Source organism: Kribbella sp. NPDC051586 (genome assembly GCF_044453965.1).
Taxonomy (GTDB): Bacteria; Actinomycetota; Actinomycetes; order Propionibacteriales; family Kribbellaceae; genus Kribbella.
Window position 1 is genome coordinate 234,446 of the sequence record NZ_JBITDF010000006.1, and the last position, 57,671, is coordinate 292,116.

The following is a 57,671-nucleotide window of genomic DNA, read 5'->3' on the forward strand; positions in this document are numbered from 1 at the left end:
CGTACGCGGGGTGCGGGGTGCGGGGTGCGGGGTGCGGGGTGCGGGGTGCGGGGTGCGGGGTGCGGGGTGCGGGGTGCGGGGTGCGGGGTGCGGGGTGCGGGGTGCGGATGCGGGGTGCGGGGGCGCGGGGGCGGGGGCGGGGCCTTGGTTGGGGTGCGGGGGGTTGGTTGGTGGGGGTGGGCGGGGTTCAGGCGGTGAGGGACCAGCCGGGGTCGTCCCAGGCGGTGTAGAAGTCTTCGCGGGAAAGGGGGCGGAGGGCCCACTCCTCGCGGTCGAGCGCCTGGTCGGTGAGCATCCCCTCGTCGTCCTCGAGCCGCTGCCACCAGTACCGGGTGACCTCGCCGTCCTCGCCCGAGCCGAGCTGGCGGATCACGACCCACTCGCGCTCGTGCCAGACCGCCTCGTACAGCCAGTCGGTGCCGTGGTCGTCGGCCACCGCGCCGTACGTCCGCGGCGCCGTACCGCGGTCCAGGTCGCGGATCAGCTCGACGGTCGACCGGATCGCGGCGGACGTCCCGGCCGACCAGCCCCGGCGCTCGGCCAGCTCGGCGTAGTAGCCCTCGACATCCTCCGGAAAGCCGCTCATGCCGCCCGACCCTACCCAACCGCACCTTCGGCCGGCGACCACCGGTCCGACCCTCAGACCTGAGAAGATCCTGTGAAAACAGCCACTGCAGAACAGGATCGACCCGTGAGCCAGTCCGACGACGCGGACCTGAACGTACTGAAGGCCCCCTTGCCGCCCCGGCATCACACGGACGGGTTACGGCAGCTGCGGTTCCAGCTGCTCGGGTACGCCACCGCACTCGGGGTGCTGATCACGCTGACGCCGACCTGGCTGATCCGCGAGTACAGCCGCGGCGACCTGAGCCTGTACAGCGGATTCGGGATGGCCCGCCACGCCCCGGACCTCGGCAGCGCCGCCAACTATCTGTTCATCGTCTACCTGGTGCTGGCCCTCGTCGCGCTGGCTACGCCGACGACGATCGCCGCCTTCGCGTGCGCGTACGCCGGGCTCGTGGACACGGTCGTGATCGTGCTGCTGAAGCCCCGCGGGGACGAAGGCGCCGACGTCGGCTGGACCGGCGCGCCGTTCCTCGCGATCGGGCTGTGGCTCGTGCTGGCCGTCATCAACCACCTCGGCTGGTACGACATCAACCGACGGGCATGACGACGGCCCGGCGACCGTGTCACACACCGGTCGCCGGGCCGTCTGTTCGATGAATCAGGAGATGCGGGTCATCCAGCCGTGCGGGTCGGCGGTGCGCCCGTACTGGACGTCGAGGAGGGCGCTGCGGACGGCCGCGGTGACCGGGCCGCCGTTGCCGTCGCCGATCTGCGTCTCGCCGTCCTTCCACTTCAGCGAGGCGACCGGGGTGACGACCGCGGCGGTGCCGCAGGCGAAGACCTCGCGCACCTTGCCGGAGGCCGCGCCCTCGCGCCACTCGTCGACCGAGATCTTCCGCTCGGTGACGGTGTGGCCGAGGTCGGTGACCAGCTTCAGGATCGAGTCCCGGGTGACGCCCTCGAGGATCGTGCCGGACAGCTCCGGCGTGACGACCGAGTTGTCGTCGAGGACGAAGTACAGGTTCATCCCGCCGAGCTCCTCGACCCACTTCTTCTCGACCGCGTCGAGGAAAGCGACCTGGTCGCAGCCCTCCTCGATCGCCTCGGCCTGGGCGAGCAGCGAGGAGGCGTAGTTGCCGCCGGTCTTCGCCGCGCCGGTGCCGCCGGGGGCCGCGCGGGTGTACTCCTCGCTCAGCCAGATCCGGACCGGCTTGACGCCCTTGGCGAAGTACGACCCGGCCGGTGACGCGATCAGGCAGTACGTCACCTGGCTGGACGGGCGGACGCCGAGGAACGGGTCGGAGCCGAACATGAACGGACGCAGGTACAGCGACGTCTCGCCACCGCCGGGCACCCAGGCCCTGTCGAGCTCCACCAGCTTGTGCAGGGAGTCGAGGAAGACCTCGGTCGGCAGCTCGGGCAGCGCGAGGCGCTGCGCGGAGCGCTGGAACCGGGCCGCGTTGGCCTCGGGGCGGAACAGGTGGATCGAGTCGTCGGGATGCCGGTAGGCCTTCATCCCTTCGAAGATGGTCTGGGCGTAGTGGAACACCGCGGTCGCGGGAGACAACTCCAGCGGTCCGAAGGCGGTGATCCGCGCGTCGTGCCAGCCCTTCCCGGCCGTCCAGGTGGCGATCGCCATGTGGTCGGAGAAGTACTGCCCGAATCCCGGGTTCGCCAGGATCTGGGCGCGCTGGTCGTCGCCGGCCAAGTGGGTGTTCGGCTCAACGGTGAACTCTAGGGCGCTCATAGCCGCACCGTACCTCTCGACCAAGTGGTCAGGCGAGCATCGGCCCCGGCCGCGGCGGGAGCCTCACCAGCTGTCACCGGTCAGCCCGCCGCGCGTTTGGCGATCGCGTCGCCGATCTCGGCGGTGGTCCGCGGGGCGCTGCTGCGCTCCTCGATGTCGGCCGTGACGGCGGCCTCGATCGCGCGGGCGGCCTCGGTCAGGCCGAGGTGCTCGCACAGCAGCGACGCCGACAGGATGGCCGCGGTCGGGTCGGCCTTCTGCTGGCCGGCGATGTCCGGCGCGGAGCCGTGCACGGGCTCGAACATGCTCGGCGCGGTCCGGTCCGGGTTGATGTTGCCGCTCGCGGCCAGCCCGATGCCACCGCTGATCGCGGCCGCCAGGTCGGTAATGATGTCGCCGAACAGGTTGTCGGTGACGATCACGTCGAACCGGGCCGGGTCGGTGACCAGGAAGATCGTCGCCGCGTCCACGTGCAGGTAGTCGACGGTGATCTCCGGGAACTCCTCGGCGACCTTGTCGACCGTCCGCTTCCACAGGTGGCCGGCGTACACGAGCACGTTGTTCTTGTGCACCAGGGTCAGCTTCTTACGCGGCCGCGCCTGTGCCCGGGCGAACGCGTCGCGGACGACCCGCTCGACGCCGTACGCCGTGTTGACCGACACCTCGGTGGCGATCTCGGCCGGCGTGCCGACCCGGAGCGCACCGCCGTTGCCGACGTACGGACCCTCGGTGCCCTCGCGGACGACGATGAAGTCGACCTCGCCCGGCGCTGCCAGCGGGGAGCCCACCGACGGGTAGATCTTCGAGGGGCGCAGGTTGACGTAGTGATCGAGGGTGAAGCGGAGCTTGAGCAGCAGACCACGCTCGAGTACGCCGGACGGGACGCTCGGGTCGCCGACCGCGCCGAGCAGGATCGCGTCGTGCTTGCGAATCTCCTCCAGCTCGGCGTCCGGCAGCGTCTCGCCGGTGGCGTGCCAGCGCTTCGCGCCGAGGTCGTACTCGGTCCGCTCGAACGTCACGCCGTGCTGCGCGGCTACCGCGTCGAGGACCTTGAGGGCCTCGGTGGTGACCTCGGGTCCGATCCCGTCACCGGGAACGACGGCCAGCGTGAAGTTCTTTTTCTCGCTCACTTCTTGGGTTCTCCCCCATTGTCACGGCGGTTCATGGCCTCTTGGACAGCCTTGACCTCGTCACTGGCCGGGCGGGCGGTACGGCGACGCCGGGTCGCCTTCCGCTCCCGGGCGTCGATCGCGGGCCAGTTGGCTGGATACATGTCGTACATGCTGCTGCTCCCAAATATGTCGTGGGCGGCAGGATGCGCACGAATTTACTCGCACATCCGACTAGTTCTCCACCATGCGGGCAGCTTGTCCCGAAATGTGAGATCCCGGTGCTGGTCCTGGACCAGACCTGTGCAACTCTCAGCCGGTGAGTGCTCCTCCAGAACTGCCGCCGCTGGTGTCGGCGGCCCTCAGCCTGTCCGGCCGGCGCGGATTCGTCAGCTCCACCCGCAACGAGACCGGCCGGCTGCTCGCCTCGCTCGCCGCGTCCAAGACCGGCCTGCTCGGTGAGCTCGGGACCGGCTGCGGTGTCGGCTCGGCCTGGCTGCGCAGCGGCGCCGGGGAGTCGACGAACATCGTCACCGCGGAGAGCGATCCGCAGCTGGCGCAGGCGGTCGCGGAGCTGTTCGCCGCCGACGAGCGGATCGAGGTCGTCTCGGCCGACTGGACCGCGCTGATCGAGCGCGGACCGTTCGCGCTGCTGTTCGTGGACGCGCGCGAGGCCAAGCTGTCGGCCCGCGACATCATCGCGGACGTGGTCGAGCCCGGCGGCTTCGTCGTACTGGACGACTTCACGCCGTCCGCGGTCTGGCCGCCGATGTACGAGGGCCGCGTCGACACGCTCCGCCAGGAGTGGCTGATGGACAAGCGCTTCACCACCGTCGAGGTGATGGTCGCGCCGGACGCCGCCGTACTGCTGGCCACCCGGCACTAGGCCACCGGCACCAGAACTGAAGCGGGCCCGGGCTATTGAGCCCGGGCCCTTGCCGGCCGCCATGCGCCTGCGGGCGGCTGGCCGCCTCCAGTAAATCAGTCGTTCGTGTGACTCAGGCCTCGAGGTCCACAGTGCGGGCCGTGTCGGCCTGGACCGCGGCGGCGATGTCGTCGAGGACGGTCGGGGCGATCTTGGAGTCGACCGACAGCGCGACCAGGGCCTTGCCGCCCTTGCGGTCGCGGCTGACCTGCATGCCGGCGATGTTCACGTCCGAGTCGCCGAGGATGCGGCCGATCTGGCCGACCGCGCCCGGCCGGTCCTCGTAGGTGAGGAACGCCAGGTGGGCGGCCAGCTCGATCTCGACGTCGTACCCGTCGATCTCGACCAGGCGCTCCGACTGCCGGACGCCGACCAGCGTGCCGGACACCGACACCTGGACACCGTCGGCGAGCGTGCCGCGCAGCGTGATCAGGTTGCGGTGCTCGGGGCTGTCGTGGTCGGTGACGAGCCGGACCTCGAGGCCCCGCTCGGCCGCGAGCAGCGGCGCGTTCACGTACGAGACGTTGTCCTCGACGACATCCGCGAAGACGCCCTTGAGCGCGGCGAGCTCGAGCACCTTCACGTCGTACTGCGTGATCTCGCCGCGCACCTCGACGTCCAGCTGCTGCGCGACGCCACCGGCCAGCGCGGTGAAGATCCGGCCCAGCTTCTCGGTCAGCCCGATGCCCGGGCGGACGTCCTCGGCGATCACGCCGCCCTGGACGTTGACCGCGTCCGGGACCAGCTCGCCGGACAGCGCGAGCCGCACCGACTTGGCGACCGCGATACCGGCCTTCTCCTGCGCCTCGTCGGTGGACGCGCCGAGGTGCGGGGTGACGACGACGTTCTCGAACTCGAACAGCGGCGAGTCCGTGCACGGCTCGGACGCGAACACGTCCAGGCCGGCGCCGGCCACGCGACCCTCCTTGAGCGCGCTGTACAGCGCCTGCTCGTCGACGATGCCGCCGCGGGCCGCGTTCACGATGATGACCTCGGGCTTGACCTTGTGCAGCTGCTCGTCGCCGATCAGGCCGATGGTCTCCGGGGTCTTCGGCAGGTGCACGGAGATGAAGTCGCTGGTCGCCAGCAGCTCGTCCAGGGTGGCGAGCCGGACACCCATCTGCGCGGCCCGGCCGGCCTGCACGTACGGGTCGTAGGCGATCACGTTCATGCCGAACGCGGCCAGCCGCTGCGCGACCAGGACGCCGATCTTGCCGAGGCCGACGATGCCGACGGTCTTCTCGAACAGCTCGACACCGGAGTACTTGCTGCGCTTCCACTCGCCCTTCTTGAGCGACTCGTTCGCGGCCGGGACTCGCCGCGCGGAGGCGAGCAGCAGGGCGACGGCGAGCTCGGCGGCGCTGGTGATGTTGGAGGTCGGCGCGTTGACGACCATCACACCGGCCTGGGTGGCGGCCTTCACGTCCACGTTGTCGAGGCCGACGCCGGCGCGGGCGACGACCTTCAGCTTCTTCGCGGCGGCGAGCGCCTCGGCGTCCACCTTGGTGGCGCTGCGGATCAGGATGGCGTCGACGTCCGCGATCGCCGGGATCAGCTCGGCGCGGTCGGCGCCGTTGGTGTGCCGGATCTCGAAGTCGGGGCCGAGCGCCTCGACGGTGGCCGGGCTGAGCTCTTCGGCGATCAGAACGACGGGCCGGGTTACGTCAGTCATGGAGGAATCTCCTGCAGAAGCGGTAGGGGCTCGTGATCTTCAGAGCACCGCGCTGTGCCCGCTGACTCGATGGTACCGCGTCCGCTCCGGACCCGGTCCGAGGGCCCGGGTCACGGTCAGGAGCATGGTCAGGCTCATGGTCAATCTCATGGTCAATCGGTGTCGCAGCTGACCGGGGTCGCCATCGGAACGGTCCGGTCGATCAGGAGCTTGCCGTTCACCCGGACCAGCTGGAAGCGCACGTCGAGCCGGTTGCAGTTCTGGCCGTCCGCGCCGGTCGCGGTCGGCGCGAACAGGATGTCGTACGACATCCGGGCGTAGGAGCCGTCCGGTGCCACGTCGGTGATCTTCGGGTTGAAGAAGTACGACGTCCGGTGGTTGTGCAGGTCCCGGTCCACGGTCATGCCCTTGGCGAACCGTGCCGAGTACAGCGACTGCAGCCCGCGGAAGTCCTGCTGGTTCTCCAGGGTGACGTAGTTGCCGAACAACCGCTGCACCTCGACGTTCAGCGCTGTCCCGGCGACCTGCAGTGCCGGGGCGACCGCCGCCTGCGGGCCGCGGGACTGGTCGCAGATCCCGGCCGCCGCGACGGTGACGCCCGACGGCGCGGTCGCGGCGTACCCGCGGAGCTTCTCGAGCGGCACGATCGCACTGGCCTGCACCGTGGCGCCGGTGACGAGCCCGATCAGGCCGCCGGACTTGTCGAGGATCGGCCCGCCGAGCTTCGCCGCGTTCATGACCTCGCTCAGGGCCCGCGGGTCGGCCGCCGAGCCGACCTGGCTGATCGCCTGCTTGCCTGCCGAGGTGTAGCCGATCAGAGCTCGCTGCGCCTTCGGGTCGGGGTCGGCCGGCGCGAGCTGCATCGGCGTCCCCTCGAGCCCGATCGACTGCAGTACGGCGACGCCGTCCGTGCTCGTGAAGAGCAGGTTGGCCCGGCGGATCCGGCCGTCCGGCGCCACGATGACGATCGACTTCGGTTGCGCGACCGCCGACGCCGCGGTCAGGACCCGCCCGTTGTCGATCAGCACCCCCGAGGCCTCCCCGGTCGAGCCGCACGTCGTCGCGAGCACGCGCACCACGGACGGGCCGGCCGACTTCAGCACCTCGTCGGTGTTGATCCGCAGACTCTGCGAACGGACGAACCAGCCCGCGCCGGCGCCGCCTGCCGCGATCACCAGCAGCGCGACGAATCCGGCCAGGATCCGGCCGAAGATCCACGGGCGCCGCTGTGTCTGCGGCTGCGGTGCGGCGGGCCGACTGGGAGTCTCCAACTGGGTCAGCGAGCCGGCGCCCGGGGGGATCCGCCGAGGCGGCCGCGGCAGCCCGTTCCTGCCGTCCTCCACCGCCGGTCACCTCCCCCGCAATCACCTGCCCGGACCAGGCCCTGGTCCACACCCTGGACTACAACCGTCACACATTGTGTCAAAAGAAAGGGCCCGGGCCATCCACCTGGATGGTCCGGGCCCTTCGCGCGTACTGCGTCAGCGGGCGGACGTGCCCTCGACGTAGTCGTCGTCGTGGGACTTGACCCACGCCATCAGACCGCGCAGTTCCTTGCCGACGGCCTCGATCGGGTGCGACTCGCTCTGCTTGCGGAACTCGGCGAACTCCGGTGCGCCGGCGTCCTGGTCGGCGATGAAGCGGGCCGCGAAGGTGCCGTCGGTGATGTCGCCGAGGACCTCCTTCATCCGCTGCTTCACCGACGCGTCGATGATCCGCGGGCCGGAGACGTAGTCGCCGTACTCGGCGGTGTCGGAGACCGACCAGCGCTGCTTGGCGATGCCGCCTTCGTAGATCAGGTCGACGATCAGCTTGAGCTCGTGCAGGCACTCGAAGTACGCGACCTCGGGCTGGTAGCCGGCCTCGGTCAGTACCTCGAAGCCGTTCTGGATCAGCGCCGAGACGCCACCGCAGAGGACGGCCTGCTCACCGAACAGGTCGGTCTCGGTCTCCTCGGTGAAGGTGGTCTTGATACCGCCGGCCCGCAGACCGCCGATGCCCTTGGCGTACGCGAGCGCGAGGTCCCACGCCTTGCCGGTGGCGTCCTGCTCGACCGCTACCAGCACCGGTACGCCGCGGCCCTCGGAGTACTCGCGGCGGACCAGGTGACCCGGGCCCTTCGGGGCGACCATGAAGACGTCGACACCGGCCGGCGGCTTGATGTAGCCGAAGCGGATGTTGAAGCCGTGACCGAAGACGAGCGCATCGCCGTCGACCAGGTTCGGCTCGATGGCCTCCTTGTAGAGCTTGCGCTGGGCCGGGTCCGGCGCGAGCACGACGATGACGTCGGCCTCCTCCACCGCCTCGGCCGGGGTGAGCACCCGCAGGCCCTGGGCCTCGGCCTTGGCCCGGCTCTTCGAACCCTCCGGCAGACCGACCCGGACGTCGACGCCGGAGTCGCGCAGCGAGAGCGCGTGGGCGTGGCCCTGGGAGCCGTAGCCGAGGACGGCCACGTGGCGGCCCTGGATCACCGACAGGTCGGCGTTGTCGTCGTAGAACATTTCAGCTGCCACTTGCGGCACTTCTCCTTAGTGTTGATTCGGTACGGCGGCGGCGCGGCCCGGCGGCGGGCCCGGCACCGGGTGGTGCGGGTGCGGACGGTCGGCCGGTCGGGCCTGCACGGTCGGGGGGCCCGACTGGACGTGCGGCGGGGGCACCGGGACCGGCCGCAGGGTGCGGTCGGAGATGGAGCGGCTGCCCCGGCCGATCGCCACCATGCCGGACTGGACCAGCTCGCGGACGCCGAAGGGTTCCAGCACCCGGAGCATGGCTTCGAGTTTCTCGGGATTGCCGGTCGCCTCGATCGTGATCGCGTCCGGTGCCACGTCCACCACCTTCGCACGGAACAGCTGGACGGTCTCCAGCACCTGTCCGCGGGTCAGGGTGTCCGCCTTGACCTTCACCAGCAGCAGTTCACGCTGAACCGTCTGGCTGGGCTCGAGCTCGACGATCTTGATCACGTTGACCAGCTTGTTCAGCTGCTTGGTGATCTGCTCCAGCGGCTGCTCGTCGACGCTGACCGCGATGGTCATCCGGGACACCTCGGGGTGCTCGGTCGGACCGACCGCGAGGGAATCGATGTTGAAGCCCCGCCGCGAGATCAACGCGGCAACGCGGGCGAGCACACCGTGCTTGTTCTCGACCAGGATCGACAGTGTGTGCTTGGACATCTACAGCTCCTCCCCGTCCCACTTGGGGGCCATGTCGCGGGCGATCTGGATCTCGTCGTTGCTGACGCCGGCGGCGACCATCGGCCAGACCATCGCGTCGCGGTGCACGACGAAGTCGACGACGACCGGCGCGTCGGTGACCGCCATCGCCTTCTCGATCGTCGCGTCGACGGAGTCCTTGTCGGAGCAGCGCAGCCCGACACCGCCCATCGCCTCGGCCAGCTTGGCGAAGTCCGGGATCCGGGCCGAGTGCAGGTCGGTGTTGGAGTAGCGCTTGTCGTAGAACAGCGTCTGCCACTGCCGGACCATGCCCAGCGACTGGTTGTTGATCACGGCAACCTTGATCGGGATGCCCTCCAGCGCGCAGGTGACGAGCTCCTGGTTGGTCATCTGGAAGCAGCCGTCGCCGTCGATCGCCCAGACGGTCTTGTCCGGGCGCGCGACCTTGGCGCCCATCGCGGCCGGCACGGCGTACCCCATGGTGCCGAGGCCGCCGGAGTTCAGCCAGTGGCCGGGCTTCTCGAACGGCAGGTAGTGCGCGGACCACATCTGGTGCTGGCCGACGCCCGCGGTGTACACGGCGTCCGGTCCGGCGATCTGGCCGATCCGCTCGATCACGTACTGCGGGGACAGCGTGCCGTCCTCCGGCTCGTCGTAGGCCACCGGGTACTTGGCGCGGACCGATTCCAGCTGACCGCGCCAGGCGTCGTACGACGGGGTGCGGCCGCTGCTCGCGATCTCGGTCCGCAGTGCCGCGATCAGGTCGGCGATGACCTCCTTGCAGTCACCCACGATCGGCACGTCGGCGGCCCGGTTCTTGCCGATCTCGGCCGGGTCGATGTCGGCGTGGATGACCTTCGCCTCGGGCGCGAAGGAGTCGAGCCGGCCGGTCACCCGGTCGTCGAAGCGGGCGCCGAGACAGATGAGCAGATCAGACCTTTGCAGTGCGCCGACCGCGGACACCGAGCCGTGCATACCCGGCATGCCGAAGTGCAGGTCGTGCGAGTCCGGCAGCGCGCCGCGGGCCATCAGCGTGGTGACGACGGGGATGCCGAGGAGCTCCGCGAGCTCCTTCAGTTCGGGGCTGGCCTGGGCACGGATCACGCCGCCGCCGACGTACAGCACGGGCTTCTCGGCCGCGGCGATCAGCCGGGCCGCCTCGCGCACCTGCTTGGGGTGCGGGCGGGTCACCGGCCGGTAGCCGGGCAGCGAGAGCTCGGTCGGCCACTGGAAGTCGACCATCGCCTGCATCGCATCCTTGGTCACGTCGACCAGCACCGGGCCGGGCCGGCCGGTGGAGGCGATGTGGAACGCCTCGGCGATGGTGGAGGCGATGTCGTTCGGGTCGTTCACCAGGAAGTTGTGCTTGGTGATCGGCATCGTGATGCCACGGATGTCCGCCTCCTGGAAGGCGTCCGTGCCGATCGCGGCGCTGGCGACCTGGCCGGTGATCGCGACGATCGGCACCGAGTCCATGTACGCGTCGGCGATCGGCGTCACCAGGTTCGTCGCGCCGGGGCCCGAGGTCGCCATGCACACGCCGGTCTTGCCGGAGGCGGAGGCGTACCCCTGGGCGGCGTGGCCGGCGCCCTGCTCGTGACGTACCAGGATGTGGCGGATCTGGGTCGAGTCGAGCATCGGGTCGTACGCCGGGAGGATCGCGCCGCCCGGGATGCCGAAGACGGTGTCCACCCCGGCATGTTCCAGCGCGCGGATCAGAGCCTGTGCCCCGGTCAGCTGCTCACTCATGAGAGAGCCTTCCTGTCCTGTCACGAATTCTGCCTAAGAAACACTGCTGTTCGCGACCGATCCATCCTCGCTTGTGGCTGTTGTCCGTGCGTCTCCGGGTCTCGGATAGTCGCATTGGCAACAAAAAACCCCTTCGGCCGGGTTGGCTGAAGGGGCGCGCTCGACTCGGTGGTCGCGTCAGTCGGCGCGCCGCACAAGTACGAGGAGAATCGATCGCATGTAGGCATTATTCGCCGACAGACCGCGACCGGGTCAAGTTCGGCGCCTCCGTGTCTCATATCCTGGTACATCCGTCCCTAAATGCAGACAGCGCCCTCGGACGCGGACCGCACCAGGCGGGTGTACTTGCCCAGCACGCCCTTGGTGATCGCGGGTGTGTTCGGGGTCCAGCCTTCCTTGCGGCGTTCGAGTTCCGCGGCGTCGACGTGCAGGTCGAGGGTGCGGTTCGCGACGTCGAGGGTGATCCGGTCGCCGTCGCGGACGAACGCGATCGGCCCGCCGTCGACGGCCTCGGGCGCTACGTGGCCGACGCAGAGTCCCGTCGTACCGCCGGAGAAGCGGCCGTCGGTGAGCAGCAGCACGTCCTTGCCCAGGCCGGCGCCCTTGATCGCGCCGGTGACCGCGAGCATCTCGCGCATCCCGGGGCCACCCTTGGGGCCTTCGTAGCGGATCACGACGACGTCGCCGGGATCGAGATCGGGTACGGCGTCCATCGCGGCGCGCTCGCCGTCGAACACCCGGGCGGTGCCTTCGAAGACGTCGGAGTCGAAGCCGGCGCTCTTCACGACCGCGCCCTCGGGGGCGAGCGAGCCGTGCAGGATCGTGATGCCGCCGGTGTGGTGGATCGGCTTGTCGAGCGCGCGGATGATCGTGCCGTCGATGTCCGGCGGGGCGATGTCGGCCAGGTTCTCCGCCATCGTCCTGCCGGTGACGGTCAGGCAGTCGCCGTGCAGCAGACCGGCGTCGAGCAGCGCCCGCATCACGACCGGGATCCCACCCACGCGGTCGACATCGGTCATCACATAACGCCCGAACGGCTTCAGGTCGCCGAGGTGTGGCACCCGCTCCCCCACCCGGTTGAAGTCGGCGAGGGTCAGCTCGACCTCCGCCTCCCGAGCGATGGCCAGCAGATGCAGGACCGCGTTCGTCGAACCGCCGAGGGCCATCACGACGGCGATCGCGTTCTCGAACGCCTCCTTGGTGAGGATCTGGCGGGCGGTGATGCCCTTCTGCAGCAGGCCGACCACAGCCTCGCCGGACTTGCGCGCGTATCCGTCGCGACGGCGGTCGACGGCGGGCGGAGCGGCTGAGCCAGGGAGCGACATACCGAGGGCTTCGGCGGACGCAGCCATGGTGTTGGCGGTGTACATCCCTCCGCAGGCGCCTTCACCCGGGCAGATCGCGCGCTCGACCGCGTCGACCTCCTCCCGCGTGATCAGGCCGCGTACGCAGGCGCCGACCGCCTCGAACGCGTCGATGATCGTGACGTCCTTGTCCCCGAGCTTGCCGGGCATGATCGAACCGGCGTACAGGAAGACCGACGCGAGATCGAGCCGGGCCGCGGCCATCAGCATGCCGGGCAGCGACTTGTCACAGCCGGCCAGCAGCACCGAGCCGTCGAGCCGCTCGGCCTCCATCACGGTCTCGACCGAGTCGGCGATGATCTCGCGGCTGACCAGCGAGTAGTGCATGCCGACGTGGCCCATCGAGATGCCGTCGGACACGCTGATCGTGCCGAACTCGAGTGGATACCCGCCGGCCGCGTGCACGCCTTCCTTCACGGCCTTGGCGAGCCGGTCCAGGGACAGGTTGCACGGGGTGATCTCGTTCCAGCTGGAGGCGACGCCGACCTGTGGCTTGGCCCAGTCGTCGTCGCCCATCCCGACCGCGCGGAGCATCCCCCGGCTGGCGGTGGCCTCCAGCCCGTCGGTGACTGTCCGGCTGCGGGGCTTCACATCGACCATGCGGTTCACTCTATGCTGGCGTTCTTATTGAGTTGTTCGCACCCGGCCGCGCTTCTACCATCGCCGCGTGACTGACGATCCGTACGGTGACGAACAGCTGGTCGGGTTGTACGACCTCGACAACCCCGCCGGCGATGACCACGCCTACTACCGCGCGCTGGCTTCCCGTGCCCACAAGGTCCTGGACTTCGGCTGCGGCACCGGCCTGCTCACCCGCTCGCTGGTCGCTCCGGGGCGGGTCGTGATCGGGGTCGACCCGAGCCCCACGATGCTCGACTACGCCCGCCGCCAACCAGGCGCCGAGGCGGTCACCTGGATCGACGGGGACTTCCGCGCCGTCGAGCAGGCCCATGACGCCGACCTCGTCATCAGCACCGGCAACACGATCATGCACATCGGCAACCAGGCCGACGTCTTCAGCACGCTCGCGAATGCGCTCCGCCCCGGCGGCGTGATCAGCTTCGAATCGCGCAATCCCGCGGCGCGCGCATGGGAGCAGTGGACGCGCGAGGCGACGTACGGCGAACGCGACACGCCCGCCGGCCACCTCGTCGAATGGCTGGACCTGATCGAGGCCTCCGACGGCGGCCGGGTCGTCTTCGACGCCCACAACGTCTTCCCGGACGGTCATGACGCCGTCTACCGCAACACCTTGTACTTCCGCTCCCCCGAGGCGATCACCACCGACCTCTCCCAGGCAGGCTTCACCAATATCACCGTCCATGCCGGTTGGCAGCAAGAAACCCTGTCCGCCGACGCCAGGCTCCTGGTCTTCCGCGCCGGCAGGCGCTGACCGGCCCACCCTCGGCCGGATGTATTCACATCAAGCGGCCGTGATGGCGCCGGTCGAGCGCGCGCCGTTCAGCGAACGGGAACCAGATCCAGGACGGTCTGATCCACCGAACCGCCGGAACGGTCTGTCACCGTGGTCCGGACCGACAGGCTCCTGCCCGGCATCAGCATCCACGGCGCAACGACGGTCCGGTAGCCGCCCGCGGACCGCACCAGCGGCGCGGTGGTCCAGGTCTTGCCGTGGTCGGACGACAGCAGAAGCTTCGCCGACTTCACTGGTACGGCGGCACCGTCGGAGTAGCTGAGCTTCAGATCGAACAGCATCGGTCGCCACGCCCGCGTGCTGCCGTCGGCCGCGACGGACGGGTCGTACGACGGCCGGATCAGCTGCGGCTCGGTACCGCTCGCGCCCGGATCGTCGGACGAGGTCGCGGCGAACTCCCACGCGGTCTTCGCCTGCCCGGACGTCGGGACCGCGGTGGACGACCAACTGTGTTCCACCCGCCACCGGGCCGCGCCGGCCGGAACCTGGAAGCCGCCGGTCGCAGTCGGCACGGCATCGATCAGGGCACCGTTGCGGTACAGGGCCAACTGCTGTCCACCGACCCGATTCTCATCCACCACGCCGATGTGGTTGGCATCAGCCAGACCGACCTGCACGGTGAACCAGCCGCCTTGCATGCCGGCGACGCTGAGCTGTGGATGGAGCGCGGTGCCGAGCATCGACCGAACCTTCTCGCCGGGCTTGTAGGTCCGGTACGGATCGTCGCAGAGGCCCGAGTTGCCTGTATTGGGCACCTTGTGGCACTGCCACCAAGTGATTCCCGGACCGGCGGACAACAACTCGACGAGGTGTCCGGGGGCGTTGACGGTCCGACGGGTCGACCAACCGACCTGGGTAAAGGTACTTTGCACGCCCCGGTCGAGGACCTGCGTGCCATCGCCCCAGGTGCTGCCGAAGGTCGACTCGACCCTGGCCATGTCGCGCAGGGCCTTCCGGTCGATCGGCTTGACCAGCGGCGAGTTGAACCGATTCGCGCTCTGGTAGACCTCGTACACGTCCGGAGTGTCCTGGTGGGCCTTCTTGGTCGGCTCCAGCTGCCACCGGGTGATCGCTTCGGCGACGCCGGTCGAGGGTGCCTGCGTCGGCGTGACATAGATCCGGCCGGCGCTCAGATCGGCAGCAGTCACGGGCAGGTGGTCGAACTGCCATTCGTCCTTGCCCTTGCCACGCATGTAGGCGACAGCGCCCTGGGTGAGGGTGGTCGGTTGCCCTTCGACCACGGGAGCCTTCAACTGGACCGCCTTGCGGGCATCCAGCGTGAAGGAGGTGTCGTTCGCCACGGTGAGGTTCGCATCGATGGCGAACGTCGTCGTGTCACCCGTGGGTACGAAGCTGTACGCGCCGTACACGCCTGGCGTGATCCGGGTCTTTCCGCGGCCCTGCTCGTCGAGGAACAACTGACTGTAGTGGCCGTCGCTGCTGTTGAACACGTTCACATAGCCGCCGGAGACAGGCTTGCCGGCGCGGTCGAGCACGCGGACGGAGAGATCGTGCATCGGCGGCTCGTCGTACGCGTTCAGAGCCAGTCGCAGCCGTCGCTTGCCGTTGCTGTCGATCACGTCGAGCGCACCCTGCCAGTCATTGTCGGCGAGTGTGTTCCAGTTCCCGACGATGTCGCTCAGGCCGGTCCGGTCGAAGGTCACCGTGGCGTCGGCGGTTCCACCGGCCGGCACCGTCAGGGTGGCAGGGCTCACGACGACAGCGGAGTCCGGAGCTGCTTTGGCCCAGATGGTCGTCTCCCGGTCGGCGAACGTGAGCGTGACCGGCTCGGCGCTGGGGTTCGTCAGCGTGAGCGTGCGTTGCTGCGACGTGCCATCGTCGTGCCTGACGCGTCCGAAGTCGATCCATCCGACGTCGGGGACCAGACTGTCCGTCGAGGTCGCGATGTCCAGGTTGATCCGGCCGCTGCCGGACCACCCGGTGAAGACGCTGTTGCTGTCGACGGCGCTGCTGCTCAACCGTGCCTTCAGTTGCTGCCAGGTCAGGTCCGGGTGCTGCTGGAGCAGCAGCGCGGCCGATCCGGTCACCAGCGACGCGGACCGGGACGTACCGAAGCCCATCGCGTACAGGTTGCCGTCGCGGGCACCGGCACGAGCGGCGAGGATGCCCGTGCCGGGCGCGGACAGCTCCGGCTTCTGCAGGAACGAGTGCGTCGGCCCCATGCTGGTGAAGCGGGCCCGGTTGCCCGCATCGTCGAGCGCACCGACGGTCAGAGCCGAGGCGGCCGTTCCCGGCGTCTCGATGGAGAAGGGCGAGGCGTAGATGTCCCCGTCGTCGCCGGCCGCCGTCACGAACAGCGCTCCGCTGCTCTGCGTCAGCCGGTCGAGCTCGTCGGCGAGCAGGTCGTCGCCCTGGATCGGCGCCCGCGCCCCCAGACCGATGTTCACCAGGTCCGCATGCTGGTCGACGGCCCATTCCATCGCGGCGATCAGCTCGGACACCGTGCCCTGGCCGGCCGCGTTCAGAACCTTGCCGGAGATCAGTTCGGCACCGGGTGCGATCCCCTTGCGGGCGCCGTCGGACCCGGCGCCGTTGCCGGCCACCAGGGACGCCAGCTGGGTACCTCGTCCGAGGTCGTCCTGCGGACCGTCGCCGGTGAAGTCCGCGGTCGCCGTCACCTTGCCCTCGAGCGCCGGCTGGCCGGTGTCGATCCCGGAGTCGAGGATCGCGACCTTGACGCCGTGACCATCGAGACCGCGCCGCCACGCGGTCGGCGCCTGCACCTGCTGCAGGTACCCGTCCAGCGGTGCCGCCGCCGTCGTGGAACCGCTGGACGGCGTCGTGGTCGCCGGCACCGGGGCCACCTTGGTGACAGGGTCCGCGTGCAAGGCGGCGTCGAGCCAGATCTTGGCCGGACCGGCGGCGTGGTCAGCGGTCAGGGCGTCCCCGAAGACCGCGGCACGAGACTTCTGGATCCGGCCGGCTGTCGCGTCGATGCCGGCCAGGGTGCGGGTCGCGGTGAATCCGCTGCTCGCCATCGCGCGGGCGCCGGAGTTCCGGACGATCACGGGCAGGTCCGCACGGTGCGCGTCGTCGTACCCCATCTCGACCAGGCCGGTCACGTCGAACAGGGCCGGGTCGAGTACGCCGGGAACCAGGCTCGCGACGTCGTGAGGGATGACGCTGACGCGGCCGTGGTCGTTGTGCACGGCGTACCCGACCGCGGGTCCGCCGTCGCGGTCCCGGACATCGACCTGCGGCCTGCCGTCAGGACCAGGCCGCAGTGTCACCTGTTCGCCGGTCAGCAACGTCACCGTGGCCGGGCTCCGCAGTACCGGGGCCTGGTCCTTGGTGGGCCCCGCGACCGGCGCGGCGGTCGCCGGCGTCAGGGCCGCCACCGCTGCGGGAGAGGCGGCGGCGGTGGCCGGCGGGGTCAGCCCGGACAGCGCCAGGGCGCCGCCGGCCAGCAGCGCCGGTATCGGTAAAGATCGTCGAAACCCCACCGGGTACACCATCCTTGCTGTAGGCACCGATCAGGTGCGGACATCTTGCTGTCGGCACCGATCCGGTGCACCTCGATCTGTGGTATCCGATCCCACCCGGCGCGGCCACCGAACCGCTGTGACAGGAGGTCGACATGACCGGAATCAGCCACCCCTGACCGACGCCGACGCAGTACGTAGCGGGGTGAGGGCGTGGCAGGACCTAAGCTGAGGGCTCCGCGACTGGCGAGGGTGGGTTACCACCGGGGAGCGAAGAACAAGGCGTCGTCCGCCTGGGCGCCTCCGACCGACCTCGGAGGTCCTCGTGCGTTATGGAATGAATCCACACCAAGCGGCGGTGATGGCGCCGGTCGATCGTGCGCCGTTCGCGGTGGTTTCGGGTGCGCCGTCGTACATCAATGTGCTGGATGCGGTGACCGGGTGGCAGCTCGTGCGGGAGGCGGCGCGGGCGTTCGGCGTACCGGCGGCCGCCTCGTACAAGCATGTTTCGCCCGCGGGTGCCGCGCTTGGTGCGACCGTTGCCGAGGCTTACGTCCGGGCTCGCGAGGCTGATCCGAAGTCGTCGTACGGCGATTTCGTGGCGGTGTCGCATCCGGTCGACACGGAGCTCGCGGACCGGTTGAAGCGGGTCGTGTCGGACGGGATCATCGCGCCCGGGTACGACGAGGGCGTGGTCGAGATCCTGGCCGCGAAGAAGCGCGGGACGTACCTCGTGCTCGAAGCGGACGCCGATTTCGAGCCGCCGGCCGAGGAGACCCGGGAGGTCTACGGACTGCGGCTGACGCAGGAGCGTGATGCGCTGCCGCTGACGCGCGACCTGCTGGACGAGGAGGTGCCGGACGACGCGGCCCGGGACCTCCTGCTGGGGTTGATCGTCGCCCGCTACACCCAGTCGAACACCGTCGTCATGGTGAAGGACGCGACGGCGATCGGCATCGGCGCCGGGCAGCAGTCCCGGGTGGACTGCACGCGGCTGGCCGGCGAGAAGGCGCGGCTGTGGTGGTCACGCCGGTCGGACGAGCCGTTGACCGGCGTCTCGATGGTGTCCGACGGTGCGCTGCCGTTCACCGACAACATCGAGGAGGCCCATCGCCACGGCGTCACCCACATCGCCGAACCAGGCGGATCGATCCGCTCCCCCGAGGTCGCCGCCGCCTGCGCGGACCTCGGGATCAGCTGGTCCGCGACGGGTGTACGCCTGTTCCGGCACTGAGCAGATAGTCGCCCGAGGCAACGGCTTTGCGGACCGCGGCCGCCGTGTCCGCGGGATCGAGCGACGACGTGTCGATCGCGTGGGGCTCGAGCTCGCCGAGGTCCGCGAACGCGCCGTGCAGCCCGGTGATCGCCTCGACCTCCTTCAACTCGCCGGCGGCCCGGGCCCGCGCGCGTTCGAGCGTTGTCGCGAGGTCGGGGCGCAGGACGACGTACGACATCGACCAGTCGGCGGCGGCGGCGCGGAACGGCGGCAGGAACCAGGGGCCGATGATGCCGTCCACCACCACGTCGTACCCGCCGCGCGCGTAGACGCCGACCGTCGCGACGATCGCGTCGACGACCACCTCGTTCTGCTCTTGCGCGCCAGGCAGGTACGGCGCGATGAAGCCGGTGCGGATCGCGCGGTAGAACTCGTCGGTCGTGATGTGCACGGTCGGCCGCGGCGCGTCGGTCGCGACCAGGCGGGCAACGGTGGTCTTGCCGGAGCCCGGCGGGCCGGTCAGCAGGAGGACGTTGGTCATGACGCCCGACGCTAACCAAACCCGCCGGCAAACTGCAGTCTTTTCTTTTCCGCCCGCGTCAGCCGGGCACGTCGATCTTCTCCCGCTCCGGCTCCGGCGGTGCGGGCGGCGGACCGCCCTCGAGCTGGATGTCGGGGACGATCCGGTCGAGCCACCGCGGCAGCCACCACGCACGATCACCGAGCAGCGTCATCACCGACGGCACCAGGATCATCCGGACCACGCTGGCGTCGATCAGCACCGCGACCGCCATGCCGACCGCGAGCATCTTCACCGTCGGGTCGTCGTCCAGCACGAAGCTCAGGAAGACCACGATCATGATCGCCGCCGCGGTGGTGATGACCCGGGCGGTCGCCCCGATCCCGATCGCCACCGCGCGATGGCTGTCCCTGGTCGCGATCCACGCCTCGTGCACCCGGGACAGCAGGAAGACCTCGTAGTCCATCGACAGCCCGAACACGATCGCGAACATCAGCATCGGCACGAACGACGGGATCGGCACGTTCTCGTCGATCCCGACCAGCGACGACCCCCAGCCCCACTGGAAGACGGCGACGATCACGCCGTACGCCGCCCCGACCGACAGCAGGTTCAGCACAGCCGCCTTCACGCCGATCAGCAGCGAGCGGAACGCGACCGTGAGCAGCAGGAACGCGAGCAGCACGACGGCGCCGATCAGCCAAGGCATCCGGCTGCCGACCTTCTCGGTGAAGTCGACGTACCCGGCCGTGGTGCCGACGACGTACGTCGGCTCCTGCTGGCCCGACAGCACGTCGTCGCGGATCCGGTTGACCAGGTCCTCGGTCTCCGCCGCGGACGGCGACGTGGTCGGGATGACGTTGATGATGGCCGTCGTACCCGCGCTGTTGGTGTTCGGCGGCTGGACCGCGGCGACCCCAGGGGTCTTCTGCAGCGTGGAGCTGAGCCCGCTCAGCAAGGTCTGCTTGTCACCCGACGACGGCAGTTGTACGACGACCGTCAGCGGACCGTTGGCGCCGGGACCGAACCCCTGCGCGATCAGGTCGTACGCCTTCCGGCTGGAGTCGCCGGCCGGATCGGTGCCGGCATCGAGCTGGCCGAGGTTCATCGACAGCAACGGGATCGCGAGGACGAGCAGCACCAGCGTCGCCGCGATGCCGTACGGCCACGGCCGATCGCTGACCTTGCGGCCCCACCGGGCGAAGGCGCTCTGCTCGTGCTTGGAGTCACGGCGTTCGCGTTCTTCCGCGCGGTGATCGGCGATCGCGGTCTCGTCCGGGAGCCCGGCCTCCAGCTCGCGTTCGTCGGCGAGGTGATGGCGGTCCTTGCGATTGAGCACGGTGAACTTCGCCAGACCGAGCAGCGCCGGGATCAGCGTGAGCGCGGCCAGCACCGTCACCGCGACCACGATCGCCGACGACAGGCCGAGCGCGCCGACGAACGGCACACCGGACACGTACAGCCCGAGGATCGCGATCACGACGGTGCCACCGGCAACCAAAATCGCGGCGCCGGACGTCGACTCCGCGCGGCCCGCCGACTCCACGACCCCCATGCCGTCGTCCAGTTGCTCGCGGTGCCGCGACACCAGGAAGAGGCCGTAGTCGATCGCGACCCCGAGGCCGAGCAGTGTCGCCACGGTCGGCGCGGAGACCGGGAAGTCCTTGACGGCCGCGAGCAGCCCGAGGACCGCCAGCCCGCCGCCGACGCTGAAGACCGCCGACAGCAGTGGCAGGCCGGACGCGACCACCGACCGGAACATCAGGAACAGCAGCAGCAACGCGAGCACGAGACCGATCGCCTCCGACGGACCGTCGTTCGCCTGCTTCCCGATCTGCCCGGTGCCACCGCCGTACTCGACCTGCAGCCCGGCCGCCCGGGCCGGCTGCACCGCCGCGTCCAGCTTGTCGACGTACGACTTGTCGAGCGACGCCGGCACCACCGAGAAGGAGACCGGCGCGTTGACGATGCTGCCGTCCTTCGAGACGTACGGCGACGGCGAGCTCGAGGAGCTCTGCGCCAGCGGATCGACGGCGGTGACGACGTCCGGCAGTTTGCCGACGGCCTCCATCGACGTCTGGACGGCGTCGGCGTGCTCGGACACCGTGCCGGTCTTCGCGTGGAACACGATCGAGCCCGAGTACCCGCCGGCGCTGGCGAAGTCCTTGTTCAGCAGATTCAATCCAGCCGACGATTCACTGCCCGGAACCGTGTAGTTGTTGACGTACGTGCCGCCGAACGCCGACCGCAGGACGAACAACCCGACGACCACCACCAGCCAGCCGGCGATCACGAACCAGTGGAAACGTGCCGCTCCCCGGCCGAGCCGGTCCAGAAACGCATGCATCAGGGCGCCCCCTCCCCCGGGCACCCCCCAGGCGACGGCCCAGCCGCCGGCCCCATCTGGCGAATCTAAATCGGCACTCACCGGGCCCACAACCCCTCACCACCCGGTGTCACCACGGAGCGACGGAACGATGACAGCGTGTTTCAGGGTGTTTCAGGGTGTTTCAGGGCGTCTCAGCCGCCCGCCACGCTCGGCAGGATCAGCAGCTCGTCGCCGTCGGTGAGGGGAGTGTCGAGGCCCTCGAGGTCGCGGATGTTGTCGTCGCGGAGGTAGATGTTCACGTGCCGGCGCACGCCGCCCTGCTCGTCGGTGAGCCGACGGCGCAGCGGTGGATCCAGCGCTGCGAAGGCCTCGGCCACGGTACCGGCCTCGACCTCCACCCGCTCGGCTCCGCCCGCGAACGGGCGGAGCACAGTGGGCAGCCGGACGGCGATCATCCGACCACAGCGGCGCGCACGGTGAGTACGTCGGGGAGATGGCTGGCGACCTCGGCCCAGCTGTCGCCGGAGTCGGCGCTCGCGTAGACGCACCCGTCCCGCGTGCCGACGTACACGCCGGCCGGATCCGCGGTGTCGGTGGTCATCGCGTCCCGCAGTACCGGCACGTACGACACGTCGGGCAAGCCGGCCGACAGCGGCTCCCAGGTGGAGCCCGCGTCCCGGGAGCGATAGACGCGGCACTTCGCCTCGGTCGGGATCCGGTTGGCGTCCGCGACCAGGGGGAACACGTAGATCGTCGCGGGCTCGTGCGGGTGCACCACGATCGGGAAGCCGAAGTCCGACGGCAGGCCGTCCGCGATCGACTTCCAGATCGCGCCGCCGTCGTCCGACCGGTACACGCCGTGGTGGTTCTGGGCGAACATCCGCTCGGGTACGTCGGGGTGCCCGGCGAGCTTGTGCACACACTGACCGAACTCGGGGTACGGGTCGGGGAAGAACTTCGCCTGGATGCCCTGGTTGGCCGGTGCCCACGTCGTACCGCCGTCGGCCGTCCGGTAGACACCGCCGGTCGACATCGCCACGCTCACGCGATCGGCGTCGGTCGGGTGCGGCAGCACGGTGTGCACGGCCTGCCCGCCGAAGCCGGCGCCCCACTCCTTGCGGTGCGGATGGTCCCAGAGGCCCCGGACCAGGTCGAACGTGACTCCGCCGTCGGTCGACTTCCACAGCGCCGAGGGCTGTGTCCCGGCGTACACGACTCCCGGCTGGCCGGCCGGCGCAGCCTGGATCTGCCAGACGCGTTCGAGCGAGGCGTCGGAGCCCTCGGGGAACCCGATCGAGCCCTCCGGCGGCTCGGCCCAGGTGGCGCCGAGGTCGTCGGAATGGAAGACCGCCGGCCCCCAATGCTCACTCGTGCCGCCGACGAACAGCCGCGGCCGGTCGCCCCGGGTGTCGATGCCCACGGCGTACACGCCCTGCATCTCGAACTCCGGCACCGGTCCGTCGAGCCGCCACTCCGTGCGGGCAGCGTCGCTCCGGCCGATCCAGAGACCCTTCTTGGTCCCGATCAGCAGTACGGCCTCGGACATCGTCGTCCTCCTCCTACCCGATGTTTACCGTGGCGGCCCGGCCACCACGTTGATCAGCGGTTCCCCGGCGGCGTAGCGCTCCAGCTGGGCGCGGACCAGCCGGGCCACCCGCGGCGCGAACGCCGTCGACGCACCACCGCGATGCGGATTGATCAGTACGTTCGGAGCAGACCACAGCCGATGTCCCGCGGGCAACGGCTCGGGGTCGGTCACGTCGAGCGCGGCCCTGATCCGGCGGGTGCTCAGCTCGGCGAGCAACGCGTCCGTGTCCACGACGACACCGCGGGCGACATTCACCAGCAGGGCGCCGTCCTTCATGCTCGCCAGGAACTTGGCATCCACCATCCGGGTGGTCTCCGGGGTCGCCGGCGTCAGCAGTACGACGACGTCCGCGCGCGGCAGCAGCTCAGGCAACTCACTGGTGGGATGCACGCCCTCGCGCTCCCGCCGCGCGACCCGGATCACCTCGCACTCGAACCCGCTCAGCCGCCGTTCGAGCGCCTCGCCGATCGCGCCGTACCCGAGGATCAGCACGGTCCGGTCCGCGAGCGAGTCGTCGAACTCGTCGTAGGAGTCCGGCCAGGTCCCGCGCTCCTGGTCGCGGACGGCCCGCGGCAGCTGCCGGTACGTCGCCAGGATCAGCGCGACCGCGAGCTCGGCCGTCGACGCATCGTGGACGCCGCGTGCGTTGCACAAGGTGACGCCCTCGGCGAGCCGCGACTGGACGTGCTCGAACCCGGCCGTCTGCAGCTGCACCACCTTGAGTGCCGGCATCTCGCGGACGATGTCGAGCACATCGCCGCCGCCCATGTAGGCGGGCACGTAGAACTCCACCTCGTCGAGCGCCGCCGGCCGCTCACCGCCGGCGTAGAAGTCCACGTCGTACCCCTCGGGCAGATCACCGAGGTAAGCGCGGGGGTCCTCCCAGGGCAGCCAAGCCCTCACGTCAGCCATGTGACGAACCTACTATCTCGTGCCTTTTCCCGTGCCGGAGCCGGTGCATCGTCGTACTCTTGATCGGTGCCTTCGACATCGGATCTGGCGGCGACGCTCGTACACGATCAGGCCGTCGGGCGACTGCGGGAGTCGTACCAGCGCATCCCGCAGGGCGACCCGGTCCGGCTGGCGAAGCGCTCCTCGAACCTCTTCCGGCCGCGGACCGAGCTCGACCGGCCCGGCCTGGACGTGTCGAAGCTGACCGGCGTGATCAGCGTCGACGCGGCCGCGCGGACGGCCGACGTCCAGGGCATGTGCACCTACGAGGACCTGGTCGCGGCGACTCTGCCGCACGGGCTGACGCCGATGGTCGTGCCGCAGCTGAAGACGATCACGCTCGGCGGCGCGGTGACCGGGCTCGGCATCGAATCGTCGTCGTTCCGGGCCGGCCTGCCGCACGAGTCGGTGCTCGAGCTCGACATCCTCACCGGCGCCGGTGACCTGGTCACCGCACGGCCTTCGGGCGAGCACGCCGACCTGTTCCGGATGTTCCCGAACTCGTACGGCACGCTCGGGTACGCGACCCGGCTGCGGATCGAGCTCGACAGGATCTCGCCGTACGTCGCGCTGCGGCACGTGCGGCTCGACCTCGACGAGCTGGCGCCGGCGATCGACGAGATCGTTGCCTCGGGCACGTATGACGGCGATCCGGTGCACTTCGTCGACGGGGTCGCGTTCAGCCCGGCCGAGGCGTACCTGACGCTCGGCCGCAACAGCGACGCCGCGACCCGGACCAGCGACTACACCGGCCAGCAGATCTACTACCGCTCGATCCAGCAGCGCCAGCAGGACTTCCTCACCGCGCACGACTACCTGTGGCGCTGGGACACCGACTGGTTCTGGTGCTCGGCGGCGTTCGGCGCGCAACAGCCCGTCGTACGGCGGTTGTGGCCGAAGCGCTGGCGGCGCAGCGACGTGTTCCACAAGATCGTCGGCTTCGAGAACCGGCACCAGGTCGCGGCCCGGCTCAACCGGCGCCGCGGGCAGCCGGATCGTGAGCGCGTGGTCCAGGATGTGGAGATCCCGGTCGGCCGGCTGGCGGATTTCCTGCGCTGGTTCGACGCAAATGTCGGCATGCGCCCGGTCTGGCTGTGCCCGCTGCGGCTGCGCGGGTCCGAATCCTGGCCTTTGTATCCACTCAAGCCCGGCGAGACCTACGTGAACGTCGGCTTCTGGGGCACTGTGCCGATCGCCCCCGGTGCTGCGGACGGCGACGTCAACCGGCGGATCGAGGCCGCGGTCACCGACTTCGGCGGGCACAAATCGCTGTACTCCGACGCTTACTACGACCGCGACACCTTCGACCGGCTGTACAACGTGCCGGCCCTCGCCGCGGTGAAGGAACGCTACGACCCGAACGCCCGGCTCACCGGGCTCTACGAAAAGGCGGTGACGCGCCGATGACGACGCTCGCGACCCAGGTTTCGATCGCTGACGCACTGACCACGGTGACCCCGGACGGCCTGCCGTTCCGGTTCACGGCGTACGACGGCAGCGCGACCGGCCCGGAAGACTCGCCGATCCACATGCATCTGGCCACCGAGCGTGGCCTGTCCTACGTCCTGACCGCGCCCGGCGATCTCGGGCTGGTCCGCGCGTACGTGATGGGCGACCTGGAGATCACCGGCATCCACGAGGGCAACCCGTACGAGATGATGCGGATGATGCTCAACCAGGTGCACTTCGAGCGTCCGACGACGGCGGAGGCGCTGCGGATCGTCCGCGGGCTCGGCTGGAGCCACCTGAAGCCGCCGCCTCCCCCGCCGCAGGAGCACCTGCCGAAGTGGCGTCGTACGTTCGAAGGGCTGCGGCACTCGAAGGCGCGGGACAAGGCCGCGATCCATCACCACTACGACGTGTCGAACACGTTCTACGAGTGGATCCTCGGGCCGTCGATGACGTATACCTGCGCGGTCTACCCGACGGCGGAGGCGACGCTGGAGGAGGCGCAGCACGAGAAGTACGACCTCGTCGCCCGCAAGCTCGACCTCAAGGCCGGGCAGCGGCTCCTCGACGTCGGGTGCGGCTGGGGCGGCATGGTCCGGCACGCGGCCCGCGAGTACGGCGTACAGGCGCTCGGTGTCACGCTGTCGTCGGCCCAGGCGGAGTGGGCGACCGAGGCGATCAAGCGGGAGGGGCTCGAGCATCTGGCCGAGGTCCGGTTCCTGGACTACCGCGACGTCCCCGAGCGCGACTTCGACGCGATCAGCTCGATCGGCCTGACCGAACACATCGGCGTGCGCAACTACCCGTCGTACTTCGGCTTCCTGCTCGACCGGCTGAAGCCCGGCGGCCGGCTGCTGAACCACTGCATCACCCGGCCCGACAACCGGTTCCGCTCGACCGGCCCGTTCATCGACCGCTACATCTTCCCCGACGGCGAGCTGATCGGCTCGGGCCGCATCATCGCCGAGGCCCAGGACGCCGGCTTCGAGGTCCGCCACGAGGAGAACCTCCGCGAGCACTACGCCCTCACCCTGGCCGCCTGGTCCGACAACCTGGTAGCCCACTGGGACGAGGCCGTCGCCGAGGTCGGCCACGCCACCGCAAAGATCTGGGGCCTCTACCTGGCCGCCTGCCGAGTCGGCTTCGAACGCAACAACACCCAGCTCCACCAGTTCCTCGCCGTAAAACTGGACGACCAGGCCAACGCCCACTTCCCCCTCCGTCCCACCTGGGGAAGCTGAACCATTCGTTGACCTGCGGTGTAGTAAGTAGGCAGGTCTATCGGAGGAGACGGCGTGAGCGGGACGAAGGTCAGGCGGCGGGGGCAGGCCGCGGTGGTGGTTGCGGCGTTGGCGCTGGCCACAGGGTGCTCGGAGGCGACGCCGAGTAGCTCTGGATCGGCGTCGGCTCCGTCCACTGCGAGTACGGCGGGTGGGCCGGCGACGGTCAAGTTGGTGGTGGCGTCGACGGTGGCCACGGGGCTTGAGGTGCCTTGGGGGTTGGCGTTCCTGCCGGACAAGAGTGCGTTGGTGGCGGAGCGGGATTCGGGGAAGATCAAGCGGATCGCCGGTGGGCAGGTGTCGGAGGTCGGCACGGTCGACGGGGTGAAGTCGTCGTCCGAGGGCGGGTTGCTGGGGCTGGCGGTGGATCCGGGGTACCCGGGCAAGCCGTACATCTACGCGTGCTTCTCGGCCGGAGACGACAACCGGATCGCGCGGATCACCTATCAGGACGGGAAGCTGTCCGGCCAGCAGGTGATTCTGGAAGGGATTCCGGAATCGCCGATCCACAACGGCGGGCGGCTGCGGTTCGGGCCGGACGGATTCCTGTACGCCGGGACCGGGGACGGCTCCGACCGGCCGAACTCGCAGGACGACGACTCGCTCGGCGGCAAGATCCTGCGGATCACCACCGACGGGAAGGCCGCACCGGGGAACCCGGACGGCCGGGTGTGGATCACCAAGGGGCACCGGAACGTGCAGGGGCTCGCATTCGACGGGAAGCAGCTGTACGCCGCGGAGTTCGGGCAGAACACCTGGGACGAGCTGAACGTGATCACGCCCGGCTCGAACTACGGCTGGCCGGCCGCCGAGGGGATCAGCAATCTGGACGGGATGACCGATCCGATCGCGCAGTGGCACACGGTGGACGCGTCGCCGTCGGGGATCGCGATCGTGAAGGGATACGTCTTCATGGCGTCGTTGCGCGGCGAGCGGCTGTGGGCGATACCAGTTGCCGACGGCAAGCGCGTCGGTGAGCCGCAGGCGTTCTTCACCAAGCAGTACGGGCGTTTGCGTACGGTCGAGGCGGCGCCGGACGGATCGTTGTGGGTGACCACGTCCAACACCGACGGCCGCGGCCAGCCACACGACGGCGACGACCGGATCCTTCGGGTGACGCTGAGCAGTTGAGAGATGAGGCACGTCCTGAGTCGTCAACCGTTTCAACTCTTGGGTCGTCTGGTACTTGTGAAGTAAGCAGACGACCTGAGGAGGAGATCGGTATGCGGACCGGCCAGGGGCCCGGCGTTCCCAGCAGTGTGATCGCTGCGGTGAGCACCTACGAGGATGCTCAGCGGACAGTCGACTACCTGCGAAGTTACGGGATGGACGCGGCCGGCCTGGAGGTCGTCGGTGCCGGACTCCGCCAAGCAACCAGACGCAGGACCGTCGGGGTCGCGCGGCTCACCGGGGTGAGCGCGCTGCAGGGCGCGGCACTCGGCGTGCTGGCCGCTGTCTTCGTCACTCTCGTCGCCGAGACCACGCTCAACGGCCTGGCCGTCGTCGTCTCGGGCTTCGTGTACGGCGTCATCGTCGGAACGCTGTGGGGTCTCTTCCGCGGCCTTGTCCGCAACCGCCCTGACGCAGTCACTACCCAGGTCCTCGCCACGACCTACGAGGTCCGCTGCCCCACCGACGAACTCTCGGTAGCCCAAACCCTCCTGGCCGACGCCGCCGACGTGGACGACGGCCGAGTAGAACGCGAAGTCATAGCCGGAGCCCCTCACCCCCAGCAAGACGCCGCCTGAAAATACCCGCCGCGTCCCCGGCGCCAGCCAGTCGTCAGACACCAGCCGGTCGTCAGACACCGACTGGCTGCCGGGGCGCCGGCAGGCAGTCGGGCGGCGGCACGCAGCCGGGCGCCAGCTGATTGGCTGGTGCCCGGCCACAGTTGCGTGGGCTTAGATACCCAGCTTTTCGTTGAGGAGTTGGCGGACCTTGGCGGCGTCGGCTTGGCCTCGCATGTCCTTCATGACGGCGCCGATGAGGGCGCCGGCGGCGGCTGGTTTGCCGGAGTTGACCTTTTCGACGACGTCGGGGTTGGCAGCGATGGCCCGGTCGATGGCTTCGATGAGGGCCGAGTCGTCCGAGACCAGGGCCAGGCCACGCTTCTCGATGATCTCGGCCGGCGTACCTTCACCGGCGAGCAGACCCTCGAAGACCTGCCGGGCGAGCTTGTCGTTCAGCGTGCCTTCGTCGACCAGCTTCTGGACCTCGGCGACCTGCGCCGGACCGACGCCCAGCGCGTCCAGCTCCTGACCCGACTCGTTCGCCGAGCGGGCCAGCTCACCCAGCCACCACTTCTTCGCGGCCGCCGGCGTGACACCGAGCTCGACCGTCGCGACGATCGGCTCCAGCGCGTTGCCGTTGATGACGTCACGCATCTCAAGATCCGTGAAACCCCAGCCCTCCTGCAACCGCGCACGCCGCACGGACGGAGCCTCGGGCAGCGTCGCGCGCAGCTCCTCGACCCACTCGCGCGACGGCGCGACCGGGACCAGGTCGGGCTCCGGGAAGTACCGGTAGTCGTCGGCGTCGGACTTCTCCCGGCCGGAGGTGGTGACGCCGGTGTCCTCGTGCCAGTGCCGGGTCTCCTGCAGGACCTTGCCGCCGGACGACAGCACGGCCGCCTGCCGGGTGATCTCGTAGGTGATCGCGCGCTCGACCGAGCGGAACGAGTTCACGTTCTTGGTCTCGGTGCGGGTCCCCAGCGTCGAGGACCCCTTCGGCTTGAGCGAGACGTTCGCGTCGCAGCGCAGCGAGCCTTGGTCCATCCGGACGTCCGAGACGTCCAGCGACAGCAGCAGGTCGCGCAGCATGCTCACATACGCCCGGGCGACCGCCGCGGCCTTCGCCGGCGGCACCTCGATCGTCTTGGTGACGATCTCGATCAGCGGGATACCGGCCCGGTTGTAGTCGACCAGCGAGTGCGAGGCGCCGTGGATCCGCCCGGTCGCGCCGCCGATGTGGGTGGACTTGCCGGTGTCCTCCTCCATGTGCGCGCGCTCGATCTCGATCCGGTACGTCTCGCCGTCGACGACGACCTCGGTCCAGCCGTTGAACGCGATCGGCTCGTCGTACTGCGAGGTCTGGAAGTTCTTCGGCATGTCCGGGTAGAAGTAGTTCTTCCGGGCGAACCGGCACCACTCGGCGATCTCGCAGTTCAGCGCCAGGCCGATCTTGATCGCCGACTCGACGCCACGGGCGTTCACCACCGGCAGCGCGCCCGGCAGACCGAGGCAGACCGGGCAGGTCTGCGTGTTCGGCGGGGCGCCGAACTCGGTCGGGCAGCCGCAGAACATCTTCGACTTCGTGTTCAGCTCGACGTGGACCTCCAGACCCATGACCGGGTCGTACTGCGCGAGCGCATCGTCGATCTCGAGAACTTCAGCGGTCATCGGGTCACCTCCAGCTCCGGAGCCTTGGTCATGAGTACGCCGCCCCACTGCTCGGCCAGCGCGGACTCGAGCGCGGCGCCGACCTGGTAGCACAGGTCGTCGCGCATCACCGGGGCCATCACGTGGAAGCCGACCGGCATGCCGTCCTCGTCGGCCAGGCCGCACGGGAACGACGCGGCCGCGTTGCCGGCCAGGTTGGACGGGATCGTGCAGAGGTCGTTCTTGTACATGGCGATCGGGTCGTTGATCCGGTCACCGATCGCGAACGCGGTCGTCGGCGTGGCCGGCGAGACCAGCACGTCGACCTGCTCGTAGGCGTTGGCGAAGTCGCGGGCGATCAGCGTCCGCACCTTCTGCGCCTGCCCGTAGTAGGCGTCGTAGTACCCGCTCGAGAGCGCGTGCGTGCCGAGGATGATGCGGCGCTTGACCTCGGCGCCGAACCCGGCCTCGCGGGTCAGGCTCGTCACCTTCTCCGCGCTGTTCGTGCCGTCGTCGCCGACGCGCAGGCCGTACCGCATGGCGTCGAACTTGGCCAGGTTGGACGAGGCCTCGCTCGGCAGGATCAGGTAGTACGCCGGCAGCGCGTACTCGAAGTGCGGGCACGAGACCTCGACCACCTCGGCGCCGAGCTTGGTGAGCAGCTCGACCGCCTCGTGGAAGCGCGCCTCGACACCCGGCTGGTATCCCTCGCCGCCGAGCTCCTTGACCACGCCGATCCGCAGACCGGCGACGTCGCCGTTGCGAGCGGCCTCGACGACGGCCGGGACCGGCTGGTTGATCGACGTCGAGTCCATCGGGTCGTACCCCGCGATGGCTTCGTGCAGCAGCGCCGCGTCGAGCGTCGTCCGCGCACAGGGACCAGGCGTGTCGAGCGACGACGCCAGCGCGATCAGTCCGTACCGCGAGGTGCCGCCGTACGTCGGCTTCACACCGACCGTGCCGGTGAAGGCACCGGGCTGGCGGATCGAGCCACCGGTGTCGGTGCCGATCGCGAGCGGCGCCTCGTACGCCGAGATGGCCGCGGACGAACCGCCGCCGGAACCACCCGGGATCCGGCCCAGGTCCCACGGGTTGTGGGTCGTGCCGTACGCCGAGTTCTCCGTGGAGGAGCCCATCGCGAACTCGTCCATGTTGGTCTTGCCGAGGATGACGATCCCGGCCGCCTTCAGCCGCTTGACGACCGTCGAGTCGTACGGCGGCTTCCAGCCCTCGAGGATCTTCGAGCCGGCCGTGGTCGGGATGCCCTCCTGGGTGAGCACGTCCTTGAGCGCCAGCGGAACACCGGCCAGCGGAGCGAGCTGCTCGCCCGCCGCGCGCTTGTCGTCGACCGCCTTGGCCTGCGCCAGCGCGCCCTCGGTGTCCACGTGCAGGAACGCGTGCACGTCACCGTCGACGGCGGCGATCCGGTCCAGATGGGCCTGGGTGATCTCCACCGAGCTGGCCTGCTTGGACGTCATCAACTCCGCGAGCTCGGCCGCGGTCTTCCTGGTGAGGTCACTCATCGTCAGTCCTCCTCCAGGATCCGCGGCACCCGGAAGCGCTGCTCCTCCTGGGCGGGCGCGCCGGAGAGCGCCTGCTCGGGCGTGAGGCACGGGACATTCTCGTCGGCGCGCATCACGTTGGTCAGCGGCAGGGCATGCGAGGTCGGCGGGATGTCGTCCGCCGCCACCTGGCTGACCTGCCCGACCAGTCCGATGATCTGGTCGAGCTGCGGCGCAAGGTGGTCGAGCTCGTCGTCGGTGAGCTCGATCCGCGCCAGTCGCGCCAGGTGCGCGACCTCTTCGCGGGTAATCGATGGCATGAACTATCCAATGGTTCGCAGGACTTCCGGGCGAAATCCTCCCGGCCCGAGCCATCCTAGTGGCCGCTGATGACAGGTTCATTTCGCCGTCCCCCGGCCTGTGGACAAGACCTCGATGAGATGGGCGCGCGTGTTTTGTGGCTACCGCTCTGTAACATGGGCGGCGACAGGGCGTTACGCGCTTGGTGATCGGCTGGGAGATGATCGTTCGGTGTTTTTGCTGCGCTTGATCATCCCCGACCGGCCCGGTTCGCTGGGCACGGTGGCAACGGCCCTCGGTGAGGTGAACGCCGACATCCACGCGATCGAGATCGTCGAGCACCGCCGGGAGAACGGCACCGCCGTCGACGACATCGTGGTCGACCTGCCTCCCGGTGTGCTGCCCGACCGCCTCGTCTCCGCGTGCAACGGCGTCCCCGACGTCGAGGTCATCTGGTTCTCCCGGTACGGCGCCGGCGGCGGACTGCACATGGACCTCGAAGCGGTCGAGCAGATGACGTCGGCCCCCGCGGACGCGATCGACATCCTGGTCGAGCAGTCGCCCGCCGTGCTGCATGCCGACTGGGCCGCATTGCTCGACGGCACCGGCAGCGAGGTGAAGGTCGCGCTGGAGACGAGCGCGACGCCGGAGTTCGGCGACGTGGCCGGCCGCTGGCTCCCGATGGAGAAGGCGACCACCCTAGAAGCCCCGGACCACAAGGGGCTCGCGGAATCGGTCCTGGTCGCCGCGCCCTTGGAGTCCGACCGCCGCGTCCTGGTCATCGGCCGTCGCGGCGGGCCCGAATTCCTCGGCTCCGAAGTCGCCCGCCTCTCCTACCTGGCCTCGCTGGCCGTCACCATCCGCGCCACCTCCTGACCCTGCGGCCAGAAGAGCAACCTGAGACAAGAAACGGTGACCGGAGACCTGCTATTTCAGGTCTCCGGTCACCGTTCGGGGTTTCAGGTCACTCATCGAGACATCGGTCGCGCCGACGCTGAGGCTGTTGCCAGGTTGCCGCTAGGTGAACTGGAAGTAGGCGAACGCCCAGAGTGCCGCGATGATCAGCAGCACGACCACGCCGACCAGCGCGACGATCAGGATCGCCTGACTGTTGCTGCCGTTCTGATCCGGGAGGTCGAACTGGGTGGGGCCCCAGGCTCCACCGCCGTCGACACGCCGGCCCGCCTCGGGCGGTGGCGCGACCACCGTCCGTGACTCCCGCTTCTCCCGGGGGAACTTCATCCAGCCTCCGAACCAACGTCCTCAGACGTAGAACGACTCGTACGTGATCTCGACCTGCTGCGAGGAATAGCTGTCCGAGCTGTTGCCTCTGATCTCGACCCGCCAACCGGCGACATAAGAAGCGTACGACTTCCCGTCACTGTGCGCCTGGATGTACGACTTCAGGGCCGCCGTATCGCCGCCCTTGAGCGCCCCGAACGCGTCGTTCAGAGCAGTCGGCAGGGCCTTCTTCACATCCGCGGTGTCGCCGGAGGCGCTGACCTGGATGTCCTTGATGCCCTCGCCGTCGCTGGCGTAGAAGTACACCCGCTGCTGGCCGTACTTGCCGATCTCCTTGGTGCAGGAGCTCGTGCAGACGTAGGCCTTCGTCTTCAGCGCCGCGAGCATCTGCGGCTTGGTGGTGTCGAACGTCTTGTCCGGGATGTCGAGCGACTCCTCGCCTTCCTTCCCGCCGGACAGCTCGTAGGTGTCGCCGTCGTTGCGCAGCTCGAACTCGCCCCAGCTGCTGTCGATCTTCACCGACTTCTGGCCCTGCTTGACCGCGTCCTGGACCTTCTTCACCTGGTCGCCGCCGAACGTGTCGTTGCCGACCGCCTGCAGCACCTGGTCGAACACGACCGCGGCGTTGTTGTTGTTGTCCTCGTTCACCGACTCGAACTGGATCGCGATGATCGTGCCGTCCGGCTTGAACTGGAACAGCGCCTCCGCCTGCGCACGGTCCTCGTACTTGAAGCAGCCGCGGTGGGCGCCCTGGGCGGTGTTGAACAGGTCGCTGCAGCCGAAACCGTTGCCCTGCAGCTTCTCGGTCGCGTTCTTGGCCTGGCCGGTCGCGTTGCCCAGCTCGCCGTTCTCGCCACCCTTGGACTCGCCGCCGGTCGGCTGCGCGGTCGTGGTCGGGTTCGACTCGGGGGTGTCGTCACCACCGAACTGGTGGATACCGAGGAAGACCAGCAGGGCGATCACGATGATGCCGACCACGCCGCCGCCGATCACCAGCGGCAGCTTGTCCTTGCTGATGCCGCCCGGGCCCTTCTTGCCACCGCCCGGAGCGCCGCCCGGAGCGCCGGGCTGCCACGGCGACTGCCCCTGCTGCTGGTGCCAGCCGGCCTGCTGCTGACCAGGCTGCTGGGGCCGCTGGCCCCACGACTGCTGCTGGTACGGACCACCCGGCTGCTGGCCCCAGCCCTGCTGCGGCTGACCCTGCTGACCGCCCTGCCCGGGCTGACCCTGCCCGGGCTGACCCTGGCCAGGCTGCGGACCCCAACCACCCTGCTGCGGCGGCTGACCGTGCGGCGGTTGTCCCTGCGGCGGCTGGCCGTGGGGAGGCTGCCCGTGCGGAGGCTGGCCCTGCGGCGGGCGCCCCTGCTGAGGGGGCTGTCCCTGCTGCGGTGGGCGCTGGCCCCATCCGCCACCCTGGGCGGGAGGCTGTTGTCCCCAGCCGCCCTGCTGCGGCGGCTGGCCGCCCTGTCCCCCGTGCTGCCCGCCTGGCTGGCCCCCCGGCTGCCCAGGACCCCATGGTCCCTGCGGCGGCGTCGTCATATCTGCTCCTTCTGACCCACGTCTCGACGTGCAAAGTTAACAGTCCGACGGCTCAGCACAGCCGCCGGATCCGCCCGGCCGGGATCAGTTGTGAATCGTTATCCCGCGTCCGGCGAGCCGGTCGTCGCAACCTCGCCCGCCGCGTCGGCGCCATCGGCCAGCAGAATCTCGAACCCGGCGGCATCCAGGATCGGTACGCCGAGCTGGACCGCCTTGTCGTACTTCGATCCCGGCGAGTCGCCGACGACCACGAACGAGGTCTTCTTCGACACCGAGCTCGCGACCTTCCCGCCGCGGCCCACGATCGCCTCGGTCGCCTCGTCCCGGCTGAACCCCTCGACGGTCCCGGTCACCACGACCGACAACCCGGTCAGGATCTGCGGGAACTCCGGACCGGTGCGCTCCTCGCGCATCACCACGCCGGACGCCTGCCACTTGTCCACGATCGCCTGATGCCAAGGCACCTGGAACCACTCGATCATCGCCTGCGCGATGGTCGGCCCGACGCCCTCGATCTCGGCCAGTTGCTCCTCGCTCGCCGCCCGGACGTCGTCGATGTTGTCGAACACCTCGGTCAGCGCGGCGGCCGCGGTCGGGCCGACGTGCCGGATCGACAGCGCGACCATCACCCGTGACAGCGGCTTGGCCTTGGCCTCCTCGAGGTTGGCCAGCAGCTTGCGCGCGTTCGCCGACAGGGCGCCGGCCTTCGTGGTGAAGAACTCGCTCTCGGCCAGCTTCTCCTCGGTCAGCGCGAACAGGTCGCCCTCGTCCGCGATCAGCCCGCCGCGGATCAGCGCGTCGGCCGCCTTGAATCCGAGCCCCTCGATGTCGAACGCGGACCGCCCGGCCAGATAGAACAGCCGCTCACGCAGTTGTCCCTGGCAGTACTGCGAGTTGGGGCAGCGGATGTCGACGTCGGACTCCTTGGCCGGCGCCAGCACCGTGTCGCACCACGGGCACCGCGTCGGCATCTCCCACGCCGGCAGGCCCTTCGGACGCAGGTCGACCACCGGGCCGAGGACTTCCGGGATGACGTCGCCCGCCTTCCGCAGTACGACGGTGTCGCCCGGGCGGACGTCCTTGCGGGCGACCTCCTTGGCGTTGTGCAGCGTCGCGTACTCGACGGTGGACCCGGCGACGCGGACCGGCTCCATGTGCGCGAACGGGGTGACCCGGCCGGTGCGGCCGACGTTCACCTCGATCTCGATCAGCTTGGTGTTGACCTCTTCCGGCGGGTACTTGAACGCGATCGCCCAGCGCGGCGCGCTCGACGTGGAGCCGAGCGCGCGCTGCAGATCGACCTCGTCGACCTTCACCACGACCCCGTCGATCTCGTGGTCGACCGAGTGGCGGTTCTCGCCGTAGTACGCGATGAAGTCGTTGACTTCCTTCAGCGTGCCGACCCGGCGGGCGCGGTCGCTGACCGGGAGGCCCCAAGCCTTGAGCTGCTCGTAGGCCTCCGAGAGTCGGCCGATGTGGTGGCCGTCGACCTTGCCGAGGCCGTGCACGACGAACCGCAGCGGGCGGCCGGCCGAGACCCGCGGGTCCTTCTGGCGCAGCGATCCGGCGGCGCTGTTGCGCGGGTTGGAGAAGACGTCCTTGCCGGCCTCGACGAGCTGCGCGTTGAGCTCCTCGAAGTCCTCGACCCGGAAGTAGACCTCGCCGCGGACCTCCAGGAAGGACGGGAGGTCCTTGCCGTTCAGTTCGTTCGGGATGCTTTTGATCGTGCGGACGTTGGGGGTGACGTCCTCGCCGGTGCGGCCGTCGCCGCGGGTGGCGCCGGTGACGAGCTTGCCGTTCTCGTACACCAGGTCGAGGGCGAGGCCGTCGACCTTGAGCTCGCAGATGAACCCGCTGTCGTGGATCTGCTGGAGGGTGACCTCGCGCTCGAGGCGCTTCGCCCAGGCCTCCATCTGCTCGGCGGAGAACGCGTTCGCCAGGCTCTCCATCCGCATCGGGTGCTGCACCGGGGTGAACAGCGTGGAGACCGGGGCGCCGACCTTCTGCGTGGGCGAATCCGGAGTGCGAAGCTCGGGGTACTGCTCCTCGATCCCCTGCAGCTCGTGCATCAGAGCGTCGAAGTCCCCGTCCGAGATGATCGGACTGGCCAGGTAATACCTCGCCCGGTGGTCCTCGATCTCCGTACTCAACTCGGCATGCCGCACCCGCACCTCAGCCGGCGCCTCACCCGTCTCCTGCGTACCCATGAGCAAAACTTACAGCTGCCCGCCGACGTTTCCTCCGACTCCGCCGCCCAGCGGCAGTGGAGTCGGGGTCAGCTGAGACCGCCGGAGCGGGGGCTGGATATCGCGGCCCCGGCCGCTGCTCAGGCCTCTGCGGCTTCGCCGACTGCGTCTGCGACTCGGCGGAGGAGGGCCAGGCGCGCTCTGGCGTCGGTGGCAGAGGGAGCGGCCGCAAGGCCGCATGACGGCGTGATCACGACCTGCTTGAGCAGTTCCGGGTCGAGGCCTAGCTCGCGCCAGCGGCGGACGAGAGGGGCGGAGGCCTGGCCTGCGTCTGGGATGGCGCCTGTGGTGGGTACTACGCCGGCGTACAGGGTCGTGCCTGACTCGATGGCTGTGGCTACTTGGTCCCAGGCGGGGTTGTTGAGGAGGGAGACGTCGACAGCTACGCCGCTGGCTCCGGACTTGGTGAAGACCTCTATGGGTGGACGGGCGGCGCAGCAGTGGATGACCGTGGGTGCGGCGGTGGTGAACATGCTCAGGAGCTCGACAGCACCCGGACCGTCGACAGAGCGGTGCTTGCTCCAGCCGGACGCTGTTGGCACGGCTCCTGCGAGTACGGCCGGCAGTCCGGGCTCGTCGACCTGCAGCACGAGCTCCGCACCGGGCACACGCTTGCGTACTTCGGCCAGGTGCTGCTGCACCCCATCGGCCAGCGCCTGCGCGAGATCACGCCGCGCGCCGTGGTCGGCCAGCACCTTGTCACCGCGCGGCCGCTCCACCGCAGCAGCCAGCGTCCACGGTCCGGTCACCTGGACCTTCAGCGGCCCCTCATAACCGTCCGCGTACTCCTCCAGCACGTCGAGGTCTTCCTGCAGCAGGGCCCGCGCCCGCCGCTGATCCATGCTCGCTCGCGCGTCGCCACCACCGGTCAGCCGCCACCCAGCAGGCTGCAGGTCGGCCGCCAGCTCGGTCAGTACGGCAACGGTCCGGCTGAGCATGTCGCCGTACGGCCGTGCCGGAAGCTCCGGCAGGAACGGGATGTCCACCAACTCCAGTACGGCGCGCATCCACTCGCGAATGTCGTCACCGGGGACCGACCCCAGCCCGGTGGTCGTCATACAGAAGACGTGGCGCGCTGGACGGTGTCGATGGTCGCCGAGCCGATCACGCGGGTGCCGTCGTACAGCACCACGGCCTGTCCGGGGGCGACCGCCGCGGTCGGCTCGTCGAAGGAGACCTGCACCTGATCGCCCAGCACTGTTGCGGTGACGGCGACCTCCTCGCCGTGTGCGCGGAGCTGGGCCGTCGCCTGCAGCTCGCTGGTCGGCTCAGGACCGCACCAGCGCGGCTTCGACGCGGTCAGCTGCGAGACAGCCAGCTCCTCGCGCGATCCGACCGTCACTGTGCGGTCGACCGGCGAGATGTCCAGCACGAACCTAGGCTTGCCGTCCGCGGCCGGAGTGCCGATCCTGAGCCCCTTGCGCTGGCCGATGGTGAAGCCGTGCGTCCCCTGGTGCGAGCCGAGCTTGTTGCCCCGCGCATCGACGATGTCGCCCGGCGCCTCGCCCAGCTGCGCGCTGAGGAACCCCGGTGTGTTGCCATCGGCAATGAAGCAGATGTCGTGGCTGTCCGGCTTGGCCGCCACCGACAGCCCGCGCCGCTCCGCCTCGGCCCGCACCTCGGTCTTCACCGTGTCGCCGAGCGGGAAGAACGCGTGCGCGAGCTGGTGCTGCGTGAGTACGCCGAGCACGTACGACTGGTCCTTCGCCGGATCCACCGCCCGGTGCAGCTCCCGCCCGGACGATGTGTCGACGATCCGCGCGTAGTGACCGGTTGCGACCGCGTCGAAGCCGAGCGCGAGCGCCCGCTCCAGCACGGCGCTGAACTTGACCTTCTCGTTGCAGCGCAGGCACGGGTTCGGCGTCCGGCCCGCGGCGTACTCGCTGACGAAGTCCTCGACCACGTCGGCGTGGAACCGCTCGGCCAGATCCCAGACGTAGAACGGGATGCCGATCACGTCCGCGGCCCGGCGGGCGTCACGGGAGTCCTCGATCGTGCAGCAGCCGCGCGCGCCGCTGCGGTAGGACTGCGGGTTCCGGCTGAGGGCCAGGTGTACTCCGGTCACGTCGTGCCCGGCCTCGGCCATCCGCGCCGCCGCGACCGCGGAGTCCACTCCGCCGGACATGGCTGCGAGTACCCGCATCAGGTGTTCCTTCCCACGTTCTGCAGGCCGGCGGACTTCGCCCGCTCCACGACCGGCCCGATCTTGTCCAGTACGGCGTCGATGTCGGCGCGCGTACTCGTGTGCCCGAGGGTGAACCGCAGCGAGCCGCGGGCCCGCTGGTCGTCGTACCCCATCGCCAGCAGGACGTGGCTCGGCTCGGCGACCCCGGCGTTGCACGCGGAGCCGGTGGACACCTCGATCCCGCGCGCGTCGAGCAGCAGCAACAGCGAGTCGCCCTCGCAGTCGCTGAAGGACAAGTGTGCGTTACCGGGCAAACGGCCGGCCGGGTCGCCCGACAGCTGGGCGCCCTCGACGGTGCCGGTGATGCCGTCGATCAGCGCGTCCCGCAGCTCGGTCAGCCGGAGCGCCTCGTCGGCCTGGTGCTTGATCGCGTGCTCGATCGCCACCGCGAACCCGGCGGTCGCGGGCACGTCGAGCGTGCCGGACCGTACGTCGCGCTCCTGTCCCCCGCCGTGCAGGATCGGCGTCAGCTTGGTCTCCTTGTCGACGACGAGCGCACCGATCCCGTACGGACCGCCGAGCTTGTGCGCGGACACCGTCATCGCGTCCACACCGAGCTCGCTGAAGTCCACCGGCACCTGCCCGATCGCCTGCACCGCATCGCTGTGCACGGGTACGCCGTACTCCTGCGCGAGCTCCGCGATCTCCTGGACCGGCTGGAGCGTGCCGACCTCGTTGTTCGCCATCATCAACGTGATGAACGACACGGACTCCGGATCGCTCTCGACCGCCCGCCGTACGTCGTCCGGGCTGACCCGGCCGAGCTCGTCGACCGGCAGCCACTCGATCTCGGCCTGCTCGTGCCGGCCGAGCCAGATGGCCGGGTCGAGGACCGCGTGGTGCTCGATACCGCTCAGCAGGATCCGGCGCCGGCGCGGGTCCTCGGCCAGGCGGGACCACCACAGGCCCTTGAGCGCGAGGTTGTCCGCCTCGGTGCCGCCGGAGGTGAACACCACCTCGCTCGGCTGTGCCCCGAGCGCCGCGGCGATGGTCTCGCGCGACTCCTCGACGGTCCGCCGGGCGCACCGGCCGGAGCCGTGGAGGGACGACGCATTGCCGGTACGGGCGAGGTGACGGGTCATCGCCTCGATCGCAGCCGGGAGCATCGGAGTCGTCGCCGCATGGTCCAGGTACACCGTGCGGCGGTCGGAAGTAGCCATAACGGTTTCAAGAGTATGTCCGCCACGGATGTTCCCGCCTGTTGGGCCTGTCCGGTGGACAGAGGTCGAACAGTTACCCGCGGATCCGGGGCGGCCAGGCGTGGCCGGGGTGGAGGTGGTCGATCAGGTCGGCCAGCCAGGTCCGCCGGTCCGGAGTGAGGAGCGGGAGGGTCGCCGTCAGGTCCTGCTCGTCCTTCGGCCGGGAGAGCTTGGCCTTGTACGCGAGCGCCATCTCCGGGTTGAGGTAGCGGATGCCGTCCTGCCCCACCCAGGTGATGTCGTCGAGCGGATAGTCCAGGGAGGGGTCGCGGCGGAAGACCCAGCGGCCGTCACGGTCGGGGTTGACGACCACATCGAACTCCCACGGCGCCAGCGCGTGCTGCCGGAGCCAGATCTGGTCCGCGTCGTCGGGCTGCTCCGGACGCTGGTCGGTCAGCGGCCGGAGGCTGCCACCGGCGTTCGACCACAGGTCGTAGGAGCCCTTGAGGTGCTGCCGGAGCGACTCGATGTCCCGGCGCCAGAGCGACAGGTCGACATCCTCGTGCTCACGCCGTACGCCGGTGAACGCCTCGATCGCCCATCCGCCGGCGATCCACCACTGGCCGTCGTACCCCTCGAGCAGCTGCCGCGCCTCGGCCGGCGTGGACACCTTCCAGGGCCCGTAGAGGCGCTGGAAGGCCAGCTCCTCGGGCGGCAGACCGTCCGGATACGAGTTCACCGAGTGATCTTCACACGACGGCAGGTGCTTCGTCCGGCTGGACGAAATCGGGCGCGGTGGTTGTGCGCTGCGACGAATACCGAGGTACAGCCGCGCGCCTAGCGTCGGCGCATGGCGACTCTGAGCGAGATCGAGACGTGGCTACAAGACCGGCTGGCGACACTGCTCGCCGAGCATCAGGTCCCCGGTGCGGCGGTCGGCGTACTGCTGGGCGGCGAAGTGGTCGAGCACGCGGCCGGCGTACTGAGTAGAGCGACCGGCGTCGAGACGACCGTCGACTCCGTGTTCCAGATCGGGTCGATCACGAAGGTGTGGACGACCACGCTGGTCATGCAGCTGGCCGACGAGGGCAAGCTCGACCTGGACCAGCCGATCCGCTCGTACCTGCCCGAGTTCGTCATCGCGGACGAGGCTGCGGCCGCTGCGATCACCACGCGGCAGCTGCTCAGCCACACCGCCGGGTTCGAGGGCGACATCTTCAACGAGACCGGCAAGGGCGACGACGCCGTCGAGAAGTTCGTCGCCTCGTTGGCCACCACCACCCAGCTCTTCCCGCCCGGCGAGATGTTCTCGTACAACAACGCCGGCTTCGCGGTCCTCGGCCGCATGGTCGAGGTACTGCGTGGCACGTCGTACGACGCGGCGCTGCGGGAGCACGTCTTCACGCCGCTCGGCCTGGCCCACGCCGCGACCGATCCGTACGAGGCGATCCTGCACCGGGCCGCCGTCGGACACATCCGCCCGGCAGCCGATGCCGATCCGGTCCCCGCGCCGATCTGGGCGATGACCCGCGGCATGGCTCCGGCCGGGGCGATGCTCGCGATGAGCGCCCGCGACCTGCTCTCCTTCGCCAAGCTCCACCTCGACTCCGGTACTGCGACCGACGGCACCGCCGTGCTCAGCGCGGCGAGCGTCAAGGCGATGCAGGAACCGCAGGTCAAGCTCCCCGCCCTCGGGATGATGGGTGAGTCCTGGGGTCTCGGCTGGGAGCTGTTCGACTGGGACGGCACCAAGGTGATCGGCCATGACGGCGGGACGATCGGCCAGAACGCGTTCCTGCGCGTCGTGCCCGAGCACGGGCTCGCGGTGGCGCTGCTCACCAACGGCGGCGAGACCATCGAGGTCTACAAAGCGGTCATGAGCCACCTCGTCCAGGAGCTCGCGGGGCTGTCCCTGCCGCCACTGCCCACGCCGCCGGGCGAGCCGGTCCCGGTGGATGTGGCGCGGGTCCTCGGCACCTACAGCTGCGAGGTCGCCGACGTCACCGTGCGGCAGGACGACGACGGGAAGATCTGGCTCGACCAGACCCCCAAGGGCATCTTCACCGAGCTCGGTCCGACGCCGGACCCGGTCGAGCTGGTCGGCCGCGACGAGCAGAGCCTGATCGCCGTCAAGGCCGAGCACGGGATGCACCAGCCGCACGTCTTCGTCGGCGACGACGGCTCCGGCCGTGCCTTGTACCTGCACAGCGGCCGCGCCCTGCGCCGCGCGGCTGACTGACTCCCGGAGGCACTATGCGATCCGTACGCACCGCCCTGGCCGCCGGAGTTCTGGTCACCGGCCTGGCCGCTTGTCTGGCACTGTCCGCCTGCAGCTCGGATGAGCAGGCCGCCGGTACCGGTCAGACCGCCGAGGGCAAGACGATGACCATGGCGATCAGCGCCGACCCCGGCAACCTCGATCCGCAGTTCACCTCGTTGTCGGTCACCATGCAGGTCGACTGGTTCCTGTACGACTCGCTGGTCGGCATCTCCCCCGACGGCAAGCAGGTAGCCGGGCTCGCCGACAAGTTCGAGGGCAACAGCACCACCGCGAAGTACACGCTGCGCAAGGGAGTCACCTGCGCGGACGGGAGCCCGCTGACGGCGAGCACGGTCGCGCAGAACATCAACTTCGTCGGCAACCCGGCCAACAAGTCCACGCGGATCGGTGTGTTCATCCCGCCGGGCGCTAACGCGACAGCCGACGACGCGACCGGCACAGTCACCGTGACAGCGCCGGCTCCGGACGCCTTCCTGGTCCGCAACATCGGCGGCCTGCACATCGTGTGCAGCAAGGGCATGAAGGACCGCAGCATCCTCAAGCAGGGCTCGGACGGCACGGGCATGTACACGGTCGCGGAGGCTGTTCCCGGCGACCACTACACGCTCACCCGACGCAAGGAGTACGCCTGGGGGCCGGGTGACTTCAAGCAGGGGCAGTCCGGTCTGCCGGACAAGGTCGTGCTGAAGGTCGTCAGCAACGAGACCACTGCGGCCAACCTGCTGCTGTCAGGGCAGGTGAACATCGTCGCGATCGCCGGGCCCGACAAACAGCGGCTGCAGGCGCAGAAGACGTTCCAGCGAGAGGCCGGGACCCCACTGGGTGAGCTCTGGTTCAACCAGAAGCCCGGTCTGCCGACCGCTGACCTCGCAGTACGCAAGGCACTGACCCAGGCGCTCGACCTGACCCAGCTGGGCAAGGTGATCACCAGCGGCACCGGTACCCCCGCTACCCGGTTGGTTGCCCCCGGCATGGGTCCGTGCGGCGACGACACCGTCACCGGCAACCTGCCCGGCCATGACCTGGACGCGGCCAAGGCAGCCCTCGACGCGGCCGGCTGGCGTCCCGGCGCCGGAGGCATCCGGGAGAAGGCCGGCACGAAGCTGTCCCTGGTCTTCTACTATCCGACCAGCCTCGGCCCGACGCTGCCGTCCGGCGCTGAACTCCTCCAGAAGGCCTGGACCGAGCTAGGTGTCGACGTGTCTCTCAAGGCCGTCTCGACCGCGGAGATCAGCACGGTCGTCCTCGCCGGCCAAGGCACCTGGCACGCCGGCCTGATCCCGCTGACGGTGTCCCTGCCGAGCCAGCTGGTCAGCTTCCTCTCCGGCACCACACCGCCGAACGGCAGCAACTTCTCCTCGATCAAGAATCCGGAGTACGACGCTGCAGTGGCCAAGGCCGCCGCGATCCCGGGTGCCGACGGCTGCGCGGACTGGGCGACTGCCGAGCGGGCACTGTTCAAGCAGGTCAACCTGGTGCCCTTCGTGAACGCGACCGTGCCGATCTTCGGCAAGGGCGCGACGTTCGACCTGAGCGAAGGCAGTGTGATCCCGTCGTCGATCAAGATGCTGGGGTGAGGCAGTGACGACGCCTGTGACGACCACCGTCGGCGCCCCGGTCCTCACCACTCATCCGTGGCTCGGCTTCGCCGTACGGCGGCTGGGCCGACTGGTCGGCTCTGTCCTCGTGCTGGTCAGCGCTGCGTTCCTGATGATCCACCTGATCCCTGGTGACCCGGTCCGGGGAGCACTCGGACCTGCCGCCGCACAGAGCCTCGTCGACGCCCAGCGGGCCTCGCTGGGCCTCGACGACCCGCTCTGGCAGCAGTACGTGAACTTCCTGCACCATCTGATCACCGGCAACCTCGGTACGTCGATCACCACCGGGCTGCCCGTCTCCGACGTCATCCGGGATCGTCTGCCGGCCACGGTCGAGCTGGCCGTCGCAGCGTTCCTGGTGGCTGTGCTGATCGCAGTACCGCTGGGTCTGGCGATGGGCGTCCTGACGAGAGGCGGGCGACGGCCGCGTACCGAGCTGGGCTTCACGTCGACCGCTGTGGTCCTGGCTGCGATTCCTGAGTTCCTGTTGGCGGTCGGACTCGTCTACGTGTTCGCGGTGACTCTGCACTGGTTCCCGGTCGCAGGTCGCGGCAGCGTCGCGTCGTACGTGCTGCCGGTCCTGTCGCTGGCGGTCGGTCCGGCGGCCGTGCTCGCACGCATCTGTCGCGTCGAACTGCTGGCCGTGCTTCAGACGGACTATCTGCGCACTGCCCGCGCAAAGCGACTGCCTGCGGCAGCCATCTATCTGCGGCACGCTCTGCCGAACGCCGTGACAGCCACGATCACGCTGGGCGGTCTGCTGCTCGGTGGCATGGTCGCAGGGACGGTGCTGGTCGAGAACGTCTTCGGCTGGCCCGGACTCGGCAGCACGATCGTCTCCTCGATCATCGCCAAGGACTACCCGCTGGTGCAGGGCGTGGTCCTCGTGTATGGCGTCGGCGTCCTCCTGGTGAATCTGGCCGTCGACGTCACCCTCGCCCTGCTCGACCCCCGATCAACCATCCGGGAGAGCTGATGCGCCGCTGGACGGCCGTACTGCGGACCCCGGTAGGCGCCGGTGCCGGGCTGCTGCTGCTCGGCGTACTGCTGCTTGCCGTCTTCGCTCCGGTCCTCTGGTCGCACCAGGCGAATGCCATCGACACCGACCACCTGCTGCAGGGCTCGTCCGCGCAGCACTGGCTCGGCACCGACAACCTCGGCCGGGACATCTTCTACCGGGTGCTCGTCGCGTCGCGTACGTCGATCCTGCTGGCTTTGCTCGCGACGTCGATCGCCGTGGTCACCGGTCTTGCCCTGGGCAGTGCTCCGGCGATCCTGGGCAAGCGTGGCGGCCGAATCGCGACCGCTGTGGTGAACATCGCGGTTGCCTTTCCCGGTCTGCTGCTCGCGCTGTTCTTCGCGGTCGTGTTCGGGGTCGGCGCGAAGGGCGCCGTACTGGCCATCGGCTTCGCGGGGGCGCCGTCGTTCGCGCGGCTGACGCAGACGCTCGTCGCGGGGGTCGCGGAGCGGGACTTCATCGCGGCCGCGCGGATCGCGGGGGTCGGCCGGTTCCGGATGCTGGTGCGCCACATCCTGCCGAACATCGCCGAGCCGCTGGTGGTCAACGCGACCATCGGCGCCGGCGGCACGTTGCTGGCGTTCGCGGGGCTGTCGTTCATCGGACTGGGCGTGCAGCCGCCGGCGTACGACTGGGGCCGGATGCTGGGCGAGAGCCTCAGCGGCATCTACGTACACCCGGCTGCGGCGCTCGCTCCGGGGGTCGCAGTGGTCATCGCGGGGCTGGCGTTCAACCTCTTCGGCGAGGCGGTGGCCAAGGGTCTCGGCGTACCGGCGCCGCGCACGCGGTGGACCGACCGTACGCCGGAAGCGACGCCGGCGCGGGACGACGACAGCGACGCCGTGCTCGTGGTCGAGGACCTGCATGTCAGCTTCCCCGGTCCGGTGACGCCGGTCACGCCGGTGCGCGGTGTCAGCTTCACGATCCACAAGGGCGAGATCGTCGGCGTGGTCGGCGAGTCCGGCTCCGGGAAGAGCCTCACCGCACTCGCGATCGCCCAGCTGATCGAGCCGCCGGGTCAGGTCCGTGCCGCCGAGCTGTCGTTCCTGGGCGCCCCCCTGCTCGGCCGCCTGCCGGTTCGCACTACTGCCGCAGTACGGCGACGACTGCTGGGCACGTCGTTCGCCATGGTGTTCCAGGACCCGATGACGTCGTTCAACCCGACCAAGCGAGTCGGAGTACAGCTGGCCGAGGGTGCGCGTGAGCATCAAGGTCTGAGTCGTCGCGCCGCGATGGACCGAGCTATAGACCGGCTGCGGGCGGTCCGGGTCCCCGCTGCGGAGCGGCGGGCGCGGCAGTACCCGCACGAGTTCTCCGGCGGCATGCGGCAGCGCGCCATGATCGGCATGGGGCTGATGGGTGCGCCGGCGTTGATCGTCGCCGACGAGCCGACCACTGCCCTCGACGTGACCGTGCAGCGACAGGTACTGCGTCTGCTGGAGACGATCCGCACCGAGGACGACGTGGCGGTGCTGCTGATCAGCCACGACATCAGCGTCGTCGCACAGATCTGCGACCGCGTCCTGGTGATGTACGCCGGGCGCATCGTCGAGGATCTCCCGGCGACCGAGCTGGCCACCGGGGCGCGGCACCCGTACACACGGGCGTTGCTGGCCGCCGTACCGGATCTGGACACGGCGCTGGACGAACCGCTGGCAGTGATTCCTGGACGCCCGGTGGATCCGGCGCGGATGCCTGCGGGCTGTGCGTTCGCGGCGCGGTGTTCGTTCGCCTCGGACCGGTGCCGCGCCGAGGATCCTGTGCTGGTCGACCAGGTGGCGTGCTGGCATCCGCAGGCGCAGGCTGAGTACTCGAGCTTCCGGACGGGGCAGCGATGAGCGAACTGCGTTTCGAAGGCGTGACGGTCCGGTACGGTCGCGCGCTGACGGCTGTCGACGGAGTCGATCTGACCGTGCCGTCGGGTCAGGTGGTCGGACTGGTCGGCGAGTCGGGGTCCGGCAAGTCGACGTTGGCCCGTGCGGCGGTCGGGCTGGCCGAGCTCGCGGGTGGACGAATTCTGCTGGACGGCGTGCCGCTGCGGGATCGGCGTCCGCTGCAGATGGTGTTCCAGGATCCGTACTCCTCACTGGATCCACGGATGACCATCGGCGACTCGATCGCCGAAGCAGCAGCAAAAGGGCCCAGAGGTGCGCGCCGCGACGAGGTGGCCCGATTGCTCGAGCTGGTCGGGCTGGACGCGGACCGCGCGTCGACGTACCCGGGCGCGTTGTCGGGTGGTCAGCGGCAGCGCGTGGCGATCGCGCGGGCACTGGCCGGCCGGCCCGAGGTACTGATCGCCGACGAGATCACTTCGGCCCTGGACGTGTCGATCCAGGGCACGGTGCTGAACCTCGTCCGCACGCTGCAGCGCGAACTGCGGTTGTCGATGCTGTTCATCTCGCACAACCTGGCCGTGGTCCGCTACGTCAGCGACATCGTCGCGGTCATGTACCTGGGCCGGATCGTCGAGGCCGGACCGGCCCGCGACGTGCTCGGCAACCCGCAGCACCCATACACCAAAGAGCTTCTGGCAGCGGCCCCACGGCGCGGGTCGACCTCACTGCCGCCGCCGGACGAGGCCCTGCGGCTCGTGGCCGATGCCGAACCGGCCGATCCGCATCATCCGCCGGCGGGCTGCCGGTTCCACCCGAGATGCCCGATCGGTCCGCTGATCCGGACCGACCGTGAGCACTGTCTGACCCTCGATCCCACCACCGAGGCCGACCACCGTCTGCATCGCGCTGCCTGCCACCACGCGGCCGGCGTACTGCGGGCGGTCGGCTCGAACCCGCCTGTACTCAAGGAACTCAAGGAGGACCTCCAGTGACCCGACGTCTGCGCATCGACGACCTGACCGAGCTCGCCGTACCTGAGCAGCCGGCGCTGTCGCCGGACGCCACCCAGCTCGTCTACGTCCTCCGGACCACCGACGCGAAGGCGGACCGCACGTTGCGGAGTCTGTGGCGGCTCGCGGCCTCCGGTGGTACGCCGCAACAACTCACCCGCGGCGAAGCCGACTCGACGCCCGTTTGGTCGCCGGACGGGTCGCAGCTGGCGTTTCTGCGGGCCAAGGACGGCCCGGGCCAGATCTGGGTGCTGCCGGCCGGTGGCGGTGAGCCGGAGCAGCTCACCACGCTGCCGATGGGTGCAGGAGTGCCGAGGTGGAGTCCGGACGGGACGCGGATCGCCTTCTCTGCGCCGGTCGACATCGCGGCCGCCAATGACAACGAGCACGCGCCCATTGTCGCCGAGCGGCTGGATTACCAGGCTGACGGCGCAGGGTGGCTGCGGACGATCCGCAAGCACCTCCACGTTCTCGACGTGGAGACAAAGGAGTGCCGCCAGGCCACCGAAGGAGACTGGCACGCGGGCGACCCGGACTGGTCGCCCGACGGTTCGAAGCTGGCCTTCGGGGCGGCCACTGCACCTGACGCGGACCTGACCCCCACAGCGCCGGCCTATGTGCTCGATGCAGCAGATGCGAAGGCGAAGCCGCAGTTGGTCGGTCTGGCTGACGGGCTGACCGGCACGGTGACCTGGACCTCTGACGGCGCCGCACTGCTCATCGTCGGCATGCAGTCCGGACCGGTCGGTCACGCCGGCCTACTGCGGCTCTCCTTGAACGGTGGCGACTCGGACACCGGCGACGTCGTGAACCTCGCGGCGCCGCTCGACCGCAATGTGATGTCCGGCGGGTCGGCGTACCCGGGTGCTCTGCCGACGCTCGTGGACGAGGGCCGTACCGTCCTCTTCGCGGCGCGGGACCGTGGGTGCACGCATCTGTTCTCGGTACCCGTTGCGGGCGGCACACCTCAGCATGTGTTCGGCGAGCAGGGACAGGTGGTGTCCGGGTTGTCCGTCGCCGCTGGTGTGGCGACGTTCGCGCTGAGCACCCCGACGTCGTTCGGGGAGATCGTGACGCTCGACCTGGCGACTGGTACGGCGACGACGCGAACGACGTACGGCGAGGAGGTCGCGGAGGCCTTCGTCCGGGTCGAGCGCGAGTTCACGATCTCCGACGGGACTGTGGTGTCCGGCTGGCTCGTCCGCGACCCGGCCGCCGACGGGCCGCAGCCGCTGCTGCTGGACATCCACGGCGGTCCGCACAACGCGTGGAACGCCGCTGCTGACGAGGTGCACCTCTACCACCAGGAGCTCGCGGCTCACGGCTGGACCGTGCTGCTGCTGAATCCCCGGGGCAGCGACGGGTACGGCGAGCAGTTCTTCAACGCCGCGCTCGGAGCCTGGGGTACCGCGGACGCGCGCGACTTCCTCGAGCCGCTCGACGAACTGGTTGCCGAAGGCATCGCTGACGCCGATCGGCTTGCCGTGGCGGGCTACAGCTACGGCGGATTCATGACCTGCTACCTGACCAGTCGCGACGACCGCTTCGCTGCTGCCGTGACCGGTGGCGTGGTCAGCGACCTGACCAGCATGGCCGGTACGTCGGACCTGGGCCACTTCCTCGACGTCTACGAGCTGAACAGTGCGACCGACTACACCTCCATGTCTCCCTTCGCCGAGGTCAGCAAGGTGGCGACGCCGACCCTGATCCTCCAGGGCGATTCCGACGTGCGTTGCCCGGTCGGACAAGCCCAGCAGTGGCACACCGCGCTGCGCGAGAACGGCATACCGACCCAACTGGTGCTCTACCCCGAAGCCAGCCACCTGTTCATCGTCGAGGGCCGTCCGTCCCATCGCCTCGACTTCAACCGGCGCATCCGCGACTGGGTCGGGCAGTACGCCGGTGACGCGAGCGGTCCGCGCCGGGCAAAGCTCGACGCCGCGCACTGGCAGCGTCGACTGACCACGCTGGCCGCGCGGCACGGCGTACCGGGCGCGACGCTCGGCATCCTCCGGGTGCGGCCGGGAGCGGACGACGAGCTGGTGGAGGCGGCGACCGGCGTACTGAACAAGGACACCGGTGTGGAGGCGACAACCGATTCGGTCTTCCAGATCGGTTCCATGTCGAAGGTCTGGACGACGACCCTCGCGCTGCAGTTGGTCGACGAGGGACTGCTCGACCTGGACGCTCCGATCAGCCAGGTGCTGCCTGAACTGCAGCTGGGTGATCCCGACGTCGCGAAGCAGGTGACGATGCGCCACCTGCTCACCCACACCAGCGGGATCGACGGCGATGTCTTCACAGACACAGGTCGAGGCGACGACTGCCTGGAGAAGTACGTCGACCTGCTGGCGGACGTACTACAGAACCATCCACTGGGCGCGACGTGGTCGTACTGCAACTCCGGCTTCTCACTGGCCGGCCGGGTGATCGAAAAGCTCACCGGCACCACCTGGGACCAGGCGTTGCGCGACCGGATCATCACACCGCTCGGCCTGCAGAACACAGTCACGCTGCCAGAGGAGGCGCTGCTCCTACGGGCCGCCGTCGGGCACGTCAGTGAAGGCGAGGAGGAGCCGAAGCGGGCACCGGTCTGGGGCCTCCCCCGCTCGCTCGGGCCGGCCGGGCTGATCACCTCGACCGTGGCGGACGCACTGGCCTTCGCACGGCTCCACTTGAACGACGGTGTCGCGCCGGACGGCACCCGGCTGCTCAGCGAGTCGTCGGTGACGGCGATGGCTGAGCAGCAGGCCGAGCTACCGGACAAGCACTCGCTCGGCGACTCGTGGGGTCTCGGCTGGATCCGGTTCGGCTGGGACGGTCGGCGACTGATCGGCCACGACGGCAACACGATCGGCCAGGCCGCGTTCCTGCGGGTGCTGCCGGACGAGGGGCTGGCCGTAGTACTGCTGACGAACGGCGGCCACACGCGCGACCTGTACGAGGACCTCTACCGGGAGATCTTCGGTGAGCTGGCCGGCGTCTCGATGCCCACGCCGCTGGCCCCGCCCGCTAAGCCCCTAACGGTCGACGTACGTCGTCACGTCGGCCGCTACGAGCGGGCCAGCACGATCCAGGAGGTGCTGGTCGATGACGAGGGACCGCTGCTGCGGATGACGATCACCGGGCCGTTGGCCGAGCTGGTGCCGGACCCGACGGAGGAGCTGCGCATGACCGCGGTGGACGACAGCGGCGACCTGTTCGTCGTCCGGCAGCCCGGTGCGCTCACCTGGACCCCGGTGACGTTCTACTCGCTGCCAACCGGCGAGAAGTACATGCACTTCGGGGTCCGCGCTACGCCGAAGGTCGGCGGATGACGGAGGTGGTCGAGCAGTTCGAGGCACGGTTGCCGCTGATGCTCGACGATCTCGAAACCCTGGTGACCTGCGAGTCGCCGTCGGCCGATGCCGCGGCGGTGGCTCGCAGTGCGGACCTCGTTGCCCAGCTGGGAGCGGAGCGGCTCGGATCCAAGCCGGAGTACCTCGTCGTCGACGGCTGCACGCATCTGCGCTGGCGGCTCGGTGACGGGCCGCGGCGGGTCCTGGTCCTCGCGCACCACGACACGGTTTGGCCGATCGGCTCGCTGGTCACGCATCCGTTCCAGAACGAGGGCGGCGTACTGCGCGGACCGGGCTGCTTCGACATGAAGGCCGGGTTGGTGATGGCGCTGCACGCGATCTCCACGTTGCCCTCGGCAAGTGTCACGCTGCTGGTGACCGGTGACGAAGAGCTGGGGTCGCCGTCGTCGCGGCAGCTGATCGAGGCCGAGGCCACGGGATGCTCGGCCACTCTGGTGCTGGAGGCGTCGGCCGATGCCGGCGCACTCAAGCTGGAGCGGAAGGGCGTGTCGGTCTACGAGGTGCGGATCACCGGACGGGCCGCGCACGCCGGCCTGGAGCCTGAGCTCGGCGTCAACGCCTCGGTCGAGGCCGCACACCAAGTGCTTGCCGTAAGCAACCTCGGGGACGCCGGCCGGGGTACGACGGTCACGCCGTCGGTGCTGACCGCGGGAACCACCCGGAACACGGTCCCGGCCGCAGCTGCCTTCTTCGTCGACGCCCGGGCCTGGACCGTCGAGGAACAACTCCGGGTCAACGAGGCCATGCACGCGCTGCGACCGGTGCTGCCCGGGAGCTCGCTGGAGATCCTCGGCGGACCGAACCGGCCGCCACTCGAACGCAAGATGTCGGACGAGCTGTACGCGCGGGCCTCCCGGCTCGCTCTGGACCTCGGCCTGCCGCCGTTGCGCTCGGTCGCCGTCGGCGGCGGCTCGGACGGCAACTTCACCGCCGGGATCGGTACGCCGACCCTCGACGGCCTGGGCGCCGTCGGTGGTGGCGCCCACGCCGACGACGAACACGTCCTGGTCGCCGAGCTACCTCCACGAACAGCGTTGCTCGCCGCCCTGATCACCGACCTCCAGGGCACGCCATGACGATTGATCTCGATCCATCGATCGCCGCCGCTACGGAGGCTGGTCTCGTGGCGGCGGCCGCGGCCGGGGTGCGGATCCGCGAGTTGCGGGAGCTGACGGAGCTCGACGAGGTGTACCGGCTGTACGACTCGATCTGGCGGCCGGACCCGAGCAATCCGCCGGTGACGACGGAGCTGCTGAGGGCGCTGACGAAGGCCGGCAACTACGTCGGCGGGGCGTACGACGGTCACAACGGGGACAACGGCGGCAACGGTGGCAACGGCACCAACGGCGCCACCGGGGACGAGCTGATCGGCGCCTGCGTCGGATTCTTCTCGGCGCCGGCGGAGGTCTCGATGCACAGCCACGTGGCCGGGGTGTCCGGCGCGGCGCGCGGGCGGAACGTCGGCTTCGCGCTCAAGCTGCATCAGCGCGCCTGGGCACTGCGCCGCGGCGTATCGACGATCTCGTGGACGTTCGACCCGCTGATCCGGCGCAACGCGTACTTCAACGTGGCCAAGCTCGCCGCGCGCCCGACGGAGTACCTGACGAACTTCTACGGCGACATGCGGGACGGGATCAACAGCGGCGACGACACCGATCGGTTGCTGGTGCGCTGGGAGCTGGACACGCCCGCCGTCGGTGCGGCCGCGGCCCGGCGCTCGCCGACCACCGACGTGACGTTGATGCCTGGGGCAACGGTCGCGCTCGCGTGCGGCGCGGACGGGCGCCCGACGATTCCCGGCTCCGCGGGCGACGGCGTTCTGCTGGTCGCCGTACCGGCCGATGCCGAGGGCCTGCGCCGTACCGATCCGGGTGCGGCGAAGGCCTGGCGCGCGGCGCTGCGGGAGGTGCTGGGTGGGTTGCTGGCCGATGGCGCGCGAGTGACCGGATTCGATCAGACCGGATGGTACGTCGTCGAGCGGAAGGGCCTGTGATGAAGCTGACCGGATTCGAACTGCGGCGGATCTCGATGCCGTTGGTGTCGCCGTTCCGGACCTCGTTCGGGACGGAGACGACGCGCGACGTGCTGCTGGTGCGCGCCGTGAGTACGGAGGCCGAAGGGTGGGGCGAGTGCGTCGCGATGAGCGCGCCGCTGTACTCCTCGGAGTACGTTGATGCGGCGGTCGACGTACTGCGGCGGTTCTTCGTGCCGGCTCTGGCCTCGGTGGACTCGGCGGTGCGGGTCGGGCCTGCGTTGAGCCGGTTCCACGGGCATCGGATGGCCAAAGCGGCGGTGGAGACCGCCGTACTCGATGCGGAGTTGCGGGCCGAGAACCGTACGTTGGCCCGTGAGCTCGGCGCGGTGCTGGATCGCGTGCCGTGCGGGGTATCGGTCGGAATCATGGACTCGATCGGCGAGTTGCTGGACGCGGTCGGCGGATATCTCGAGCAGGGGTACGTGCGGATCAAGCTGAAGATCCAGCCGGGATGGGACGTCGAGCCGGTCCGCGCCGTGCGGGAGCAGTTCGGCGACATCCTGCTGCAGGTCGACGCCAACACGGCGTACACGTCGGCAGACGCTCGGCACCTGGCCCGCCTGGATCCGTTCGACCTGCTGTTGATCGAGCAGCCACTGGACGAGGAGGACGTGCTCGGACACGCCGACTTGGCTCGACAGATCAGTACGCCGGTGTGCCTGGACGAATCGATCACCTCGGCGCGTGCCGCGGCCGCAGCGATCCGGCTGGGCGCGTGCGCGATCGTCAATATCAAGCCGGGGCGGGTGGGCGGCTACCTGGAGGCGCGGCGCATCCACGACGTCTGCGTGGCCAACGACATCCCGGTCTGGTGCGGCGGCATGCTGGAGACCGGCATCGGACGGGCCGCGAACATTGCCCTGGCGGCTCTGCCCGGCTGCACGCTGCCGGGCGACACCTCGGCCTCGGACCGGTACTTCCGGACCGACATCACCCCGCCGTTCACCCTGGACGACGGGCATCTGCCGGTCCCGACCAGCCCCGGCATCGGGATCGAGCCGCTGGAGGCCGAACTGGCCGCCGTGACCACGAGTACCGAGTGGCTACCGCTCTGACGACCTAGGCTGGGCCCTCGGAGGTGATCGGTGACGAATCGACCGCGGGCAAGCCTCGGCCGGGTTCTCGACGACCTGGGCGCGACCTTGCTGGAACTCGTGCACGGCGACCCGGATCGACCGGCGGAGATCGGCGGGATCGTCATCCACGATCCGCTCGACGAGCCGGTGCTGCCCTCGCAGGCGCTCGTCCTCGGCGTCGGCCTGCACGAGCCCGACCGGATCGCCGACGTACTGCGCGATCTCGGCCGTCAGCAGGCCGCCGGTCTGGTCGTCCGCTCTCCGATCGCAGCGGGTGACCTCCTTGCCGACGCGGTCGCGGAGTCCGGAGTCGCTCTGCTGGCGTTGACTCGCGGCGCCTCGTGGGACCAGCTCGCCGTACTGCTGCGGTCTCTGCTCGCCGAGGGCGACGTCGGTGAGGTGGAGACCCTCGGCGGCATGCCGTCGGGCGATCTGTTCGCCCTCGCCAACGCCACCGCCGCGCTGCTCGACGCGCCGGTGACGATCGAGGACCGCAGCTCGCGCGTGCTCGCGTTCTCCGGGCGGCAGGACGAGGCAGACACGGCGCGGGTGCAGACAGTGCTCGGCCGGCAGGTGCCGCAGCGGTACTTCCGGCTGCTCACGGAGTACGGCATCTTCCGCGAGCTGTACCGCACCGACCGCCCGGTCCAGGTCCCGCCGCTGCCGACCACCGAGAAGGACTTCACCATCCCGCGGGTCGCCGTCGCGGTCCGCGCCGGCGACGAGATCCTCGGCTCGATCTGGGCCGCCGTCCGCGACCCGCTCACCGCCGAACGCTCACAGGCCCTCTGCGACGCCGCGAAGCTGGTTGCCCTGCACATGCTGCGCATCCGCGCCGGAGCCGACGTGGAACGCCGCCTGCGCGCCGACCTGGTCAGTACTGCGCTGGAAGGCGGCGCCGGTGCGCGTGCCGCACTCGACCGACTGGGCCTGGCCGATCAGCCGCTCGTTGTACTCGCTCTGGGGATCATCGCTTCCGACTCGGAGGACGTCGTGCAGACCGACCTCGCGGGCGAGTCGCTGGTCAGCCAGGCAGGTCTGGCCGGGGAGCGTCAGCGGCTGGCCGACGCGTTCGCCATGCATCTCGGCGCCGTGCACCCGCGTGCGGCCGCCGCGTTGGTCGGCGATGTCGCGTACGGGTTGATCCCGGTCCGTCCCGACCGGTCCGACGGCGAGGAGCGCGCAGTCCGGATCGGCAGGCACTTCCTCGAGCGCATCGGCGATCGAGTCACAGCCAGCATCGGGGTCGGGCCGGTCGTATCCGACGCCGCGCACCTACCCAACGCGCGCGCCGGCGCCGACCGCGCACTCCGCGTACTGCGAACCGGGCACGGCGCCCCACGCGTCGCCCGGCTCGCGGACGTCCACGTCGACACCCTCCTGCTCGAACTGCGCGACCTGATCGAAGCTCGTGGCGACGAGCCGACCGGTCCGATCGCCCGTCTCGTCGCGTACGACCGGCAGCACAACACCGACCTGGTCGAGACCCTGCGGGCCTGGCTCGACGCCTTCGGCGACGTCGCTGCGGCCGCCGCGGCCGTCTACGTCCACCCCAACACGTTCCGGTACCGCCTGCGCCGGCTGGCCGAAGTAGGCGGGCTGGACCTCGACGACCCCGACTCCCGCTTCGCTGCGATGCTCCAGCTCCGCCTGGTCAGCCCACCCCACCGCCTGATGACCCGCTGAACCGCCATCCTTCCGGAGAGCGATCGCTGACGAGGGGCGGAACCATGACCGACTGGTGGCAGGAACGGCGGCAGAACGAGCAGCTCGAGGATCTGCAGAGCGAGATGTCGTATGCGCGCCAGGAGACGTCGCGACTGCAGTCCCAGCTGTCCAAGATCCAGGGCGGTCTGCAGGAGCGGGTCAACCGCCTGTCGACCGCTTTCGACGCGTTCGTCGAGCTGTCCGACCTCCGGTACGAGATGGCCGGCTTTCTCGAGGCCGCCGAGCTACGCCGCTACGCCACTCGCGTCCTGACGGCCATGGCTTCCGGTACGCCGCTTCCGCCTGTTGGTGAGCCTGTCCCGCAGTACTGGCTGGGTCCGGCTACCGAGGCACTCATCGCGCTCGGCACATCTGGTCAGGACGAGCAGGCGCTGGGTACGGCGATGGGGCTCGACCAGCGTCGTACGTCGACCTTCCTCGCGCTGGCGCTGGCGGCGCTCGGGCAGCGGCATCAGGTACGGAGCGAGTGGCTGGATGTGGCCTTCGGCGTGCCGGCGGAGGACGGGACGGTCACCCGGGTGCAGCGGGTGCTGTGGGCTACCGCGGCGCGAGGTGGGTTCGGGGCGGACGGGTTGGCGCTGCTGGTGAAGCGGCTCCAAGCGGTCGCACCGCCCGCCGACGGCTGGTTGCCGAAGCTCGAGAAGCGCGGAGCGGCCCCGCGGGCATCCGGTGGTCGCTTCGAAGCCGTTGCAGAGCAGGAGGGCGCCCGGACCCGCCTCAGCCGGGTCCGCGACGCCGTCGAGTCGATCGCCAACAACACAGAGGCCCGCGAACCAGCCTCTGCGCTGAGCTACACGTCCGCCTCCGAAGCCGAGCGCGACTCCCAGAGTGACTCCACGCGCGACTCGCACCGCGGCCGTGGGCGTGACTCCGAGCGAGGCCGTGGGCGTGACTCCGGACGCCGGCGCGGCGGCCGGGACCGAGGTGCTGACGGTGCGGTCGCTCAGGACAGTACTGCGGCCCTCCTGCGGCTGCTGATCTCGGAAGGGAGCGAGCCGGAACGCGCATCGCTGGCCCGCGTCGCCGTACTGCGTGCTCAGATCAGCGGGACCGACGGGTCTGCTGCGGAGACGCTCGAGGACCCGGTCGGTACCGTCGAGGAGTTGCTCGCCGACGACCTGAGCCAGACCGACGACCCGCACCTGGCGGCGGCCGTGCTCCATGTCATCGGCCCGTCGGTCCTGCCGGCCATCGAGGAGCTGGCGCAGGTGGCGGGACAGCCGAGCCCGACGGAGATTGCCGTGGCCGGCGACTCCCACACGATCACAGTCCGCCCCGACGGCCCCGACCAGCTCCAACTGAGCACCGCCCTCTCGTCGATCAAGCAGTCCGCGGGCGGTCTGACAGCCGGCAAGCTCGCCGTCCCGGCGGCCCTCGTAGGCGTCGGTGCGCTCGTAGCGATCGGTCTCGGGTTCGTGAACGGGATCTGGATCGTGGCCGGCCTGGTACTGATCGGCATCGGCGTCTACCGGTACTGGAGCCTCCGCACTGCCAACAAGAACGACCAGATCGCAGCCGCCGACCGCGCCACCCTCCTCAACGAGCGCTGCGCCACAGCCGCCGCCCAGCTGTCCGCGTACACAAAGGCCACCGAAACCCGCCAAACCTCCGTCACTGCCGACCTGACAACCCTCCGCACCCACCTCACCAGCTGACGCGTCGGGAGTTACTGGTTGCGCCAGGTGGT

46 protein-coding genes, 1 pseudogene and 1 riboswitch (1 of these 48 cut by a window edge) are annotated in these 57,671 nt (G+C 69.7%); of the genes and pseudogenes, 20 read left to right on the top strand and 27 right to left on the bottom strand.

The genetic code is table 11. The features are described 5' to 3' along the window. Positions 1-187: 187 nt before the first annotated feature. A complete protein-coding gene (locus ACIA58_RS39160) occupies positions 188-586 on the bottom strand; it encodes a hypothetical protein (protein ID WP_396408931.1) in 399 nt (132 codons plus the stop codon). A 105-nt stretch (positions 587-691) separates the two neighbouring features. On the opposite strand from ACIA58_RS39160, the gene ACIA58_RS39165 reads away from it, so the two are divergent. Continuing rightward, positions 692-1,171 carry a hypothetical protein gene (locus ACIA58_RS39165; RefSeq protein WP_396408932.1) on the top strand — a complete coding sequence of 160 codons (480 nt, stop codon included), beginning with the start codon at positions 692-694 and terminating at the stop codon, positions 1,169-1,171. 54 nt (positions 1,172-1,225) lie between these two features. On the opposite strand, the gene ACIA58_RS39170 is transcribed toward ACIA58_RS39165, so the two are convergent. From ACIA58_RS39170 to ACIA58_RS39180, 3 genes are all read right to left on the bottom strand, one after another. Next, on the bottom strand, positions 1,226-2,314 hold the full coding sequence (locus tag ACIA58_RS39170) for a branched-chain amino acid aminotransferase (protein ID WP_396408933.1): 1,089 nt from the start codon (positions 2,312-2,314) through the stop codon (positions 1,226-1,228). Positions 2,315-2,394: 80 nt separating this feature from the next. Further along, entirely contained in the window at positions 2,395-3,444 is a 1,050-nt protein-coding gene (locus ACIA58_RS39175; RefSeq protein ID WP_396408934.1) for a 3-isopropylmalate dehydrogenase, read from the bottom strand. Beyond that, entirely contained in the window at positions 3,441-3,596 is a 156-nt protein-coding gene (locus ACIA58_RS39180; protein WP_166678429.1) for a hypothetical protein, read from the bottom strand. The genes ACIA58_RS39175 and ACIA58_RS39180 overlap by 4 nt, the downstream gene beginning before the upstream one ends. A gap of 146 nt (positions 3,597-3,742) precedes the next feature. Here ACIA58_RS39180 and ACIA58_RS39185 point away from each other — a divergent pair, with 146 nt between their 5' ends. Continuing rightward, positions 3,743-4,309, top strand: a complete 567-nt coding sequence (locus ACIA58_RS39185) for an O-methyltransferase (protein WP_396408935.1) — start codon at positions 3,743-3,745, stop codon at positions 4,307-4,309. Positions 4,310-4,421: 112 nt separating this feature from the next. On the opposite strand, the gene serA is transcribed toward ACIA58_RS39185, so the two are convergent. The 6 genes and pseudogenes from serA to ilvD form a co-directional block, all read right to left on the bottom strand. Then, a complete protein-coding gene (gene serA, locus ACIA58_RS39190; RefSeq protein ID WP_396408936.1) occupies positions 4,422-6,020 on the bottom strand; it encodes a phosphoglycerate dehydrogenase in 1,599 nt (532 codons plus the stop codon). A 152-nt stretch (positions 6,021-6,172) separates the two neighbouring features. Beyond that, positions 6,173-7,363 (bottom strand): serine protease, encoded by a 1,191-nt coding sequence (locus ACIA58_RS39195; RefSeq protein ID WP_396408937.1) that lies wholly within the window; start codon positions 7,361-7,363, stop codon positions 6,173-6,175. A 138-nt stretch (positions 7,364-7,501) separates the two neighbouring features. Beyond that, complete coding sequence (gene ilvC / locus ACIA58_RS39200; protein WP_396409296.1) at positions 7,502-8,521, bottom strand: ketol-acid reductoisomerase; 1,020 nt, start codon at positions 8,519-8,521, stop codon at positions 7,502-7,504. A gap of 165 nt (positions 8,522-8,686) precedes the next feature. Further along, positions 8,687-9,190 (bottom strand): annotated as a pseudogene (gene ilvN, locus ACIA58_RS39205) (acetolactate synthase small subunit); the annotation flags it as partial. Further along, positions 9,191-10,939, bottom strand: coding sequence for an acetolactate synthase large subunit (locus tag ACIA58_RS39210; RefSeq protein WP_396408938.1), 1,749 nt, complete (start codon positions 10,937-10,939; stop codon positions 9,191-9,193). Positions 10,940-11,235: 296 nt separating this feature from the next. Then, a complete protein-coding gene (ilvD, locus tag ACIA58_RS39215; protein ID WP_396408939.1) occupies positions 11,236-12,903 on the bottom strand; it encodes a dihydroxy-acid dehydratase in 1,668 nt (555 codons plus the stop codon). Positions 12,904-12,970: 67 nt separating this feature from the next. On the opposite strand from ilvD, the gene ACIA58_RS39220 reads away from it, so the two are divergent. Beyond that, entirely contained in the window at positions 12,971-13,696 is a 726-nt protein-coding gene (locus ACIA58_RS39220) for a class I SAM-dependent methyltransferase (RefSeq protein ID WP_396408940.1), read from the top strand. A gap of 68 nt (positions 13,697-13,764) precedes the next feature. On the opposite strand, the gene ACIA58_RS39225 is transcribed toward ACIA58_RS39220, so the two are convergent. After that, positions 13,765-17,202 (bottom strand): S8 family serine peptidase, encoded by a 3,438-nt coding sequence (locus tag ACIA58_RS39225; protein WP_396408941.1) that lies wholly within the window; start codon positions 17,200-17,202, stop codon positions 13,765-13,767. Between the two features lie 208 nt (positions 17,203-17,410). Further along, positions 17,411-17,487: riboswitch (ZMP/ZTP riboswitch) on the top strand. Between the two features lie 19 nt (positions 17,488-17,506). Between ACIA58_RS39225 and ACIA58_RS39230 the strand changes: the two genes are divergently transcribed. After that, positions 17,507-18,415: a 5-aminoimidazole-4-carboxamide ribonucleotide transformylase gene (locus ACIA58_RS39230; RefSeq protein WP_396408942.1), complete on the top strand. Its 909-nt coding sequence runs from the start codon at positions 17,507-17,509 to the stop codon at positions 18,413-18,415. Here the strand turns inward: ACIA58_RS39230 and ACIA58_RS39235 are convergent. The 5 genes from ACIA58_RS39235 to ACIA58_RS39255 all read right to left on the bottom strand — a co-directional run bounded on the left by ACIA58_RS39235 (position 18,375) and on the right by ACIA58_RS39255 (position 23,746). Next, positions 18,375-18,938: an AAA family ATPase gene (locus ACIA58_RS39235; protein ID WP_396408943.1), complete on the bottom strand. Its 564-nt coding sequence runs from the start codon at positions 18,936-18,938 to the stop codon at positions 18,375-18,377. The two genes, ACIA58_RS39230 and ACIA58_RS39235, sit on opposite strands and share 41 nt — an antisense overlap. 58 nt (positions 18,939-18,996) lie before the next feature. Next, positions 18,997-21,264 (bottom strand): MMPL family transporter, encoded by a 2,268-nt coding sequence (locus ACIA58_RS39240; RefSeq protein WP_396408944.1) that lies wholly within the window; start codon positions 21,262-21,264, stop codon positions 18,997-18,999. A 173-nt stretch (positions 21,265-21,437) separates the two neighbouring features. Beyond that, positions 21,438-21,701 carry a MoaD/ThiS family protein gene (locus ACIA58_RS39245; RefSeq protein WP_396408945.1) on the bottom strand — a complete coding sequence of 88 codons (264 nt, stop codon included), beginning with the start codon at positions 21,699-21,701 and terminating at the stop codon, positions 21,438-21,440. Beyond that, positions 21,698-22,792, bottom strand: coding sequence for a WD40/YVTN/BNR-like repeat-containing protein (locus ACIA58_RS39250; RefSeq protein ID WP_396408946.1), 1,095 nt, complete (start codon positions 22,790-22,792; stop codon positions 21,698-21,700). The genes ACIA58_RS39245 and ACIA58_RS39250 overlap by 4 nt, the downstream gene beginning before the upstream one ends. Positions 22,793-22,816: 24 nt before the next feature. Continuing rightward, entirely contained in the window at positions 22,817-23,746 is a 930-nt protein-coding gene (locus ACIA58_RS39255; protein WP_396408947.1) for a 2-hydroxyacid dehydrogenase, read from the bottom strand. Positions 23,747-23,812: 66 nt separating this feature from the next. Here ACIA58_RS39255 and ACIA58_RS39260 point away from each other — a divergent pair, with 66 nt between their 5' ends. The 4 genes from ACIA58_RS39260 to ACIA58_RS39275 all read left to right on the top strand — a co-directional run bounded on the left by ACIA58_RS39260 (position 23,813) and on the right by ACIA58_RS39275 (position 28,262). Further along, positions 23,813-25,192, top strand: coding sequence for an FAD-binding oxidoreductase (locus ACIA58_RS39260; RefSeq protein ID WP_396408948.1), 1,380 nt, complete (start codon positions 23,813-23,815; stop codon positions 25,190-25,192). Further along, a complete protein-coding gene (locus ACIA58_RS39265) occupies positions 25,189-26,475 on the top strand; it encodes a class I SAM-dependent methyltransferase (RefSeq protein ID WP_396408949.1) in 1,287 nt (428 codons plus the stop codon). Before ACIA58_RS39260 ends, ACIA58_RS39265 begins: the two co-directional genes overlap by 4 nt. 54 nt (positions 26,476-26,529) lie before the next feature. Further along, the gene (locus ACIA58_RS39270) at positions 26,530-27,645 is read left to right on the top strand and encodes a PQQ-dependent sugar dehydrogenase (protein ID WP_396408950.1); all 1,116 of its coding nucleotides are present in this window, start codon (positions 26,530-26,532) and stop codon (positions 27,643-27,645) included. 92 nt (positions 27,646-27,737) lie between these two features. After that, positions 27,738-28,262 (top strand): general stress protein, encoded by a 525-nt coding sequence (locus tag ACIA58_RS39275; protein ID WP_396408951.1) that lies wholly within the window; start codon positions 27,738-27,740, stop codon positions 28,260-28,262. A 153-nt stretch (positions 28,263-28,415) separates the two neighbouring features. Here the strand turns inward: ACIA58_RS39275 and gatB are convergent, their stop codons facing one another. Genes gatB through gatC form a run of 3 tightly spaced genes read right to left on the bottom strand, consistent with a single transcriptional unit; the run spans position 28,416 to position 31,713 of the window. Beyond that, positions 28,416-29,912, bottom strand: a complete 1,497-nt coding sequence (gatB, locus tag ACIA58_RS39280) for an Asp-tRNA(Asn)/Glu-tRNA(Gln) amidotransferase subunit GatB (RefSeq protein ID WP_396408952.1) — start codon at positions 29,910-29,912, stop codon at positions 28,416-28,418. Continuing rightward, entirely contained in the window at positions 29,909-31,414 is a 1,506-nt protein-coding gene (gatA, locus tag ACIA58_RS39285; RefSeq protein WP_396408953.1) for an Asp-tRNA(Asn)/Glu-tRNA(Gln) amidotransferase subunit GatA, read from the bottom strand. The genes gatB and gatA overlap by 4 nt, the downstream gene beginning before the upstream one ends. 2 nt (positions 31,415-31,416) lie before the next feature. After that, the gene (gene gatC, locus ACIA58_RS39290; RefSeq protein WP_350860716.1) at positions 31,417-31,713 is read right to left on the bottom strand and encodes an Asp-tRNA(Asn)/Glu-tRNA(Gln) amidotransferase subunit GatC; all 297 of its coding nucleotides are present in this window, start codon (positions 31,711-31,713) and stop codon (positions 31,417-31,419) included. 211 nt (positions 31,714-31,924) lie between these two features. On the opposite strand from gatC, the gene ACIA58_RS39295 reads away from it, so the two are divergent. Beyond that, positions 31,925-32,569: an ACT domain-containing protein gene (locus tag ACIA58_RS39295; protein WP_396408954.1), complete on the top strand. Its 645-nt coding sequence runs from the start codon at positions 31,925-31,927 to the stop codon at positions 32,567-32,569. 141 nt (positions 32,570-32,710) lie between these two features. On the opposite strand, the gene ACIA58_RS39300 is transcribed toward ACIA58_RS39295, so the two are convergent. The 7 genes from ACIA58_RS39300 to ACIA58_RS39330 form a co-directional block, all read right to left on the bottom strand. After that, a complete protein-coding gene (locus ACIA58_RS39300; RefSeq protein ID WP_350860720.1) occupies positions 32,711-32,935 on the bottom strand; it encodes a hypothetical protein in 225 nt (74 codons plus the stop codon). Positions 32,936-32,956: 21 nt separating this feature from the next. Next, the gene (locus ACIA58_RS39305; RefSeq protein ID WP_396408955.1) at positions 32,957-34,474 is read right to left on the bottom strand and encodes a hypothetical protein; all 1,518 of its coding nucleotides are present in this window, start codon (positions 34,472-34,474) and stop codon (positions 32,957-32,959) included. A gap of 98 nt (positions 34,475-34,572) precedes the next feature. After that, positions 34,573-36,681 (bottom strand): NAD-dependent DNA ligase LigA, encoded by a 2,109-nt coding sequence (gene ligA, locus ACIA58_RS39310; protein WP_396408956.1) that lies wholly within the window; start codon positions 36,679-36,681, stop codon positions 34,573-34,575. 119 nt (positions 36,682-36,800) lie between these two features. Then, positions 36,801-37,778, bottom strand: coding sequence for a methionine synthase vitamin-B12 independent (locus ACIA58_RS39315; RefSeq protein WP_396408957.1), 978 nt, complete (start codon positions 37,776-37,778; stop codon positions 36,801-36,803). Beyond that, a complete protein-coding gene (gene mnmA / locus ACIA58_RS39320) occupies positions 37,775-38,863 on the bottom strand; it encodes a tRNA 2-thiouridine(34) synthase MnmA (protein WP_396408958.1) in 1,089 nt (362 codons plus the stop codon). The genes ACIA58_RS39315 and mnmA overlap by 4 nt, the downstream gene beginning before the upstream one ends. Then, entirely contained in the window at positions 38,863-40,065 is a 1,203-nt protein-coding gene (locus ACIA58_RS39325) for a cysteine desulfurase family protein (protein WP_396408959.1), read from the bottom strand. Before ACIA58_RS39325 ends, mnmA begins: the two co-directional genes overlap by 1 nt. Before the next feature lie 73 nt (positions 40,066-40,138). Then, positions 40,139-40,783, bottom strand: coding sequence for a nucleotidyltransferase domain-containing protein (locus ACIA58_RS39330; protein ID WP_396408960.1), 645 nt, complete (start codon positions 40,781-40,783; stop codon positions 40,139-40,141). A gap of 111 nt (positions 40,784-40,894) precedes the next feature. Here ACIA58_RS39330 and ACIA58_RS39335 point away from each other — a divergent pair, with 111 nt between their 5' ends. Genes ACIA58_RS39335 through ACIA58_RS39385 form a run of 11 tightly spaced genes read left to right on the top strand, consistent with a single transcriptional unit; the run spans position 40,895 to position 57,639 of the window. Beyond that, entirely contained in the window at positions 40,895-42,283 is a 1,389-nt protein-coding gene (locus tag ACIA58_RS39335; protein ID WP_396408961.1) for a serine hydrolase domain-containing protein, read from the top strand. Positions 42,284-42,297: 14 nt separating this feature from the next. Beyond that, a complete protein-coding gene (locus ACIA58_RS39340; protein WP_396408962.1) occupies positions 42,298-43,902 on the top strand; it encodes an ABC transporter substrate-binding protein in 1,605 nt (534 codons plus the stop codon). Between the two features lie 4 nt (positions 43,903-43,906). Next, positions 43,907-44,899: an ABC transporter permease gene (locus ACIA58_RS39345; protein WP_396408963.1), complete on the top strand. Its 993-nt coding sequence runs from the start codon at positions 43,907-43,909 to the stop codon at positions 44,897-44,899. Further along, positions 44,899-46,779 (top strand): dipeptide/oligopeptide/nickel ABC transporter permease/ATP-binding protein, encoded by a 1,881-nt coding sequence (locus ACIA58_RS39350; RefSeq protein WP_396408964.1) that lies wholly within the window; start codon positions 44,899-44,901, stop codon positions 46,777-46,779. Before ACIA58_RS39345 ends, ACIA58_RS39350 begins: the two co-directional genes overlap by 1 nt. After that, positions 46,776-47,768, top strand: coding sequence for an ABC transporter ATP-binding protein (locus ACIA58_RS39355; protein ID WP_396408965.1), 993 nt, complete (start codon positions 46,776-46,778; stop codon positions 47,766-47,768). Before ACIA58_RS39350 ends, ACIA58_RS39355 begins: the two co-directional genes overlap by 4 nt. After that, positions 47,765-51,103 (top strand): serine hydrolase, encoded by a 3,339-nt coding sequence (locus ACIA58_RS39360; protein WP_396408966.1) that lies wholly within the window; start codon positions 47,765-47,767, stop codon positions 51,101-51,103. Before ACIA58_RS39355 ends, ACIA58_RS39360 begins: the two co-directional genes overlap by 4 nt. After that, positions 51,100-52,221: a M20 family metallopeptidase gene (locus tag ACIA58_RS39365; protein WP_396408967.1), complete on the top strand. Its 1,122-nt coding sequence runs from the start codon at positions 51,100-51,102 to the stop codon at positions 52,219-52,221. The genes ACIA58_RS39360 and ACIA58_RS39365 overlap by 4 nt, the downstream gene beginning before the upstream one ends. Beyond that, complete coding sequence (locus tag ACIA58_RS39370; RefSeq protein WP_396408968.1) at positions 52,218-53,138, top strand: GNAT family N-acetyltransferase; 921 nt, start codon at positions 52,218-52,220, stop codon at positions 53,136-53,138. The genes ACIA58_RS39365 and ACIA58_RS39370 overlap by 4 nt, the downstream gene beginning before the upstream one ends. Next, entirely contained in the window at positions 53,138-54,235 is a 1,098-nt protein-coding gene (menC, locus tag ACIA58_RS39375; protein ID WP_396408969.1) for an o-succinylbenzoate synthase, read from the top strand. Before ACIA58_RS39370 ends, menC begins: the two co-directional genes overlap by 1 nt. Positions 54,236-54,265: 30 nt before the next feature. Next, positions 54,266-55,942, top strand: a complete 1,677-nt coding sequence (locus ACIA58_RS39380) for a PucR family transcriptional regulator (protein ID WP_396408970.1) — start codon at positions 54,266-54,268, stop codon at positions 55,940-55,942. 44 nt (positions 55,943-55,986) lie between these two features. After that, positions 55,987-57,639, top strand: a complete 1,653-nt coding sequence (locus ACIA58_RS39385) for a hypothetical protein (protein WP_396408971.1) — start codon at positions 55,987-55,989, stop codon at positions 57,637-57,639. A gap of 11 nt (positions 57,640-57,650) precedes the next feature. On the opposite strand, the gene ACIA58_RS39390 is transcribed toward ACIA58_RS39385, so the two are convergent. Continuing rightward, positions 57,651-57,671, bottom strand: the 3' end of a protein-coding gene (locus ACIA58_RS39390) for an NAD-dependent epimerase/dehydratase family protein (protein WP_396408972.1). It continues 789 nt past the right edge of the window; 21 of the gene's 810 nt are visible here — the last part of the coding sequence; its start codon lies beyond the right edge, outside the window; the stop codon is at positions 57,651-57,653.

Bases quoted from the DNA above. Each gene is read 5' to 3' on its own strand.
- ACIA58_RS39160 (WP_396408931.1), bottom strand. From the start codon at position 586: ATGAGCGGCTTTCCGGAGGATGTCGAGGGCTACTACGCCGAGCTGGCC.
- ACIA58_RS39170 (WP_396408933.1), bottom strand. From the start codon at position 2,314: ATGAGCGCCCTAGAGTTCACCGTTGAGCCGAACACCCACTTGGCCGGC.
- ACIA58_RS39180 (WP_166678429.1), bottom strand. From the start codon at position 3,596: ATGTACGACATGTATCCAGCCAACTGGCCCGCGATCGACGCCCGGGAG.
- serA (WP_396408936.1), bottom strand. From the start codon at position 6,020: ATGACTGACGTAACCCGGCCCGTCGTTCTGATCGCCGAAGAGCTCAGC.
- ilvC (WP_396409296.1), bottom strand. From the start codon at position 8,521: ATGTTCTACGACGACAACGCCGACCTGTCGGTGATCCAGGGCCGCCAC.
- ACIA58_RS39210 (WP_396408938.1), bottom strand. From the start codon at position 10,939: ATGAGTGAGCAGCTGACCGGGGCACAGGCTCTGATCCGCGCGCTGGAA.
- ilvD (WP_396408939.1), bottom strand. From the start codon at position 12,903: ATGGTCGATGTGAAGCCCCGCAGCCGGACAGTCACCGACGGGCTGGAG.
- ACIA58_RS39235 (WP_396408943.1), bottom strand. From the start codon at position 18,938: ATGACCAACGTCCTCCTGCTGACCGGCCCGCCGGGCTCCGGCAAGACC.
- ACIA58_RS39240 (WP_396408944.1), bottom strand. From the start codon at position 21,264: ATGCATGCGTTTCTGGACCGGCTCGGCCGGGGAGCGGCACGTTTCCAC.
- ACIA58_RS39245 (WP_396408945.1), bottom strand. From the start codon at position 21,701: ATGATCGCCGTCCGGCTGCCCACTGTGCTCCGCCCGTTCGCGGGCGGA.
- ACIA58_RS39250 (WP_396408946.1), bottom strand. From the start codon at position 22,792: ATGTCCGAGGCCGTACTGCTGATCGGGACCAAGAAGGGTCTCTGGATC.
- ACIA58_RS39255 (WP_396408947.1), bottom strand. From the start codon at position 23,746: ATGGCTGACGTGAGGGCTTGGCTGCCCTGGGAGGACCCCCGCGCTTAC.
- ACIA58_RS39265 (WP_396408949.1), top strand. From the start codon at position 25,189: ATGACGACGCTCGCGACCCAGGTTTCGATCGCTGACGCACTGACCACG.
- ACIA58_RS39275 (WP_396408951.1), top strand. From the start codon at position 27,738: ATGCGGACCGGCCAGGGGCCCGGCGTTCCCAGCAGTGTGATCGCTGCG.
- gatB (WP_396408952.1), bottom strand. From the start codon at position 29,912: ATGACCGCTGAAGTTCTCGAGATCGACGATGCGCTCGCGCAGTACGAC.
- gatA (WP_396408953.1), bottom strand. From the start codon at position 31,414: ATGAGTGACCTCACCAGGAAGACCGCGGCCGAGCTCGCGGAGTTGATG.
- gatC (WP_350860716.1), bottom strand. From the start codon at position 31,713: ATGCCATCGATTACCCGCGAAGAGGTCGCGCACCTGGCGCGACTGGCG.
- ACIA58_RS39300 (WP_350860720.1), bottom strand. From the start codon at position 32,935: ATGAAGTTCCCCCGGGAGAAGCGGGAGTCACGGACGGTGGTCGCGCCA.
- ACIA58_RS39305 (WP_396408955.1), bottom strand. From the start codon at position 34,474: ATGACGACGCCGCCGCAGGGACCATGGGGTCCTGGGCAGCCGGGGGGC.
- ligA (WP_396408956.1), bottom strand. From the start codon at position 36,681: ATGGGTACGCAGGAGACGGGTGAGGCGCCGGCTGAGGTGCGGGTGCGG.
- ACIA58_RS39315 (WP_396408957.1), bottom strand. From the start codon at position 37,778: ATGACGACCACCGGGCTGGGGTCGGTCCCCGGTGACGACATTCGCGAG.
- mnmA (WP_396408958.1), bottom strand. From the start codon at position 38,863: ATGCGGGTACTCGCAGCCATGTCCGGCGGAGTGGACTCCGCGGTCGCG.
- ACIA58_RS39325 (WP_396408959.1), bottom strand. From the start codon at position 40,065: ATGGCTACTTCCGACCGCCGCACGGTGTACCTGGACCATGCGGCGACG.
- ACIA58_RS39335 (WP_396408961.1), top strand. From the start codon at position 40,895: ATGGCGACTCTGAGCGAGATCGAGACGTGGCTACAAGACCGGCTGGCG.
- ACIA58_RS39340 (WP_396408962.1), top strand. From the start codon at position 42,298: ATGCGATCCGTACGCACCGCCCTGGCCGCCGGAGTTCTGGTCACCGGC.
- ACIA58_RS39350 (WP_396408964.1), top strand. From the start codon at position 44,899: ATGCGCCGCTGGACGGCCGTACTGCGGACCCCGGTAGGCGCCGGTGCC.
- ACIA58_RS39355 (WP_396408965.1), top strand. From the start codon at position 46,776: ATGAGCGAACTGCGTTTCGAAGGCGTGACGGTCCGGTACGGTCGCGCG.
- ACIA58_RS39365 (WP_396408967.1), top strand. From the start codon at position 51,100: ATGACGGAGGTGGTCGAGCAGTTCGAGGCACGGTTGCCGCTGATGCTC.
- ACIA58_RS39370 (WP_396408968.1), top strand. From the start codon at position 52,218: ATGACGATTGATCTCGATCCATCGATCGCCGCCGCTACGGAGGCTGGT.
- menC (WP_396408969.1), top strand. From the start codon at position 53,138: ATGAAGCTGACCGGATTCGAACTGCGGCGGATCTCGATGCCGTTGGTG.
- ACIA58_RS39385 (WP_396408971.1), top strand. From the start codon at position 55,987: ATGACCGACTGGTGGCAGGAACGGCGGCAGAACGAGCAGCTCGAGGAT.